Consider the following 55,639-nt stretch of genomic DNA (forward strand, 5'->3'; position numbering starts at 1 on the left):
TCGGCGAGTCCCTGCTCTACGTGCTGCGCGAGCGCCTCGGCCTCGCGGGCGCCAAGGACGGCTGCTCGCAGGGCGAGTGCGGCGCCTGCAACGTCCAGGTCGACGGCCGGCTCGTGGCCTCCTGCCTGGTGCCCGCGGCGACCGCGGCCGGTTCCGAGGTCCGCACGGTCGAGGGCCTGGCCACAGACGGGGAGCCCTCCGACGTCCAGCGGGCCCTCGCCGCCTGCGGAGCCGTCCAGTGCGGCTTCTGCATCCCAGGCATGGCCATGACCGTGCACGACCTGCTGGAGGGCAACCACGCCCCCACGGAACTCGAAACCCGCCAGGCTCTCTCCGGAAACCTCTGCCGTTGCTCCGGCTACCGGGGCGTCCTCGACGCCGTACGCGAGGTGGCCGCCGGACGCGAGGCGAGTGCCACAGCGGCCGCCGAAGCCGGCGACGAGGCCCGCGAGGGGACCCAGGACGGGGCCCGCATCCCGCACCAGGCGCCCCCGGGCGCCGGTAGTGTGCAGCCCCACCCGCACGACGGAGGCATGGTGTGAGCAACGACGCGGCGATCGCGGCCCCGGCGGTCGACGGCCCCGAGCAGGAGCCGCCCGCTCACGGCCTCGGTGCCTCCCTCCCGCAGGCCGACGCCCGCGCCAAGACCGAGGGCACCTTCCCGTACGCCGCGGACCTGTGGGCCGAGGGACTGCTCTGGGCGGCGATCCTGCGCTCGCCGCACCCCCACGCCCGGATCACCGCCATCGACACCTCCGCCGCCGCCGGGATGCCCGGTGTGCGGGCCGTCGTCACCCACGCCGACGTGCCCGGCGACGCCGCCTACGGACGCGGGGTCGCCGACCGGCCCGTCTTCGCCTCCGACGTCGTCCGCCACCACGGGGAGGCCATCGCCGCGGTAGCCGCGGACCACCCCGACACGGCCCGGCTCGCCGCCGCGGCGATCGCCGTCGAGTACGAGGTACTCGAACCGGTCACCGACCCCGAGAAGGCCTTCGCCGCCGAACCGCTGCATCCCGACGGCAACCTCATCCGCCACATCCCGCTGAGCTACGGCGACCCGGACGTCAACGGAGAGGTCGTCGTCGAGGGGCTCTACCGCATCGGCCGCCAGGACCCCGCCCCCATCGGGGCCGAGGCCGGCCTCGCCGTGCCGCGCCCCGACGGCGGCGTCGAGCTCTACACCGCCTCCACCGACCCGCACACCGACCGCGACCTCGCGGCCGCCTGCTTCGGTCTGGACAAGGAGCGGGTGAAGGTCGTCGTCACCGGCGTGCCCGGCGCGACCGGTGACCGGGAGGATCCGGGCTTCCAGATCCCGCTCGGGCTGCTCGCCCTGCGCACCGGCTGCCCGGTCAAACTCGCCGCCACCCGCGAGGAGTCCTTCCTCGGCCACGCCCACCGCCACCCCGCACTGCTGCGCTACCGCCACCACGCCGACGCCGACGGCAGGCTGCTGAAGGTCGAGGCGCAGATCCTGCTGGACGCGGGCGCGTACGCCGAGGCCTCCTCCGAGTCCCTCGCCGCCGCCGTCGCCTTCGCCTGCGGGCCGTACGTCGTGCCGCACGCCTTCATCGAGGGCTGGGCCGTCCGCACCAACAACCCGCCCTCCGGCCATGTGCGCGGAGAAGGCGCGCTGCAGGTCTGCGCCGCGTACGAGGCCCAGATGGACAAGCTGGCCGCGAAACTGGGCCAGGACCCGGCCGAGGTCCGGCTCCGCAACGTGCTCGCCACCGGCGACATCCTGCCCACCGGCCAGACCGTCACCTGTCCCGCGCCGGTCGCCGAACTGCTGCAGGCCGTCCGCGACTTCCCGCTCCCGCCGCTGCCCAAGGACACCCCCGAGGAGGCCTGGCTGCTGCCCGGCGGACCCGAGGGCGCGGGCGAACCCGGCGCGGTGCGGCGCGGCGTCGGCTACGCGCTCGGCATGGTCCACATGCTCGGCGCGGAAGGCACCGACGAGGTGTCCACGGCCACGGTGAAGGTCCAGGACGGCTCGGCCACGGTCATCTGCGCGGCCGTCGAGACCGGGCAGGGCTTCTCCACCCTCGCCCGTCAGATCGTGCAGGAGACGCTCGGCATCGAGGAGGTGCACGTCGCCTCCGTCGACACCGACCAGCCCCCGGCGGGGCCGGCCGCCCACGGGCGGCACACCTGGGTCTCCGGCGGCGCGGTCGAGCGCGCCGCCAAGATGGTCCGTACGCAGCTGTTGCAGCCGCTGGCCCACAAGTTCGGCATGTCCACCGAGCTGCTGCAGATCACCGACGGCAAGATCACCTCGTACGACGGCGTCCTGTCCACGACGGTCACCGAGGCCATGGACGGCAAGGAGCTCTGGGCCACCGCCCAGTGCCGCCCGCATCCCACCGAACCTCTCGACGACCACGGCCAGGGCGACGCGTTCGTCGGTCTCGCCTTCTGCGCGATCCGCGCGGTCGTCGACGTCGACGTCGAACTCGGGTCGGTGCGCGTCGTGGAGATGGCCGTCGCCCAGGACGTGGGCCGCATCCTCAACCCGGCCCAGCTCGCCACCCGGATCGAGGCGGGCGTCACCCAGGGCATCGGTGCCGCGCTCACCGAGAACCTCCGCACCGCCCGCGGCCTGGTCCGCCACCCCGACCTCACGGGGTACGCCCTGCCGACGACCCTCGACGCCCCCGACGTCCGCATCGTCAAACTCGTCGAGGAACGCGACGTGGTGGCCCCCTTCGGCGCGAAGGCGGCCAGTGCAGTCCCGGTCGTCACCTCACCGGCCGCCGTCGCCTCCGCCGTCCGCGCGGCCACGGGCCGCCCGGTCAACCGGCTCCCGATCCGGCCGCAGGCGGCGGTGGCCACGCCGTAGCGGACCGGATCTTCCCGTAGGGCACGCCGGAACCGACGCACGGGGTCGGGCACTGACGCCGACGTGCCCCCGGCCCCACTCCAACGGCCGGGCGGCCTGCCGCCGGAACTCGCGTGGCCGGAGCGGCTTGAGGCCGGGACGACGTGATCAGAGGGGCTGCAGCCGGGCGTGCAGAAGGCAGAACCGTGGCGGACTCCGACCCGCGTCACTCGCTCTGCGGACGAGCCCTGAACCGCTCGACCCCACGGTCCGATGTTCCTCGATGCTCCGGCCGAAGGCGCGGTCGGGGCGGGCGTTCGGGGTCCGTGCGGGGGCCGCGACACGACTGCCGTACGGCGTCCACGCGGCGGGCCCCGCAGAGGAGTACGGCCCCGCGTCGACGCGGGGCGGGGCCCGGGCGCCCGTGCTCCCGGCCGTCACACCCGCACCGTCCGCCCCACCGGCGGGCGGAAGCGGGCCCAGCGGCCCGACTCCCCGGGCTCCGTGAACGCACAGGGCGATACCTAGGACCAACGGCCGAGCCGAACCCCGCCTCACGACAGGGGCCATCCAAAGTCATGCCCCTTACGCTTTAGCGCATGACAGCCCTCGAACCAGGTGACGCTGCCGGGACCGGCGACGCGGCGCTCAAGGAGGCCGGTCCCGATCGCGGTGAGACCACGACCGGGACCGGGACCGCGGCCGACGCCGGGGGCGTGCTCGGGCGCAGCCTGCGCGCCCTCAGCCTCGGCATCGTCTCCGTCGTCCTGCTGATCGCGTTCGAGGCGACCGCCGTCGGTACGGCCATGCCCGTGGCCGCGCGGGAGCTCGAGGGCGTGCCGCTGTACGCGTTCGCCTTCTCCGCGTACTTCACGACCGGCCTGTTCGGCATGGTGCTGTCGGGGCAGTGGGCCGACCGCAGGGGCCCGCTCGGGCCGCTGACCGCCGGGATCACCGCCTTCGCCATGGGGCTCCTGCTGTCCGGTACGGCCTCCGCGATGTGGTACTTCATCGTCGGCCGGGCCGTCCAGGGGCTGGGCGGCGGTCTGGTGATCGTCGCGCTGTACGTCGTCGTCGGCCGGGCCTATCCGGAGCGCCTGCGCCCGACGATCATGGCCGCGTTCGCCGCGAGCTGGGTGATCCCCTCCGTCGTCGGACCGCTCGCGGCCGGGACGGTCACCGAACACCTCGGCTGGCGCTGGGTCTTCGTCGGTATCCCCGCTCTCGTCGTCGTCCCGCTCGCGCTCGCCCTGCCCGCGATACGGCGGCGGGCATCGGGACCGGCGGACCCGGAGGCGCCCATTCCGGCACTGGACCGGCGCAGGATCAGGCTGGCGTTCGGGATCTCGTTCGGCGCGGGCGTGCTCCAGTACGCGGCCCAGGACCTCCGGTGGTCGGCACTGGCCCCGGCCGCGGCGGGTGCCGCGCTGCTCGTGCCGGCCGCGCTCGGGCTGCTGCCGCGCGGCACGTTCCGCTCGGCGCGCGGGCTGCCGTCGGTCGTGCTGTTGCGCGGTGTGGCGGCAGGGTCGTTCATCGCGGCGGAGTCCTTCATACCGCTGATGCTGGTGACCCAGCGCGGGCTGTCGCCGACGCTGGCCGGCCTGTCGCTCGCGGTGGGCGGGGCGACATGGGCGCTGGGCTCGTTCGTCCAGTCCCGGCCGCGCCTGGAGCCGTACCGGGAACGGCTGACCGTCACCGGCATGGTGCTCGTCGCAGCGGCTATCGCGACGGCGCCGAGCGTGCTGATCCACTCCGTGCCGGTGTGGGTCGTCGGGATCGCCTGGGGATGGGGCTGCTTCGGTATGGGTTTGGTCATCTCCTCCACCAGCGTGCTCCTGCTGAAGCTGTCGCCTCCCGCGGAGGCAGGTACCAACTCCGCCGCGCTCCAGATCTCCGACGGACTGTCGAACGTCCTCCTGCTGGCCGCGGGCGGCGCCGCCTTCGCCGCACTGGGCGGGGGAGCGGCGGGCGGCCACGGTGCGGTCGCGGCGGCGGGGAGCGCCGCCCACCCGGCCGCCTTCGCCGCCGTGTTCCTGCCCATGGCGGCGGTCGCACTGCTCGGCGCCTGGGTCGCCACAAGGCTGCACGAGCGCAGCGCCGGCTGACGTCGGGTGCTGCTCCCGATGCGGGTGCGCTCGGTCGGTGCCAGGTTCGGACCGTTCCGGTGCGGCGCGCCGGACCCGGCGCCGCACCCGTCCCCGAAGGACCGCCGGCCACCGCCCCGTCCGGCGCGGAGCACCGGCCTCGATCCGGGGTCGCTGTGGTAGCGGGCGTACGGCGGACGCCGGCGCAGGGTCGGCCGGGCGTGACGGGGTACGGGGACGGACGAGCGCACCCCTTGAGGCCGCCGGACGCCCGGAATTCACCGCGCGGCCGGCAGCGGTCGCGCTTAGCATCGGGCCATGCACGAGCTCACGATCATCCTCACCGACGCGGAACGCGACGAACTGCACGATCTCGCCGACGCCCAGGGACGGAGCCCGGAGGAGCTCGCACACGACGCGGTGCACCACTATCTGCGGGTGCAGAGCGAGCGGCTCGCAGCACTGGCCGGGCGACTGGCCCAGCAGCACGCGGGCCTGCTGAGGAGGCTCGGCGAATGACCCACCAGACCACGGCCCAGACGCGCCACCTCACCGTGAGCGAGGTGACCGCGATCGCCCGGTTCGCCTTCGGCGGCCACCCGCCGGAGCTCCGCGCCGGCAGTCTCCTGGAGTCCGCCGTGCACCGGCCGCGCTCCCGGATGTACGGGGTGGCCGCGTACCCGGACCTCTGGGAGCAGGCCGGCGCTCTGCTGCACGCGATCGCCTCGAACCACCCCTTCGCCGACGGCAACAAGCGCACGGCGTGGCTGTCGACGGCGGTGTTCCTCGCCCTGAACGGCGCCGACCCCGTCAACGTCGACCAGGACCGGGCGTACGACCTGGTCGTCTCCGTCGCGGCCGGTGAGATGAGCGATCCGGCCCTGATCGGGGCCGTCCTGCGCACTCTGTGAAGGACGTTGGGAGGACGGGCCCGGCCGCACGGGCCCGCGGTCTGTGAGGCGGGTCTCACCCCGCCCCCGTGCGACCCGGTGAGGTCCTCCCGGGAGTGGCCGCACCGGTAGGGTGGCCCGGTTGTCCTACCTAACGCCGTAGCCCTGCCTCGAACCGGAGACCGTGTCTACTACCGCCTCCCACCACCTCTCACCCGCCTTTCCCGGCCGTGCTCCCTGGGGTACGGCCAACAAGCTGCGCGCCTGGCAGCAGGGCGCCATGGAGAAGTACGTCCAGGAACAGCCCCGTGACTTCCTCGCGGTGGCGACGCCCGGCGCCGGCAAGACGACGTTCGCGCTCACCCTCGCCTCCTGGCTGCTGCACCACCATGTCGTGCAGCAGATCACCGTGGTCGCGCCGACCGAGCATCTGAAGAAGCAGTGGGCGGCCGCGGCCGCGCGCATAGGCATCAAGCTCGACCCGGAATACAGTGCCGGTCCGCTGAGCAAGGAGTACGACGGGGTCGCCGTCACCTACGCCGGTGTCGGCGTGCGCCCGATGCTGCACCGCAACCGCAGCGAGCAGCGCAAGACCCTCGTCATCCTCGACGAGATCCACCACGCCGGCGACTCCAAGTCGTGGGGCGAGGCGTGCCTGGAGGCGTTCGAACCCGCCACCCGCCGGCTCGCCCTCACCGGTACGCCCTTCCGTTCCGACACCAATCCCATCCCCTTCGTCACGTACGAGGAGGGGAACGACGGCATCCGCCGCTCGGCGGCCGACTACACGTACGGCTACGGCAACGCCCTCGCCGACGGCGTCGTCCGTCCCGTGATCTTCCTGTCCTACAGCGGCAACATGCGCTGGCGCACCAAGGCCGGCGACGAGGTCGCCGCCCGGCTCGGCGAGCCGATGACCAAGGACGCCGTCTCCCAGGCCTGGCGCACCGCGCTCGATCCGCGCGGCGACTGGATGCCGAACGTGCTGCGCGCCGCCGACCAGCGGCTGAGCGAGGTCAGAAAGGCCGTTCCGGACGCGGGTGGGCTGGTCATCGCCTCCGACCAGGACTCGGCGCGCGCCTACGCGAAGCTCATCCGGGAGATCACTGGTACGAAGGCGACCGTCGTGCTGTCCGACGACGCGGGCGCCTCCAAGCGCATCGACGAGTTCAGCGGCAACCAGGACCGCTGGATGGTCGCCGTCCGGATGGTGTCCGAGGGAGTCGACGTTCCCCGGCTCGCGGTCGGCGTGTACGCCACCACCATCTCCACGCCCCTCTTCTTCGCCCAGGCCGTGGGCCGTTTCGTCCGGTCGCGGCGGCGCGGTGAGACGGCGTCGGTGTTCCTGCCGACGATCCCGATGCTGCTGAGCTTCGCGAACGAGATGGAGGTCGAGCGGGACCACGCGCTCGACCGGCCGAAGAAGGAGGGGGAGGAGGACCCCTACGCCGAGTCCGAGCAGGAGATGGACGAGGCGAACAAGCAGCAGGACGAGGACACCGGCGAACAGGACATGCTGCCCTTCGAGGCGCTGGAGTCCGACGCCGTCTTCGACCGGGTGATGTACAACGGCGCCGAATTCGGTATGCAGGCCCACCCGGGCAGCGAGGAGGAGCAGGACTACCTGGGCATTCCGGGGCTGCTGGAGCCGGACCAGGTGCAACTGCTGCTGCAGAAGCGGCAGGCGCGGCAGATCGCGCACAGCCGCAAGAAGCCTGACGCGGAGGCGGATCTGCTCGAACTGCCCGCGGAACGCCGGCCCGTGGTCTCGCACAAGGAACTGCTGGAGTTGCGGAAGCAGCTGAACACGATGGTGGGCGCGTACGTCCATCAGAGCGGCAAGCCGCACGGAGTGATCCACACCGAGCTGCGGAGGGTGTGCGGGGGGCCGCCGAGCGCGGAGGCGACGGCGGGGCAGATCCGGGAGCGGATCAAGAAGGTGCAGGAGTGGGCCACGCGTATGCGGTGAGCGTACGCGGAAGCCGACGCCGGTGCGGTGGGCGCACGGAGGGGTCGACGCCCGTGCGGTGAGCGTCGGGGGTTCCGTGCGATGAGTGTCGGGGGTCGACGCTCGTGCGGTGGGCGCACGGACGGCTGACGGGCTCGGGCGGATCGTCCGGGCCCCTTCGCGCTTCCGTATGCCGGCCGGCGCACGGTGGCCCCGGTCCGCGCACTCGACCACCCGTGCGCCGAGGCGCGCAACACTCCGCACACCGACGCACGAGGCACCTGGGCGGTGTCCTCGGGCGGTGCCGAGGACGTCGTCGGGGCGGAGCAGGCCCGCGCGGAAAGCACTCTTCGGCGCAGGCCGAAGAGGGAGGTATGCCGTGAAGTCGCTGGTCGTCCCGACTTGCCCGTCGATAGAGGACGTCACGGGCCTTCGGCGCCCGGATTCTGGACGAGGTCTTCCGCTGAGCGAACCGGCTCGCTACTGTCCCCGCAAATGAAACGCCCCGTGGCAGCGCCGCCGCGGAGCGCAGCCGGTGTGCCATGGCCTGCCGGCGGCCTCTCCGTGCGTCGCCGATGGGACCGGTGCCGCTAGCCGCGAGAGCGTCGCCGCACTCATCTCGAAGGAGAGGGCGTCGTGACCGCGGAGACCTCCCAGACGCTCGACAGAGGACTGCGCGTCCTGAAACTGCTCGCCGACACCGACCACGGTCTGACCGTGACCGAACTGTCCAACCGGCTCGGCGTCAACAGGACCGTCGTCTACCGTCTGCTCGCCACGCTCGAGCAGCACGCCCTGGTCCGCCGCGACTTGGGCGGCCGGGCCCGGGTGGGGCTGGGCGTGCTCCGCCTCGGCCGTCAGGTGCACCCACTGGTACGGGAGGCAGCGCTTCCGGCGCTGCGCTCGCTCGCCGAGGACATCGGCGCGACCGCCCATCTCACGCTGGTCGACGGGGCGGAGGCGCTCGCGGTGGCGGTCGTCGAACCGACGTGGACGGACTACCACGTGGCGTACCGGGCCGGGTTCCGTCACCCGCTGGACCGGGGAGCCGCCGGCAAGGCGATCCTCGCCGCCCGCCAGGGGGGTCTCACCGAGCCCGCGTACACCCTCACGCACGGCGAACTGGAGGCGGGCGCGAGCGGAGCCGCCGCCGCACTCGTCGGGGTGACCGGCATAGAGGGCAGCGTCGGCGTCGTCATGCTGGCGGACTCGGTTCCCGAACGCGTGGGACCGCGAGTGGTGGACGCGGCGCGCGAGGTCGCGGACGCGCTGCGCTGAGCGCCCGGCTGCCGCGGCCGTCGGGCCGCCGAGCGGCCCTTGCGTCCCCAGGCGCAGGCGCAGGCGCGGGCCCGGTCGGACCGGTCCTGGTCCGGCCCCGGTCCGGGGGCGTCGGGCGGACCGATACATTGACAGCGTGTTCTCTCGCCTCTCGCGTCTCTCCCGTCCCCGAGCCCTCGCCGTCTGCGCCGTGCCCGTCGCCGCGCTGCTGGCGGTGGCGGCGTTCGCGCCCCTGCCGTTCACCGTGGCCCAGCCCGGCCAGACCACGAACGTGCTGGGGTTCGACCGGGGCAAGCCGGTGATCACGATCACCGGAGCGCCGGTCCGGCCGACGCGGGGGCAGCTGCGGATGACGACCATCGTGGCGACCGGGCCCTCGGTCGACGTCGATCTCGGCGACGTGGCGGACGCGTGGATCCGGAAGGACCGGGCCGTGCTGCCGCACGACTCCGTCTACCCCTCCGGGCAGTCCGACGAGGAGATCGAGAAGCACAACACCGCCGAGATGCGGAAGTCCCAGAACAGTGCGGTGGACGCGGCCCTGGGCTACCTCAAGGAGGACCCGGCGCAGGTGAAGGTCACCCTGCACCTCGCCGATGTCGGCGGCCCGAGCGCGGGGCTCCTCTTCTCCCTCGGCATCGTGGACAAGCTCGCGGGCGACGGCGCGGGCGGTGATCTCACCGGCGGCCGGAACATCGCGGGCACGGGCACGATCGACGCCGACGGCAAGGTCGGTGCGGTCGGCGGGGTGGCCCTGAAGACCCAGGCCGCGGCGCGTGACGGCGCCACCGTGTTCCTCGTCCCGAAGGCGGAGTGCGCCATCGCGCAGGAGCAGTTGCCCGAGGGCATGACGCTGGTTCCCGTCACCGAGCTGACGGACGCGGTGTCGTCGCTCAAGGCCCTGCAGAAGGGCGGCGACGTCCCCAAGTGCTGACGGGCCGGTGGCGCGACGCCCCGCCCAGAGCCGCCGCCCCGATCGGGCCCGCCCCGAGCCGCCCCCGGCCACCCGACCCCGCCCCGCGTCCGGCGCCGGAGATCGGGCCGGGCCCCGGCGTCCCGGGAACTCCACGCCGGTGTCAGCGGGCGTCCTCCGCGGCCTGCTCCACCAGCGGGATGATCCTCAGCGGCACCGGGTTCTCCATCACGATCGCCGTGGACGCCCGCACGATGCCCTCGAACCCGACGACGCGGTCGATCACCCGCTGGAGGTCCGCGTTGGACCGGGCGACCAGCCGGCACAGCATGTCGCCGTGACCGGTGGTCGTGTGCAGCTCCAGCACCTCGGGAACCGTGGCGAGGTGCGCCCTTACGTCGGCCCCCTGCCCCTGCTTGATCTCCAGGGTCGCGAACGCGGTCACCGGATAGCCCAGGGCGGACGGGTCGACGTCCGGGCCGAAACCGCGGATGACCCCGTTCGACTGGAGCCGGTCCAGCCGCGCCTGGACGGTGCCGCGGGCGACCCCGAGCCGGCGGGAGGCCTCCAGGACCCCGATCCTGGGCTCCCGTGCGAGCAGCACGATGAGCCTGCCGTCCAGATGATCGATCGCCACACCAGCCTCCCGAGTGGTCATCCTGTACAGGTCGCCCGAACAAATCGGACCCCGACCAAGCATATTGCCCAGCAGATACACGAACTATTGCGCAGCTTGTGGATCGGCGGGAGTCTGCCGCCATGACTGAGACCCTGGATCACACCCCCGACACCGGCAGGCAGGCCGACCCCTTCCCGGTGAAGGGAATGGACGCGGTCGTCTTCGCCGTCGGCAACGCCAAGCAGGCCGCCCACTACTACTCCACGGCCTTCGGCATGAAGCTGGTCGCCTACGCGGGGCCGGAGACCGGCAGCCGGGAGACCGCCTCCTACGTCCTGACCAACGGCTCCGCCCGCTTCGTGTTCACCTCCGTCATCAAGGCGTCCACCGACCGGGGCCGTTTCCTCGCCGAGCACGTCGCCGAGCACGGCGACGGCGTCGTCGACCTGGCCATCGAGGTGCCGGACGCCCGTGCCGCCTACGCCTACGCCACCGAGCACGGCGCCCGCGGCATCCAGGAGCCCTACGAGCTCAAGGACGAGCACGGCACGGTCGTCCTCGCCGCCATCGCCACGTACGGCAAGACCCGCCACACCCTCGTGGACCGCTCCGGCTACAGCGGCCCGTACCTTCCGGGCTTCTCGGCGGCCGACCCGATCGTCGAGCCCCCGGCCAAGCGGACCTTCCAGGCCATCGACCACTGCGTGGGCAACGTCGAGCTGGGCAGGATGAACGAATGGGTGGCCTTCTACAACAAGGTCATGGGCTTCACCAACATGAAGGAGTTCGTCGGCGACGACATCGCGACCGAGTACTCGGCGCTGATGTCCAAGGTCGTCGCGGACGGCACGCTGAAGGTGAAGTTCCCGATCAACGAGCCCGCGATCGCGAAGAAGAAGTCGCAGATCGACGAGTACCTCGAGTTCTACGGCGGGGCCGGCGTCCAGCACATCGCGCTTGCCACGAACGACATCGTCTCCACCGTGCGCGCGATGCGGGCGGCCGGGGTGCGGTTCCTGGACACGCCCGACTCGTACTACGACACCCTCGGCGAGTGGGTCGGCGACACCCGGGTGCCGATCGACACCCTTCGTGAGCTGAAGATCCTCGCGGACCGCGACGAGGACGGCTACCTGCTCCAGATCTTCACCAAGCCAGTGCAGGACCGGCCGACGGTCTTCTTCGAACTCATCGAACGACACGGTTCGATGGGCTTCGGCAAGGGCAACTTCAAGGCGCTCTTCGAGGCGATCGAGCGCGAGCAGGAGAAGCGCGGAAACCTCTGAGCCCGCAAGGAGTCCGGATCCGTCCCCGCGGCCCCACGGAACCTGACCCGTGGGGCCGCGCGGCGTCCGGTACGGGGCTATGGTCGCCTCATGGCCAGGATCAACGACGTCGGCGGAATGCAGGGCTTCGGGCCCATCGACACCGCCGACGACACGGAGCCCTTCCATGCCGACTGGGAGGCCCGGGTCTTCGCGCTGAACTCCGCGCTGATCGCGGGCAAGGTCTACAACCTGGACGAGTTCCGCGACGCGATCGAGTCCATGGCGCCCGCCGACTACCTGGCGGCGTCCTACTACGAACGCTGGTTCTTCGCGATCCGCACGCTCCTGGAGCGCAAGGGCGTGATCGAGGCGGGCGAGCTCGATGACTGACCGGTTCTCCGCCGGTGCCCGCGTGCGCACCGTCCACCACGACCCGCCGCACCACACCCGGCTGCCGCGCTACGCCCGCGGCAAGCGAGGCACCGTCGTCGAGCCCGAGGGCCGGGCACCGCTCGCGGACCGCAACGCGCAGGGGCGCGGTGACGCGCCGCTGGAGCAGGTGTACGCGGTGCGCTTCCCGGCGCGCGAGCTGTGGGGCCAGGGCGACCACGAGGTCGTCCTCGACCTGTTCGAGAGCTATCTGGAGGACGATCCGGGGCACCGGGCCGAGCCCGTCGCGGCATCCGGGGCGTCTCCGGGGCGGGCGGCCGGCGGAGAGGACGGACGGCCATGACCGGAGGGCACACCGACGCCGACATCAGCCGGCGGGTACGCCGCCTGGAGACGCTGCTGGAGGACCGCGGGCTCGTGGCCGGCGCGGCGCTCGACGAGACCCTGGACGCGTTCCTGTCGGGGGCCTCCCCGGCGAACGGCGCGCGGGTCGTCGCGCGCGCCTGGACAGACCCGGACTTCCGCGCGCGGCTCCTCGCCGACGGTACCGCCGCCGTCGGCGAACTGGGCCTGTCCGCCGGCGGGGTCCAGCCGCAGCGCCTGCGCGTCGTCGAGAACACGCCCGACACGCACAACGTCGTCGTCTGCACGCTCTGCTCCTGCTACCCCGTACGCCTGCTGGGGCCGTCCCCCAGCTGGTACAAGAGCGAGGCCTACCGCTCCCGCGTCGTCCGCGAACCCCGCGCGGTCCTCGAGGAGTTCGGCGTCCGCCTCCCGGACACCACGCGCGTCACGGTCTGGGACTCCACGTCCGAGACGCGCTACATGGTCCTCCCGATGCGTCCGCCCGGCACGTCCCACCTCGACGAGCCCGCCCTCGCCCGTCTGATCCCGCGGAACGCCCTGATCGGCACGGCGGTGCTCTGAGCCCGCCCCGGGTCGCGGCCCCCGCGGGCCGGCCGCCCGTCCCGAGCCGCTCTCGCCTCCCCCGAACCGCCCCGGCCGCCCGTCCCGAGCCGCTCCGAACCGCTCTGATCGGGCCCGCCCGAGCTGACCCCGTCCGTCCGCCCGGGCGCCCCGGCCGGCCTCGGCGCTTCCGGGTGCCGGCTCCGGTGCCGAGCGGGCCCGGCCGTGCGCGACCGCCCGGCACCGGACGAGGTGTCAGGTCCCGGACGGTTCGCCGTCATGGGTCTCCCGCGGACTCCCGGCCTGCCGGCTCTCCTGCGGATGACGCGGTTCACGCGGAGCACGGGAGTCGCCGTCGCGGGGCCGGGCGGACCCGGAATCGCGGGGCTCGCCGGAGGCGTCCCCGCCCGGGCGGCGGGACGGGCGCTCCTCGCGGTCCTCCGCCGCCCCGTCGTCCTCCGGCGGCAGATCCTCGTCCGTCGTCCACGGCTCGCCCTCGACGTCGACGGGGCCGCCCGGAGGGGGATTGCCCAGGACCGAGACGGCGCGCTTCGCACGCGGCACCAGGAGCGGCGAGAAGTACGGGTTGAGGCGCAGCGCCTCCCTCAGGTGCCTTCGGGCCGGGCCGTCCTGGCCGAGCGCGCGCTCGATCTCGCCCTGGTGGTACAGGGACAGCGCGCTGCGCAGCCCGGGCGGCGTCGCACGCTTCAGGTACTTCAGCCCCTCCTGCGCCCGCCCCGCCCGGTACAGCGCCCAGCCCAGCGCGTCCGAGACATGCGCGCTGCGGTGCCCCCGCTTCCACTCCTGCGCGAGGCGCTGCACCGCCGCCTTCGCCAGTCCGTGGTCCGCCTCGTACCGCGCCAGCGCCAGCTCCTCGCTCACCCCGTACTTCCGGGCCTTCGCGGCCAGCCGGCGCACCTTCTCGTAGTGGGCCCGTGCCTCCCCGGCCATGCCCAGCGACTCGTACAGCTCACCCGCCTGCAGGGCGTACTCGGGCATCGGCGCCCGTTCGATGGCCGCCCCGTAGTCCCGCAGCGCGTCGTCCGTGCGGCCTAGGGCCGCCGAGGCCCGTCCCCGCCCCGCCAGGGACGGATGGTGGCCGGGCTCCAGCCGGAGCGCGGTGTCGAAGTACGCCGCCGCCTGCTTGGGCTCGCCCCGCTCCCAGGCGAGCTCGCCGAGCCGATGCAGTGCCGCGGCCCGCTCCGCCTTGCCGCCCGACCGGGACGACGCCTCGTCCGCCAGTGCTTCGGCGTCCTCGTGCCTGCCGTTGTCGCGGTGCACCTGGGAGGCCCGCATCAGTGTCTGCACGGTGCGGGGCCGCAGCTCCTCCAGTGTCTGCAGGGCCTTCGCGGCCGCCCCGTAGGAGCCGAGCCCGCTGTACGCGTCGATCAGCACCGGATACGCCGTCCACTGCTCCGGCGACCGCGCCCGGACGCTCTCGGCCCAGCGCCGAGCCGTGGCGAAGTCCCGGCGGGCGTTGGCCAGCGCCGCCATCCCCAGTTGGGCGTCCGCATTGCCCTTCTCGCCCGGCAGCGCCTCCAGCGAACGCCGCAGGGCCTTCTCCGCCCGGCGGAAGTCCGTCCGGTCGCCCAGCAGGGCGCCCTGCGCCAGGTAGGCCGAGCCGAGCACCGCCCACGACAGGTGGTCGCCGGGATTCCCGGCCAGCCGGTGCTCCTGTCCTGCGATCAGCGCCGACAGCTCGGCCCCCGACAGGGCCGCCCCGGGGCCCTCCGCCAGTACGGTCCGGGCCGCGGGACCCGGTGCGGGCAGCGGCGGCCCGTCGTCCCGGCCCGGGCCGACGAGCACGATTCCGGTGGCGACCGCACCGGCGACCAGCGAGGCGATCACTGCGTTCCTGGCAAGTGGCGCGTATCGCTTCTTCATGGCGATCACTGTGCGCCACCCTTTGGTCCCGTACGAAGTGCCCACCCGGCGGAGCGACGCGGATCGCGGACGGGTTCACACCGATGGCCCCCGGTGCGAATCTGGGATCATGGACGATCTCCTCTCCCGGCTCGGCGAGAACCTCCCGCCCGAAGCCCTGATCACCGATCCCGACGTCACGGCCTCGTACCGCAACGACATGGCGAGCTTCTGTGACGCGGGCACCCCGGCCGTCGTGGTGGTGCCGCGCACGGTCGAGCAGGTCCAGCACGTCATGCGCACGGCGACCGAACTGCGCGTTCCCGTCGTACCGCAGGGGGCCCGCACCGGCCTGTCCGGTGCCGCCAACGCCTCCGACGGCTGCATCGTCCTCTCCCTCGTCAAGATGGACCGCATCCTGGAGATCAGCCCGGTCGACCGGATCGCCGTCGTGGAGCCCGGTGTCGTCAACGCCGTGCTGTCACGGGCCGTCGGCGAGCACGGGCTGTACTACCCGCCGGATCCGTCCAGCTGGGAGACGTGCACCATCGGCGGCAACATCGGCACCGCGTCCGGCGGGCTGTGCTGTGTGAAGTACGGCGTCACCGCCGAGTACGTGCTCGGCCTCGAGGTCGTCCTGGCCGACGGCCGGCTCCTCAGTACCGGCCGCCGCACGGCCAAGGGCGTCGCCGGCTACGACCTCACCCGGCTCTTCGTCGGTTCGGAGGGGAGTCTCGGCATCGTTGTCAAAGCCGTGCTCGCGCTCCGGCCGAAGCCGCCCCAGCAACTCGTCCTCGCCGCGGAGTTCCCCTCGGCCGCCACCGCGTGCGACGCCGTCTGCGCGATCATGGAGCGGGGCCACACGCCGTCGCTGCTGGAGATCATGGACCGTACGACCATCCGGGCCGTCAACGCGATGGCGCAGATGGGCCTTCCGGACACCACCGAGGCGCTGCTCCTCGCCGCCTTCGACACCCCCGACCCCGGGCCCGACCTCGCCGCCGTCGGGGAGCTGTGCGCCGCGGCGGGCGCCACCCAGGTCGTCCCCGCCGAGGACGCGGCCGAATCGGAGCTGCTGCTCCAGGCGCGCCGGCTGTCGCTGACCGCGCTGGAGGCGGTCAGGACCGCGACGATGATCGACGACGTCTGCGTACCGCGTTCCCGGCTCGCCGCGATGATCGACGGCACCGCGGCCATCGCGGAGAAGTACGACCTCACCATCGGCCTCTGCGCCCACGCGGGCGACGGCAACACCCACCCCGTCGTCTGCTTCGACCACCACGACCCCGGCGAATCGGCCCGCGCCCGCGAGTCGTTCGACGAGATCATGGCCCTCGGCCTGGAGCTCGGTGGCACGATCACCGGCGAACACGGCGTGGGCGTCCTGAAGAAGGAATGGCTGGCCCGCGAACTCGGCCCGGTCGGAGTCGAGTTGCAGCAGGCGGTCAAGAAGGCCTTCGACCCGCTCGGGATCCTCAACCCCGGCAAGTTGTTCTAGGCGTTCTGCCCGGGGACGTTGTCGACGGATGCGGCACAGGTGTACCCGGCCTCACGTCGGTGACGCGTTCCCCCCGGTCCGGTGTCCGTCTGCCACGTCCGGCAACCGTCTTCCGCGGCCGCGGTGCCGGCCCCGTCTCCGGGACCGGCACCGCGGACACCGCCGGGCCGCCCTCCCCGCCGCCACTCCGGCTACGCCTCACCGTCCTTCGGCTCTTCCGAGGGACGGGACCCGTCGCCGCCGCGGGCGGGGGAGGGGCCGCGGCCGTGGAGACCGTCGGCCGGGGCCGGCGCGAGCAGTTCCACCAGTTCGGCCTCGAACCCGAGGTGCTCGGGTTCCGTTCCCGGCGGCACGGCCCGCAGCGTTCGCTCCAGCCACGCCGACACCTGAGCGGAGGGAGCCTCCAGCAGAGCCTCGCCCTCTGGCGAACTCAGCGCTATGTGGATGACGCTGCGCCCGCCCTCCCTCGTGGGCCAGACGCGGACGTCGCCCTCGCCGCACGCCCGGAAGACCCCCTCCACCATGAGTTCACGGGCGAACGTCCAGTGCACGGGATGCTCGGACCCGATGTGGAAGGTGATGTGCACGGCATACGCGTCATCTCCCCGGTACGTGAGCCTGGCCGGCACGGGGACACTGCGCTCCGGCGACAGGACCAGCTTGAGCTCCAGCTCTCGTTCCACCACGGTGTGCATGAGACTGCGACTTCCTTTCCTGGTACGAGGCCCCGGGGCGGGCCACGCAGGGAGAGAGCGCCATCCCCGCCGACTATTACGCGACTTCCGCCCCCAACTTCTCAGTGACCCGGCACGCGGTCGCGGCAGTGCGGCACAGTGATACCGGAAAGTGGGCCTTACGCCGGGACGGGCCCAGCACAGCGCGGCGGTCTGATAGATGTGGACCCTTGAATCGACCCCCTCGACGCCCTCGACGTCCTCAGGAGATACGGGACCACGGTGATGAGCGCCCCCACCCCGGCAACCGGCGACGGCAGCCCCACGCCTGGCTACTACCCCGATCCGTCCATCCCGGGATACGTCCGGTACTGGAACGGCACGGCGTGGGTGCCGGGCACGAGCCGGCCGGCGCCCAAGGACGGCGAGACGATGCCGGCGTCGCCGCCCTCGGCGCACGCGACCTCCGCGCCGCCCGCGGCTGCGGTACCGCCCGCCCCGTCCGTGCCGGCGGTCGAGGAGACGGGGCCCGTCTTCCTGGACGAGGACCCGGATCCGTCCGCCGGCGGCCGCCCGGACCCGTCCGCCGCCTGGGGGGCCGACGCCTCGCGCCAGTCGGGCTTCGGCGGCGACCGCGACCGCCGGGTCTCCTGGGGCTCCGCCCCCCAGGACCCGCGCGCCGGAGGTCTGCCGGGCTCCGGCCCGGACGCCTCGGCACCGGTCGCCGGCCAGGCATGGGACAGGCCGGACGCCACGGTCCAGGACCCCCGTGCGGCAGGCGCGGCGGGAGCGGGCACGGGCGACGGTGGGGGACCGCCCGGAGTCCGGTTCGACCGGCCGGCCGGCCGCACGGCGCTCGACGACGACCCGGAGCCGGCGGGCGCCGGGCCGGACCCGACCGGTGGCGCCCTGCCCGGTGTGCGCAGTGTCGGCGGGCCCGCCGAGGAGCCGGAGCGGCCGGTGTCCGACGGCACGGTCACGAACCGTGCCGCCCAGGGTGCGCAGCGTGGCACGCCGACCGCCGAGGGCACGATGTCGATCCGTACGATGACGCCCTCCCCGCAGCAGCCCGCGCAGCCAATGGCGCAGGCGCAGGCGCCCGCCCAGGCGCCGGTGCCGGCCCAGCAGCCGACGCCCACGCCCCCGCCCTCGGCTCGGCAGCCGCAGGAGCCGGAGCCGCAGCAGCCGCCCGTGTCCGCGGGGTCGGGCGGTGGGTCCCCCTCCTGGGCGCAGCAGGTCCATCGGCTGGCGCAGACTCCCGAGGAGGAGCCGCCGGTCGTTCCCTGGAAGCCCCCGGTCAGCGATCCGTTCCTGCTGGCCGCCCAGGCCCAGGCCTCGGCCCGCCCCGCGAAGCTCGGCCGGCGTCTCGCGGCCCGGCTGATCGACACCGCCGTCCTGGGCGCGCTCGTGGCCGCCGCCTCGTACCCGTTCGTCTCCGCGGCGCTCGCGCACATCGACGAGAAGATCCAGGCGGCGAAGCTGTCCGGGGAGACGGTCACGGTCTGGCTGATCGACGGTACGACCGCCTTCCACCTCGGGCTCTCGCTCATCACGATGCTCGTGCTCGGCACGCTCTACGAGGCGCTGCCGACCTCCAGGTGGGGGCGTACGCTCGGCAAGCGGCTGCTGGGGCTCCAGGTACGGGACATCGAGTCGCACGAGCCGCCGTCGTTCGTGGCGGCCCTGCTGCGCTGGCTGGTGCACGGCTTCCTGGGCGTGCTCGTCGTCGGCGTCCTCAACGTGCTGTGGTGCGTGTTCGACCGCCCGTGGCGGCAGTGCTGGCACGACAAGGCGGCGCACACCTTCGTGGCCGGCTGACGCCCCGTTCGTCCCGTTGGCCCTGCCGTCCCCCGAACGGCTCGTGAGCCGTTGCGGGGCCCGGTGGGGCGGGGTGCACTGCCCCCATGAGCAACGACCAGCCGCCCGGCCCGCCGCCCGAGGACGATCCGTTCCGCAAGAGGCCGCAGGAGCCGCAGGAGCCCACGCCCCCGGGCGGGCAACCGCCCCCCGGAGGCCCTCCGCCGAGCGAGGGTCCCCACGGTGCGCCGCCGCCCGGTGGCGGCGGTCCCTACGGCACCCCGCCGCCCGGTGGGGGCCCGCACGGAGCCCCGCCTCCCGGCGGTCCTCCACCGCCGGGTGCCGGCTCGCCCTACGGCGCCCCGCCGCCGCCGTACGATCCGCACGCCTACGGGGGCGACCCCTACGGAGGGGACGATCCGCTGCACGGGATGCCCCCGCTGGCCGACTCCGGCAAGCGCATCCTCGCGCGCATCATCGACTGGCTGATCGTCGCCATTCCGCTGCTGATCATCGGCATCCCGTTCGGGATCTACGACAGGGTCGCGTCCGGGGACGGCTTCGACGAGTGGGTGGCGAGCAGCAGCACCGGCGGGCAGTGGGTGTTCCAGCTCATCTCGATCATCGCCTACGTCGGCTACGACACCCTGATGGTGCGCAGCTCGGGCCAGACCCTGGGCAAGAAGCTCATGAACATGCGCGTGGCGATGCTCAACGACGGGAGCACGCCCGACACCGGCTCCTCCCTCACACGCGCCGTGGTGCTCTGGCTGCCGCAGCTGATCTGCTGCCCGTGTCTGTGGCCGCTGATCCTGCTGATCCTCATCCTGGTGGACAAGCCGTACAAGCAGGGCCTGCACGACAAGGCCGCCAAGACGGTGGTGGTGTCAACGGCGCCCTGAGTGCTGCCCGACGCGGTACCGGTCCGGGGTGCGGGCGGCGGGCACCCGGGCCGAGGGCTCCGCGGGGAGGGAGCGGTCCTCGACGGCGGCCGCACGGCCTCGACCGGCCGTGCGCGCCGCCTTGGTCCTGTCCGGCGCCGGCAGGCTCACGGCGACCAGCAGGCCCAGCGCGAGGGCGGCGACCCCGACGACGGCGACCCCGAGCGCTGTCGTCGCACGGGAGATCAGAAGCATGGCGACGGTCGAGACGACGACGGTGGCCGAACCGTAGGCGAGCTGTGCGGCAGTCGGACGCGGCATGACGGTTTCCGTCCCTCGAAGGCATCGGTGTCGGTGGTGTGTCGCAGGGGTCGCACTGTCCGGCGGCCCTACGAGGGTGGATGCCCGAGGGGAACCAGTAGTAAGCGTGACCTAACCCACGGTACCGGTGCACTGGGGGCGCATCGAGTCACGCGTCTCACGAACCGGCCGTGCGGGTGCGCCTGTTGACCGGAGGGCCGGGTCGCGAGGGGGCGCCGCGACGGACCAGGCCGTGAACGCGCGTAGCACGTCCGCTATCCGGAACTGTGCTACTGCATAGTGCAGTTGGCCTGTTCAAGTCAAGGTCTGGTTTTTCTCCGTCAACTCCGATCGAATGTCGTCACTTGTGACGCGCTGCCGCGCGCGGATCCACCCCACATTCCTTGGACCCGCGGTACGCCGGCGCGCGGGGGAGGACACCTTCAAGTGACAGGCAAACGACGGGCGATCAGAGCGTCCGCGGTGCTCGTGGCACTGGCCACGACAGGGGCAACGGCCGCGGCACTCACCACGGCCCAGGCCGAGAACAGGCCCACCGGGGCCCCAGGAGTGGAGCGCCACGATCCGGCGCCCGGCTCCGACCACAACAAGGCCCAGAAGGGCCAGGTGGACCACGATCTCGAGGGTCCGTTCAGCAAGCAGCAGGAGCAGCAGCGCCAAGCGGCGCTGGAGCAGGTCATATCCGGGGACGCGACCGTGCAGAAGCGCGGCGCGTCCAAGGTCGTGAAGCTCGACGCCAAGAAGTACGTCGAGCTCGGCCGGGAGAAGACCGACAAGATCTTCACGATCCTCGTGGAGTTCGGCGACAAGGTCGACGACACCACGATGTTCGACCCGGACGGCGACGGTCCGAAGCCGCCCGTGCAGAAGTACGGCGGCACCCCCGGTCCGCTGCACAACAAGATCGCGCAGCCGGACCGCAAGGTGGACAACTCGACCGCCTGGCAGAAGGACTACAACCGGCAGCACTTCCAGGACCTGTACTTCGGCGAGGGCAAGGACAAGAAGGGGAAGCCCAAGCACTCGCTGAAGACCTACTACGAGCGCACCTCCTCCGGCCGCTACTCGGTCGAGGGCACCGTCTCGGACTGGGTCAAGGTCGATTGGAACGAGGCCCGCTACGGCTCCAACTACTGCGGCCAGTCCAACTGCAACAACGTGTGGGACGCGGTCCGTGACGGCGTCACCGCCTGGACCGCCGACCAGAAGGCCAAGGGCCGCACCGACGCCCAGATCAAGGCGGACCTGGCGCAGTACGACCAGTGGGACCGCTACGACTTCGACGGCGACGGCGACTTCAACGAGGCCGACGGCTACATCGACCACTTCCAGATCGTCCACGCGGGCGAGGACGAGTCGGCCGGTGGCGGCGCCGAGGGCGCGAACGCCCTGTGGGCCCACCGCTGGTACGCCTTCGGCACCGACGCCGGCAAGACCGGCCCGGCGAACAACAAGGCCGGCGGCACCCAGATCGGCAACACCGGCATCTGGGTCGGCGACTACACCATGCAGCCGGAGAACGGCGGCCTCGGTGTCTTCGCCCACGAGTACGGTCACGACCTCGGTCTCCCCGACCTGTACGACACCTCCGGTGGCGGCGAGAACTCCACCGGCTTCTGGTCCCTGATGTCGTCCGGCTCCTGGCTCGGCACGGGCCAGGACGCCATAGGCGACCTGCCCGGCGACATGAACGCCTGGGACAAGCTGCAGCTCGGCTGGCTCAACTACACGAAGGCCAAGGCGGCGACGAAGTCCAAGCACAAGCTGGGTGTCGCGGAGTACAACACCAGGAACCCGCAGGCCCTCGTCGTCGAGCTGCCGAAGAAGCAGGTCACCACCAGCATCGTGAAGCCCGCCGAGGGCTCCATGCAGTGGTGGAGCGACATGGGTGACGACCTGAAGAACACCCTCTCCCGCTCCGTCGACCTCACCGGCAAGTCCACGGCGTCCCTGGAGCTCACCGGCTGGTGGGACATCGAGGCCGACTACGACTACCTCTACACCGAGGTGTCGACGGACGGCGGCGCCAACTGGACGGCCGTGGACGGCACCGCCGACGGCGCGCCGATCACCCGTGACGCCTCCGACGCACCGGCGCTGACCGGCCCGTCGGGCGCGCACAAGAAGCTCGTCTACTCACTCGACGCCTACGCCGGCAAGAAGGTCGACGTCCGCTTCCGCTACCAGACGGACGGCGGCGTGGCGGGCAAGGGCTTCGCGGCGGACGGCATCGTGGTCTCCGCCGACGGCGCCCCGGTCTTCAGCGACAACGCCGAGACCGAGGCGGCCGGCTGGACCGCCAAGGGCTTCTCCCGCATCGGTGAGTCCTTCACGGACGAGTACGAGCAGTACTACCTCGCCGAGAACCGCCAGTACGTCTCGTACGACCAGACCCTCAAGGTCGGCCCGTACAACTTCGGCTTCAAGGCGCCGAAGGACGGCTGGGTGGAGCACTACCCCTACCAGAACGGCCTGCTCGTCTGGCTGTGGGACACCTCGCAGAAGGACAACAACACCAGCCAGCACCCCGGCAAGGGGCTGATCCTCCCGGTCGACGCCAACCCCAAGGCCCTCAAGTGGGCCGACGGCACGCTGATGCGCAACCGCATCCAGTCGTTCGACTCGACCTTCAGCACCTTCCGCTCGGACGCCCTCACCCTGCACAAGGCGGACGTCCCCGCGCGGATCGCCGCCCACAAGGGCAACCCGGTCTTCGACGACCGCAAGGGTGTCTACTGGTTCGAGGAGAACCCCACCGCCGGTGTTCAGGTCCCGGACACCAACACCAGGATCTCGATCGTCAAGGAGCCGAGGAACGGCCAGACGATCACGGTCAAGGTCGGTCCCTCGGTCAAGTAGGACGTAGCACCGCACAGGAGCGGGGTGTCCGCGCGCTCGTCGCGCGGGCACCCCGCTCCGTCGTGTCGGGCGCGTACCGCCGGAGCGGCCCGCCGGCCGGAGTGATCACCCGCGGCGACGGTCTCCGGCCGTCCGGAGACCGGGTCGCGCCATGGCGTCCGTTTGTTGACGTTGTTGACGCTCGGGTGATTCCAAGGCTGGGCGAGATGTCCGTAGGGGGCGCCCAGCGGAGCACCCTATCGCTGATTTGTTATTGAAACTGCAGGTCAGTGCATGATCAGCCGTTGCCCTCTAGCGGGCGGCGGCCGATCGTGTTTAGGTGCGTCTGACGAAGTTCTTATTGACAGTGAGCTCACGGGGGAGTGATGCGGTGTGCCCGGCGGAGGTTTCTGCAAGCTGCCAGGAGGCAGTGTCGTGGTCGCGATAGGTCTGCCCGACCCGGCAGGCGGCGGCCGTACGGTGCGTGTGCTGGTGCACGCGGCGAACCGTGCGCGCGCCCTGACGCGGCTGCGGAACCTGGGGCTGCGGGCGGTGTATCTGCGCGGTAACACGGAGCCGCCGACGCCGGACGAGATCACGGCGGTGCTGCACCATCCGGACGGACTGCTCTGGCGCACCCATGAGCCGCTCGCCCAGGAGCTCTGGCACCCCATCCGGGCCCTGCTGCACCCCGCGCGCGGCGCGTAGGGGCCTCCGCCGTGCCCGGAGCGGGCGGGAACGGGGGCCGCCGACCTCCTGTGCGCTTCCCCGCTCCGCGCACCGCGGCGGCGGCCGTCCCATCCCGGCACGCACCTCGGCGGCGGCCCGGACGCCCGTCAGACCACCGGCTTGCCGGAGAGCTCCACGCCCGCCTGCCGCATCTGCTCCAGGGCCCGGTCTGTCGTCTCCTCGGAGACGCCGGCCGTGAGGTCGAGTAGCACATGTGTGCGGAAACCCTCGCGTGCGGCGTCCAGCGAGGTGGCTCGCACGCAGTGGTCGGTGGCGATGCCCACGACGTCGACCTCGGTCACGTCGCGGGAGCGCAGCCACTCGGCCAGCGTCACGCCGTTCTCGTCGGCGCCCTCGAAGCCGCTGTACGCCGCCTCGTACGCGCCCTTGTCGAAGACCGCCTCGACGGCGCCGCAGGCGACCGCGGGCGCGAAGTTCGGGTGGAAGCCCACGCCCTCCGTCCCGGCGACGCAGTGCGCCGGCCAGGAGTCCACGTAGTCCGGCCGCTCGGAGAAATGGTCGCCGGGGTCGATGTGATGGTCGCGGGTCGCCACCACATGGCGGTAGCCGGCCTGGGACTGGCCGATGTAGTCGGTGATGGCGGCGGCGACGTCCGCGCCCCCGGACACCGCGAGGCTGCCCCCCTCGCAGAAGTCGTTCTGAACGTCGACGACGATCAATGCGCGGTGCATGGCGGGAGTCCTTCGGTGGGTGCGGCGGGTGGGGGGTCGGGCGGGCGGGGACGTTTCGAGGGTAGAGACTCCAACCGCCTTGCGGGAGAGGGCCTTTGCCTGCTAACGGGGCTGCCTTCGTCTCTCGGTCGTCTGGTGTCCATCCGGGTCACATGAGGTACTCCGTGGGGATCACCGGCTCACCGCGGGACAACTGCGTCGCGGAGATCGGCAGCGCCGCGCGCGCCGCGATGTGCCGTTCGCGGGCCGCGTCCAGAGGCTCACGGGCGACGACCTCACCGCCCTTGACCAACTGCGTCAGCAGCTGCCGGTCCGCGAGGGACTCCGGTACCGGGCCGGTGCCGAGCACCTCGGCCTCGGCGACGCCCTGCTCGTCCCGCCGGCGGGCGGCCCACTTGCACCCGCCCACGGACTGCTTCCCGCCCGTCGACTTCTTCGCCACCGGCACCAGCGGCGCGTCCGGGGCCACCGACCCGGCGCGCGCGACCAGCTTGTAGACCATGGAGCAGGTGGGGTGGCCGCTGCCGGTCACCAGCTGCGTGCCCACGCCGTAGGCGTCCACGGGTGCGGCGGCCAGTGACGCGATCGCGTACTCGTCCAGGTCGGACGTCACGACGATCTTCGTGTCGCGGGCGCCGAGGTCGTCGAGCTGCCGGCGCACCCGATGGGCGACCATCAGCAGGTCCCCGGAGTCGATGCGTACGGCCCCGAGGCCGGTGCCGGCGATCTCCACGGCCGTGCGGACGGCCTCGGTGACGTCGTACGTGTCGACGAGCAGGGTCGTGCCGCGCCCGAGCGAGTCGACCTGGGCCCGGAAGGCGTCCCGCTCGGTGTCATGCAGAAGGGTGAACGCGTGGGCGCTGGTACCCACCGTGGGGATGCCGTACCGGAAGCCCGCGGCGAGGTCCGAGGTGGCGTGGAAGCCCCCGACGTACGCCGCTCGCGCGGCGGCGACGGCGGCGAGCTCGTGGGTGCGCCGGGCACCCATCTCGATGAGCCGGCGGCCCGCGGCGGCCGCCGACATCCGGGAGGCGGCGGCCGCGATCGCCGAGTCGTGGTTGAGGACCGAAAGGATCACGGTCTCCAGCAGCACGCACTCCGCGAAGGAGCCCTCCACGCGCAGGACCGGCGAGCCGGGGAAGTAGACCTCGCCCTCCGGGTAGCCGTGGATGTCGCCGCCGAAGCGGTAGTCGGCCAGCCACCGGAGCGTCGGTTCGTCCACGATGCCGTGGTCCCGGAGGTAGCCGAGCACGCCCTCGTCGAAGCGGAAGTTCTCCACGGCGTCCAGGACGCGTCCGGTGCCGGCGACGACGCCGTAGCGGCGGCCCTCGGGCAGCCGGCGGGTGAAGACCTCGAAGACCGACCGGCGCTCCGCGGTGCCCGCCTTCAGGGCCGCCTGCAGCATCGTGAACTCGTACTGGTCGGTGAAGAGGGCGGTCGACGGCACGGAGACCGGCAGACCCAGATCCGCAGTGTTCATACGTGCGATGCTAGCGCAGATTTCGTCAAAGTGACGAGATGTCGCCGGATCGGCCGGGGGCGTTTGTGCGACCGGGCCCCCCGGGTGGCAGCATGGGTGGAGTGACTGTGCCCCTAGAGATCGAGCAGACCCAGTCGGCCGAGGAGACGTTCGCCGTACCCGAACCCGACGTTCCCTGGGTGACGATCGTCCACAACGATCCGGTCAATCTGATGAGCTACGTCACCTACGTTTTCCAGGCGTACTTCGGCTACTCCAAGGACAAGGCCCACAAGCTGATGCTCGACGTCCATCACAAGGGACGCGCCGTCGTCTCCAGCGGCACCCGCGAGGAAATGGAGCGCGACGTGCAGGCGATGCACGGCTACGGACTGTGGGCGACGCTCTCCCAGGAACGTCAGTGATGGCGGGTCAGTTCGAGTCGCTGCCCGGCGGTGGCGCGGCCGTCGCGCTCGACGAGGTCGAGATCTCCATCCTGCGCTCCCTCGCCGTCCAGCTCCTGGAGCTGATCGGCCCCGGCGAGGAGCCCGCCGAGGACGCGGACCCGCTCGCCGCGCTGTTCGCGGAGGGGCCGAGCGAGCCGCCGTCCGACCCCGCGCTCGCGCGGCTCTTCCCGGACGCGTACGCCAAACCCGAGACCGAACAGGGCGAGGACGAGGAACTCCGCGAGTTCTCGGCCGAGTTCCGCCGCTTCACGGAGAACGACCTGCGCGCCCGCAAGCGCGACGACGCCCTCGCCGTCGTGCGCAACCTCGACGCGCTCACCGTGACGGGCGAGGGTGGGGCCATCCTCAAACTCACCGCCGAGGACTCGATGCACTGGCTCGGGGCGCTCAACGACCTGCGGCTGACCATCGGCACCCGGCTCGAGGTCACCGACGACGACGAGAGCGGCGACCTGTACCGGCTGCCCGACTCCGACCCGCGCAAGCCCATGGTGATGGCGTACCTCTGGCTCGGGGCGCTCCAGGAGACGCTGGTCGAGACGCTGATGCCGTAGCCCGTAGCCCGTAGCCCGTAGCCCGTAGCCGTAGCCGTAGCCGTAGCCGTAGCCGTAGCCGTAGCCGTAGCCGTAGCCGCGCCCGCCCCGGGCGCGGCGCCCGGGGCGGGCGCGNCGCCCGCCCCGGGCGCGGCGCCCGGGGCGGGCGCGCCGGACGGCGGGCACCGCGGGAGCTCCGTGCGCCGCAGGCGCCGGATCGTCACGGCCCGCGGCGGACGTGCGCGACGGGACGCGGAATGCGTCACCGGCCGTGGCGGCGAGCCTCCTTCCGACGCTCGACGTTCGCTCAGCGGACGCTCAAATCCGGATAACGATCACATCACCCGGGCTCAGGAGTTTGCCGTATCAAGGGTGAATTGTCCGCCCCGCTCTGTGGCGTCCGCCACATCGGCGCGGATCGATCGGTGGTGCGCCCGTGATAGATCTTCAAGATCTTCCGGGGACGCCACCCATGTCCCCGGGAGCGCTTGCACCGGCAGACCGCCGGCGGCACTCCATCCGTATCCAGGGGGGATCAGGACCTGGTCCGCGGCCGAATCCAGTCGGCGCGGGCCGGCATGGAGAAAGGCGCACCAACCATGGCCTCGTTACAGGTCGACAAGCACGCCGGCGAGGCCGGGGGTACTCCGCAGGAGGGCTACGAGCGGGGGCTCGGCAGCCGACAGGTCCAGATGATCGCCATCGGCGGCGCCATCGGCGTGGGCCTCTTCATGGGCGCCGGGGCGAACATCGCCAAGGCCGGCCCCGGCATCATCCTGATGTACGCCCTCGCGGGCGTGGTCATCTTCTTCATCATGCGGGCGCTGGGCGAACTGCTGCTGTACCGGCCCGTCTCGGGTTCCTTCGCGGAGTACGCCCGCGAGTTCCTCGGGCCGTTCTTCGGGTTCGCCACCGGCTGGACGTACTGGCTCATGTGGGTCGTCACCGGTATGGCGGAACTCACCGCCGCCGCCATCTACGTGCACTTCTGGTTCCCGGAGATCCCGCAGTGGGTCAGTGCCCTGGTCTTCCTGGTGGTGCTCTTCGGCGTCAACCTGATCTCGGTGAAGATCTTCGGCGAGGTCGAGTTCTGGTTCTCGATGGTCAAGGTCACCGCGATCATCGGCATGATCGTGATCGGCCTCGGTGTGCTCACCCTCGGCTTCTCCGACGCCGGTGACACCGCCGCGGTCTCCAACCTCTGGGCGTACGACGGGATCTTCCCGAACGGCATCGGCTCCAGCCTGATGACCCTGCAGGGTGTGATGTTCGCCTACCTCGCCGTCGAGCTGGTCGGCGTCACCGCCGGCGAGTCCGAGAACCCCGAGAAGACGCTCCCCAAGGCCATCAACACGCTGCCCTGGCGCATCATCATCTTCTACGTCGGCGCCCTCGTGGTGATCCTCTCCGTCGTGAAGTGGACCGAGTTCTCCGCCGGCGAGAGCCCGTTCGTCCACGCCTTCGACAAGATCGGCATCCCGCTCGCCGCCGGCATCGTCAACTTCGTGGTGCTGACCGCCGCGCTGTCCTCGTGCAACTCCGGCATGTACTCCACCGGTCGCATGCTGCGCGACCTGGCGTCCAACGGCGAGGCCCCGCAGGCCTTCGGCCGTCTGAACGCCCGCAAGACCCCGGCCGTGGGCATCGCCGTCTCGGTCGCGCTCATGGGCACCGGCGTCGTCCTCAACTACGTCGTCCCGGAGAAGGCGTTCGGCTACGTCGTCTCGGTGGCCACCACCGCCGGTGTCTGGACGTGGATGATGATCCTCGTCAGCCACATCCGCTACCGCCGCGCGGTCGAGGCCGGCCGCCTCCCCGCCTCGTCGTTCCCGGCCCCCGGCGGCGCCAGGTTCAGCCGGGTCGCCCTGGTCTTCCTCGTCGTCGTGACCGGCATGATCGCCTACGACGAGGACTCCAGGGTCTCCCTGCTCGTGGGAGCGGTCTGGGGCATCGGTCTGGCCGTCGGCTGGGCGGTCCTCAAGAAGCGCGACCCGCAGCCGACCGAGCGCACCGCCGCTTACGCGGACACCGCGAAGTAGCGGCACGCTCCCTCCGCACCGGTCGTCGGGCCGTGCCGGGCGCCCTCAGCCCGGTACGGCCCGGTGCCGTTCGCGGACGCCGACGAGCGGCGCGGGCGGCACGACCGGCCCCGTGGGAGCACGGCTGCCGACGGCCGGCCGCCGCGGGGCGGCGATCCGCGCCTGTCCCCTGCCGGCCTGCCCCGCCCCCTGTCCTCCGCCGAAGGGTCTCCACCCGCCCCGGGGTTCACGTGAGCCGGACGTCGTGCCCCCGCGCGTGCAGCGTCACCCCGGCCTCGCCGACCGACACCCGTGTCGGCGCGAGGCCCGCTGGCAGCTCCGGTACGACGAGCTCCCTGCCGGCGAAGGCCGCCGAGATCCGGGGGCCGGCCGGGTCGACCGGCCGGCCCGCGAACGACGCGGCGACGGGCACGACGGTGATCGTGCGCCCGGTCAGTCGCGGCTCGGCCACCACGGTCAACGGAAGGCCCAGGACCTCGCGGTCCACACGCAGCCGGCCGTCCCCGTCAGCCGAGAGCGTGGCGCCCGCCCCGAGACCCGCCCCCAGGGAATCGAACGGCGCGGTGAAGCGGGCGTCCGCGGACGCGGCCGTGTACCCGTCACCCGTCTCGGTGACCTCGCGCAGTTCCACCGACGCCCGGACCGCCCTGCCCTCCTTGGTCACCGCGTCCGCCCGTACGGCCACCTCCGGAAAGGATCCCCGCGCCGCGCTCAGCAGAAAGGGGAAACCTCCGATGCTGACCCGCGGAGCGCCGACCAGAGCCCCCTGCCGTGCGGCGATCCGCTCCGCGAGTCGCTTCTCGGCCACGGTCGCGCAGACGCGGTCGGCGGCCGGCAGCGCCACGAGCAGCACGGCCGTCACGAGCGCGGTCCACGGCAGAAGCCGCCGCCGGCCGTCCGCCCGGCGCCGCGTCATGACGCGCTCCGGGTGTCCACGAGGGGTGTGCCGCCGGCCGGGGCGGAGGGCGGCGCCACGGTGTCGGCGTGGCCGTCGTCCTCGATCGCCAGCCGCGGCAGCAGCCGGTCCAGGGCGCCGGGCAGCCACCAGTTCGCCCGGCCGAGCAGGACCATCGTGGACGGCACGAGCACGCCGCGCACCACGGTGGCGTCGAGCGCGACCGCCGTGGCCAGGCCGATGCCGAACATCTTCACGACGGGGTCGTCGGACAGCAGATAGCCGAGGAAGACGCTGACCATGATGAGCGCCGCGGAGGTGATGATCCGGCCGGTGCCGGACAGCCCGGAGATCACCGCGCTCCGGTTGTCCCCGTCGCGCAGATAGGCGGCGCGCACGGCACTCAGCAGGAAGACCTCGTAGTCCATCGCCAGTCCGAACAGTACGGCGAACATCAGCAGCGGGACGTAGCCCGGGATCGGCACCGGACCTTCGAGCCCGACCGGCGTCGCGCCCCACCCCCACTGGAAGACCGCGGTGAGCACGCCGTAGGCCGCGGCGACCGAGACCAGGTTCATCAGCGCGGCCTTCACCGCGACCACCGGGGAGCGGAAGGCCACGAGCAGGAGCAGCGCGGCGACGGCGAGCACGAAGCCGACGACCAGCGGCATCCGCGCGGTCAGCCGTTCGTTCAGATCGGCCTGGGCGGCCGTCGCCCCGCCCACATGGGTCACCAGCCCGGTGCCCCCGGTGGCACCGGGCAAGGTCTCGTCGCGGAGCCGGTGCACCAGAGCGACCGTGTCCGGGTCCGCCGGCGCGGTGGTGGGTGTGACCTGCCAGCGCACCCGAGCGCCGCTCGCGTCCAGTTGCGCGGGTCCGACGGACGCGACACCGCCGGTCGCGCGCAGGGCGGCTGACACGGCCGTGATCCGGGCGTCGTCGGGGCCGGAGGCGGGCGAGGGCAGTGAAGAGACGACCTGGAGCGGCCCGTTGGCGCCGGGACCGAAGGCATCGGCCAGCCGGTCGTACGCGGTACGGCTCGCCGTGCCGACGGCCTTGTCACCCGCGTCCAGCTGACCGAACGTCAACTGCCCGGCCGGGGCCGCGAGTACGCCGGTCAGGACCAGCGCGCCCAGCAGGCAGCGCCACGGCCGGGACGCGACGAAGGCGGCGATCCGGCCCCAGCCGGCCGGAGCGCCCCCGACGCCGGGGTGCGCCTCCGCCGGCCGCGAGCGGGCCGCCGCGGCTTCGGGGCGCTCCCCGTCGGGCCCGGCCGCGGGGGCTTCGGGGCGTTTCACGCCGGTCCCGCCGCCCGCTGAACGCTCCTCGCGTGCGTCCCGCCGCTCGGTTGCGTCCCCTGACGTCCGTACGTCTCCGTCCTCCCGTGCGTTCCGCTGCTCCCGCGCCCGGAACCCGTCCCGTGCCTTCCGTCCGTGCCGCGCCCGGGGGGTGAGACGAGGCCCGAGCAGAGACAGCACGGCGGGCAGCAGGGTGAGTGTCGCCGCCATGGCGACCAGCACGGCGATGCCCGGCGCGAGCGCCAGCGCGTGCAGCAGGGGAAGTCCGCCCAGCGCGAGCCCGGCGAGCGCGGCGACGACCGCACTGCCCGCGAACACGACCGCCTTGCCGGAGCCGGCCGTGGTGCGTGCCGCCGCGTCCTCGACGCCCACCCCGGCCGCGAGCAGTTCACGGAACCGGGTCAGACAGAAGAGCGTGTAGTCGATGCCGACACCGAGGCCGATCATCGCCGCGATGGTCGTCCCGGAGGACGGCATGTCCATCAGGTGGCCGGCCAGACCGATCAGACAGAGGGACGCGCCCAGCCCGACCGCTCCCGTCAGCAGCGGGACCCCGGCCGCGACCAGGCTCCCGAACCCCAGCGCGAGGACGACGAACGCGGCCGCGAGGCCGATGATCTCGCTGTGCCCGGTGGAGCCCCTGTCGGCGGCCGCCGCGAGGTCGCCGCCGGCCGTCACCTCGATCCCCGCGCGCGCCGCGGGCGCGGCGGCGTCCGTGACGGCGCGGGTGGTTTCCGGGGTGATGTCCCGGCCACCGACGTCGAGTTCGACCGTCAGTCGGCCCGTGCGGCCGTCGGCGGCGAGACCGCCGGCGGCCGGTTCGTACGGGGTGGTCACGGCCACGACGTGGTCCACGCCCTCGATGGCCCGCGCCGCCTCCTCGACGGCTCTGCGCTGCCCGGAGGAGGTGAGCGGCGCGACGTCGGCCGGTGCGTACAGGACCACGGGCTGCCGGCCCGAGGCCGCGTCGGCGAAGGCCCCGGCCGTGTCGCGCGCCGCCTGGCTGTCGCTGCCCGGGATGGTCACGGCCTCACTGGTGACCTTTCCGAAGGTGCCGACTGCGGCGGCCAGGGCGATGAGCAGCAGCAGCCAGGCGGCCACGGTCCGTTTCGGTCTGCGGGCGCACCAGCGCCCGGTGGCCAGGAGCATCAGGAAGCCGTCCCTCTCGTGCGGCGGGCCGGCGGGGCCCTCTCGTGCGGCGGCCCGGGATGGGCTCGGAGTTATTGCACTCGGTGTGCAAGCGGCACGGTTGCATCGCGAGTGCAACAATGTCAACGCAGGGATGGGAGGAACCGAGGTGAACCAGTCGGAGCGGCGGGCGCCGGATCGCGCCGGGGCAGGCGGAGACGCACACCCCGGGGGCGGCGGCGGACCGGTGCGGGACGGTCGCACCGAGCGCGGTCGCCGGACCCGGGAGAAGATCGCCGACGCGATGCTCTCGCTGCTCGACGACGGGGAGACGCAGTTCCCCGCGGACCGGGTGGCCGAGCGGGCCGGAGTGTCACGGCGCCTGGTGTTCCACCACTTCGCCGACATGGGTCAGCTCCAGGACGCCGCCATCGCCCGGCGGCTCGACCAGCTGGCCGCGCGGATCGGCCCCCTGCCGGCCGAGGGGCCGAGGGAGGTGAGGGCGGCCGCGCTCGTCGAGCAGCGCGCACGGATCCTGGAGTGGATCACGCCGGCACGGCTGACGATGATGCGGCTGGAGAACCCGTCCGAGCGGGTCGGGTTCGCCACCCGCCAGGTGCTCGACTTCGCCCGCAGCCGGCTGGCCGAGGTCTTCGCCGAGGAACTGGACCGGCTGCCCGAGGAACCCCGGGCCGACCTGCTCAACGGGCTTGACGCGGTGACCACATGGGGTGCCTGGTACCACTGGCGCAGCAGCGGGCTCGCCCCGGATGCCGCCCGCCGCACGATGGAGGCCACGGTGCACGCGCTGCTCGCCGTGACCGACCGGACGCCCGCGCCGGACCGGGCCGGCCCGCCGGGCGCCGCTACCGACCGCGCGCCCGCACCCGGCCCGGCGGCTCACGACGTACCGTCCTCGCCCCCGGCCGAGGTCCCGCCCCCGCCTTCTGCCCCCTGATCTCACTCACTGGTCCCCGGATCTCAGATCCGAGAACCGTCCGCCTATTCTCGTCCTCATGCTGACCATCACCCAGGCCCTCTACGACCGGATCGTCGCCCACGCCCGCGAGGACCACCCCGACGAGGCGTGCGGCGTGGTCGCGGGACCCGTCGGCGAAGGGCGGCCCGAGCGCTTCGTCCCCATGCTCAACGCCGCCCGTTCGCCCACGTTCTACGAGTTCGACTCGTCGGACCTGCTGAAGCTCTATCGGGAGATGGACGACCGGGACGAGGAGCCGGTGATCATCTACCACTCCCACACGGCGACCGAGGCGTACCCGTCCCGGACGGACATCTCGTACGCCAACGAGCCCGGCGCCCACTACGTGCTCGTCTCCACGGCGGACACCGACGACGCCGGCCCGTTCCAGTTCCGCTCCTTCCGGATCCTCGACGGCGAGGTCGCCGAGGAGGAGATCCGGGTCGTCGACGCGTACTGAGGGCGAGATTCCATCAGGCGAACAGATCAGGTCCATGATGCGAGATCACATGCCGGGGGCCGGATCGGGAATCGTTACGATGACCGCATGGTTCCCCACGACGTGAGTGAGAAGACGCCGGGCACGCCGCTGCTCGTGGCGCGACTGCACGTCGACCTGTGCCGCCTGGCCAGCGCCATCTGTACGCGCTGCGCGGACAGCCGTACGGCCTGAGCCCACGGCCCACGAACGCAGCAGCCCGCACCAGCCCCTGCGCGGGGGCCCAGCCGCGCGCCCTTACGCAACGCCCCTTACGCCACTCCCGACAGGAGCCCATGCCATGGCCATCGAGGTCCGCATCCCGACCATCCTCCGCACCTACACCGACGGCGCCAAGGCCGTCGAGGGCAGCGGGGACACGCTCGCCGAGCTGTTCGCCGACCTCGAGACCCGGCACCCCGGAATCCAGGCCCGGATCGTCGACGAGGCGAACGGCGAGCAGCTGCGCCGATTCGTGAACGTCTACCTGAACGACGAGGACGTCCGCTTCCTCGACGGCATCTCCACCAAGCTGTCCGACGGCGACAACGTGACGATCCTGCCGGCCGTCGCCGGCGGTATGGCCTGATCGGCCGGACCACCCCATGCGCTACGACTCCCCGCTCGCCGCGGTCGGCAACACCCCGCTCGTCCGGCTGCCCCGGCTGTCCCCGTCCGAGGACGTCCGCATCTGGGCCAAGCTGGAGGACCGCAACCCGACCGGCTCGGTCAAGGACCGTCCCGCGCTCCACATGATCGAGCAGGCCGAGAAGGACGGCCGTCTCACGCCCGGCTGCACGATTCTGGAGCCGACCAGTGGGAACACCGGCATCTCGCTGGCGATGGCGGCCAGGCTCAAGGGCTACCGGATCGTCTGCGTCATGCCGGAGAACACGAGCGAGGAGCGCCGGCAGCTCCTCGCGATGTGGGGCGCCGAGATCATCTCGTCGCCCGCGGCGGGCGGCTCCAACACGGCCGTGCGCGTGGCCAAGGAGCTCGCCGCCCAGAATCCGTCGTGGGTGATGCTCTACCAGTACGGAAACCCGGACAACGCGGGTGCCCACTACGCCACCACCGGCCCGGAGATCCTCGCCGACCTCCCCTCGATCACCCACTTCGTCGCGGGCCTCGGCACGACCGGCACCCTCATGGGCGTCGGCCGCTTCCTGCGCGAGCACAAGCCCGATGTGAAGATCGTCGCCGCGGAGCCCCGGTACGACGACCTCGTCTACGGCCTGCGCAACCTCGACGAGGGTTTCGTCCCCGAGCTGTACGACGCGTCCGTCCTCACGACCCGCTTCTCGGTCGGCTCGGTCGACGCCGTCACCCGCACCCGTGAGCTCCTCCAGCAGGAGGGCATCTTCGCGGGGGTCTCCACCGGGGCGGCGCTGCACGCGGCGATCGGTGTGGGCAGGAAGGCGCAGAAGGCGGGGGAGTCCGCGGACATCGTCTTCATCGTGGCCGACGGCGGCTGGAAGTACCTCTCCACCGGCGTCTACACGGCGCCGTCGACGGAGGCGGCGGTCGAAACCCTCCAGGGCCAGCTCTGGGCCTGACGCCGTGCCCCCGGGCATGCCTCCCCGTGCCGTCGGGCACCTGCCCGGGTGCGCGGAGGGCCCGGTCGCACGCCTGGACGCCGCGGGGTGCCGGCGCCCGCCCGTGGCCGGGCGCCGGCCCGGACACACGGAGGCGTTCAGGTGCCCGGACGGCGTCACAGGTGGCGCAGCTGGTCCCACAGCAGCGGGTCCACCACACCCACCCGCCGGCGGAAGTCCCGTACGCAAACCTCGCGCAGTTCGTCGGTCTCCAGGAAGCTCGGGCGCCCGTGCGTGTCGCCTACCGTGCCCGGCGGTAGCGGGATCACGCCCGGACGTTCGTCGTGATAGCGACTGGTGATCTTGGCGACGCGTGCCGCGCCGCCGTGCACGGCGAGGACCAGGCAGGGCCGGTCCTTGGAGCCGGGCCCGTCCTCGAACGGGACGTCCGCCCACCAGATCTCGCCCGGCTGCGGCCGCCGCTCCGGCCCCGGACGCACGGCACCCTCCGCCGGCCTGCCGGGCCGTCCGCCCGGGGCGCGGCCCCGCGGCCTCGTCGGCGCCCTGCCCGGCGGTCCTCCGCCGGGCTTCCCCGCGCGACCGCCCGGCCTCACCCGCGTCACGGCCGCCAGCAGCGCGACCGCCACCACCGCGCCCAGCGCGAGCCACCATGACGTGTCCATACCTCAGACGGTACCGGCGCGCATCCCGGGACGCGCGCGCCGCGCGCCCGCCGTCACGCGTCGTCCTATCCGGTGACAGGGCAGGTGAGTTCCCCCACAACGGGTACCTGCGAAGGAGCGCCCGACCCCTTCGCGCCTTACGCTCGACGCACCGCACGACCTCCCCTGCGCACGCCTCGGCACCCCGCCACCCGCCCACGTTCCCCGTCCACCGGACGACCGTCCACGGAGGTTCAAGCTCCATGAAGCTCACCGTCGTCGGCTGCTCGGGGTCGTTCCCGTCCGCGGAATCGGCCTGCTCGAGCTACCTCGTAGAGGCCGACGGCTTCCGGCTGCTCCTCGACATGGGCAACGGCGCCCTCGGTGAGCTGCAGCGCCACATCGGTCTCTACGACCTCGACGCCGTCTTCCTGAGCCATCTGCACGCGGACCACTGCATCGACATGTGCGCGTACTTCGTGGCCCGCTACTACCGCCACGACGGCGGCCGCTGCGACGCCATCCCGGTGTACGCGCCGGAGGGCGCGGAGCAGCGGCTCACCACGGCGTACGCCGACACCCCCTCCGACAAGTCGATGAGCGAGGTCTTCGACTTCCACACCCTCAAGCCGGGCGCCTTCGAGATCGGGCCGTTCTCCGTGCGCACCGAGAAGGTCGCGCACCCCGTCGACACCTTCGCCATCCGGATCGAGCACGGCGGCCGCTCCCTGACGTACTCCGGCGACACGGGTGTCTGCGACCCCCTGGCCGACCTCGCCGACGGCACGGACCTCTTCCTCTGCGAGGCGGCCTTCACCCACGGCAAGGAGGACATCCCGGACCTCCACCTCAACGGCCGCGAGGCGGGCGCCCACGCCGCCCGCGCGGGGGTCGGGCGCCTCGTGCTCACCCACATCCCGCCGTGGACGGACGCCGAGCGCAACCTCGCGGACGCGCGGGACGTCTTCCGGGGCCCCGTGGAACTGGCGGCCCCGGGCGCGGTCTACGAGCTGTGAGGCGGTCGGGCCGCGGGGCGCTTCCGTCCTGCCGCCCGAGGCGGAGATCCACTCCGCAGGCCAGGAGCGACGTCTCCCGTTAAACTCGCACAGAAGCGACACATCGTCCTGATCTGCGAGGAAACATGGCCGATGACGTCAAGGACACCCTCCCTCCACCGCCCAGCTCGCACAGCCGGGAAGGGCCCGGAGAGCTGAAGCACAACGCGATCGGCTTCCTCGACGCGCTCGTCATCGGCGTCAACTCGACCTCGCCCGCGTACTCGCTGGCCGCGGTCATCGGCGCGGTGGTGGCTCTCGTCGGCGTCTACGCGCCCGGCGTCGTGCTCGCCTCCTTCGTGCCGATGCTGCTGATCGCATCGGCCTTCTTCTACCTCAACCGGGTCGACCAGGACTGCGGCACGACCTTCTCCTGGGTCACCCGCGCCATGGGGCCCTGGGCCGGCTGGTTCGGCGGCTGGGCGATCATGATGACCGGCGTGCTCGTCGTCGGTTCGCTCGCCGACGTGGCCGTCGGCTTCGGGCTGCTCACCGTGGGACTTGACAGCTGGGCCGCCAACGACCTCGTACGCCAGCTGCTCGCCGTGCTGCTCATCCTCGTCATGACCGCCATCTGCGTCGTCGGCACCGAGGCCTCGGCACACGTCCAGAACGTGCTCATCCTCGCCCAGGTCGCGTCGCTCCTCGCGTTCGCCGTCGTGGCCGTCTACCGCGTGTACGCGGGCACCAGCTCGCTCGGCGCCGTCGAGCCGCAGATCACCTGGCTGAATCCCCTCGGGGCGGGCGGCGCGGCACTCACCGCCGGTCTGCTGCTCGGCGTCTTCATGTACTGGGGCTGGGAGTCGGCGGTCAACCTCACCGAGGAGGTCAAGAACTCCGCCAGCGCCCCCGGGCGGGCCGGCATCTGGTCGACGGTCGTCCTGCTGGGCACGTACCTCTCGGTCACCATCGCGGTCGTCGCCTTCGCCGGACCCGCCTACCTCGCCGAGAACGCCGCCGAGGAGGAGTTCGTCTTCGCCTCCCTCGCCCGGCAGGTCCTGGGCGGCTGGGACTGGCTCGTCCTGCTGGCCGTCTCCACGTCCGCGCTCGCCTCGACCCAGACGACGATCATCCCGGCATCCCGGACGGGGCTCTCCATGGCCAGGCGCGGCGCGCTGCCCGCCGCCCTCGCCCGGATCCACCCCCGCTTCCGCACGCCCCACGTCAGCACCTGGGCCGTCGCGGTCGTCGCCGTCGTCTGGTACCTCGTCGTCAGCCAGATCAGCGAGAACGCCCTGCTCGACTCGCTCACGGCCCTCTCGCTGCTCATCGCGTTCTACTACGCCCTCACCGGCATCGCCTGCGCCGTCTACTACCGCCGCCATCTCACCGAGAGCGTGCGCAACTTCCTGCTCATCGGCCTCGGACCGGTGGTCGGCGCCGTGCTGCTGCTGTGGTTGCTGGTGGAGTCCGTCATCGACATGTCCAACCCGGCCAACTCCTACAGCGGGGTCTCGTGGTTCGGGGTCGGCCCGCCGCTCGTCATCGGCATCTTCATCGTCGTGGTGGGACTGTTGATCATGGTTGGCCGCCGGCTGACGAGCGACCGCTTCTGGCACGAGCGCCCGAGCGTCTGCGACCCCGACCTCGCACGCGGCACCACCGGCACAGGCACTGGTACCGGCAGTGGCGGCGGCGGGAACGGATCCGGAGGGCCGTGAGATGGCCGTCGTCCTCGGATACGACGAGTCGCCCGGCTCCGTGCGCGCGCTGCGGGTGGCCGTCGAGGTGGCCGCCGCCTTCCGCGAGCCGCTCGTCCTGGTCTTCGGCGCCGCGCCCCCGGGCACGCTCGGCGAGGAGTACCGGAGCCATCTGGAGGCCATACGCCAGTCCGGCAGGACCGCCCTCGCCCACGCCGTCGCCGTCGCCGACGACGCGGGCGTACCCACGGCGGTCGAGATCCTCGACGAGGGGCCGGCCGAGGCGCTGCTCGACGCCGCCGACCGTCACGACGCCCGCGTCATCGTCGTCGGCAGCTACGGCGAGAGCCCACTGCGCGGCGCCCTCCTGGGCTCGACCCCGCACAAGCTGCTGCACATCTCGCGGGTCCCGGTGCTGTGCGTACCGGCCGCGGAGGCCTGAGCGGGCGGACGAGCGCACGGACCGGGGTTGGGGAAACGGCCGGTGGGCCGGCGCGGAGCGGGCCCGGGGCGCACCGGCGTGCCCCCACGCTCCGGAGGGGAGTGCGGGGGCCCGCGTGCGTGCCGGCCGCGACCGCCATGTGGACCGGCTGGCCACCTGGCGGTCCCGACTGCTACTTGGCCTCGGCCTTCTCGAGTTCGGCCAGTTCCTCGTCGGACTCGCGGCCCGGCGTCGGGAGGTTGAACCTGGTGATCGCGAAGCGGAAGACCACGTAGTAGACGACCGCGAAGCACAGACCGATCGGGATGATCAGCCATGGGCTCGTCGCCTTGTTCCAGCCCAGGCCCAGGTCGATCAGGCCGGCGGAGAAAGTGAAGCCCGCATGGACGCCGAAGACCCAGGTCACCGCCATCGAGATGGCGGTGAGGGCCGCGTGGATCACGTAGAGCAGCGGCGCGATGAACATGAACGAGAACTCGATCGGCTCGGTCACGCCGGTGACGAACGACGTCAGGGCGAGCGACAGCATCATGCCGGTGACGGCCTTGCGGCGCTCCGGGCGGGCTGAGTGCGCGATGGCCAGGGCGGCGGCCGGGAGACCGAACATCATGATCGGGAAGAAGCCCGTCATGAACAGACCGGCCTCGGGGTCACCGGCGAAGAAGCGGTGCAGGTCGCCGTGGACGACCTCGCCAGCGGCGTTCGTGAAGTCGCCGATCTGGAACCAGGCAACGGTGTTCACGAACTGATGCATGCCGATCGGAATCAGTGCGCGGTTGATCAGGCCGAACAGTCCGGCGCCGCCGGCGCCCAGCCCCGTCATCCACTGGCCGAAGTCGGAGATGACGTTGCCGACCGGCTCCCAGACGAGGCCGAAGAAGACACCGACGACCACTCCGACGAAGGCCATGATGATCGGCACGAGCCGGCGGCCGTTGAAGAAGCCGAGCCAGTCCACCAGCCTCGTGCGGTGGAAGCGCTGCCACAGGACCGCGGACAGCAGGCCCATGACGATGCCGCCGAGGACGCCGGGGTTGTTGTACGTCGCGGCGACGTCGACGCCCTTGTTGGCGGTGGTGTTGACCACTGCCTCGGTCACCGGGAACGCGGTGAGGACGTTCTTGTAGACGAGGAAGCCGACGAGGGCCGCGAGTGCGGTGGACCCGTCCGACTTCTTCGCGAAACCGATCGCGACGCCTATGCAGAACAGCAGGGGCAGATTGGCGAAGACGGCGTCGCCGGCGGTCGCGAACACCGAGGCGACCTTGTCCCAGCCGAGGCCGTCCTTGCCGAAGACATCGGGCTGGCCGAAACGCAGCAGGATGCCCGCCGCGGGCAGCACGGCGATGGGCAGCTGCAGGCTGCGGCCCACCTTCTGCAAGCCCTGGAACAGGCCGGAGCCCCATTTCTTGGCGGGCGGCGCCGTGTCGACGGTGGCCGTGGTCACAACTTCCTCCAGTGGGCAGGGCGCCGCCCGGCACCGGGGGAAGAGGGGGGACGGCGGCGACTCGGGTAACGCGATGGTATGGACCGCATGGTCTACACCAGTCAGAGGTGTAGACCAGTTGTAGCACGTGAGGGAAAGATAAGGAACCTGCGATTCCCGGGTGCCCGGTCATTCGCCCGGAGCCCTCGCAACTGCCCCTGTCGGCGCCCGTGGGTGCCGCTCGCGGTCACGCGCGGGCTTCCCGCTACTTGGTGACCTCGCGCTCCATCTCGTCACCGATCTCGTCCGGCTCGCGGCCCGGCGTCCTGATGTCGAACTTGGTGATCGCGAAACGGAAGATCGCGTAGTACACCGCCGCGAAGCCCAGGCCGACCGGGACGATCAGCCACGGTTTCGTCGCCAGGCCCCAGTTGATCACGTAGTCGATGAAGCCCGCCGAGAAGGAGAAGCCGTCCTTGGCGCCCAGCGCCCAGGTGACGGCCATCGAGACGCCCGTGAGCACCGCGTGGATCGCGTACAGCACCGGTGCGACGAACATGAACGAGTACTCCAGCGGCTCCGTGATGCCCGTGACGAACGACGTCAGCGCCGCCGACGTCATCAGCCCGCCCACCTCGGCCCGCCGGTGCGGCTTCGCGCAGTGCGTGATCGCCAGTGCCGCCGCCGGCAGGGCGAACATCATGATCGGAAAGAAGCCCGTGGTGAACAGGCCCGCGTTCGGGTCCCCGTTCAGGAACATGTTGATGTCGCCGTGCACCACCGTGCCGTCGGGCTTGGTGTACGAGCCGAACTGGAACCACAGCGGTACGTTCAGGAACTGGTGCAGCCCCACCACCAGCAGTGCGCGGTTCGCCACGCCGAAGATGCCGGCGCCCCACGAGCCCAGGTCCTGCAGCCAGTTGCTGAAGCTCTCCAGTGCTCCGCCGACCGGCGGCCAGACCCACAGGCACAGTGCCGCGAACGCGATCGCGACGAACGACATGATGATCGGCACGAGCCGGCGCCCGTTGAAGAAGCCGAGCCAGTCCACCAGCCTGGTGCGGTGGTAGCGCTGCCAGATGTACGCGGTCATCAGGCCCATCACGATCCCGCCGAAGACGCCCGGGTTCTGATATGTGAAGGCCGTGACCGAACCGTCCACGGCCCGGCAGCCGGTGGCCGCCGGGGTCGCGGGGTCGATGCACTCCTCGGGGAACTCCCGGATCACGCCGTAGTACACGAGGAAACCCGCCACCGCGGCCAGCGCCGTCGAGCCGTCCGCCTTCTTCGCCATGCCGATGGCGACACCCACACAGAAGAGCATCGGCAGTCCCAGGCCCGAGTCCAGCAGCGCGCCGCCGGCCCCGTCCATCACCTTGGCGAGGTTCGTCCAGCCGAGGCCCTGGTCGCCGAAGACGTCCGGCTGGCCGAGGCGGTTGAGGATGCCGGCCGCGGGCAGCACGGCGATGGGGAGCTGCAGGCTGCGCCCCATCTTCTGGAGCCCCTGGAACGACCTGTGCCGCCACGTCCGCCGCGGTACGGCCGCGCTCTCGGTGCTCATCGGCGTCCTCCCGGAAGTCGCCTGGTTTGGCAGGTGTTGCAGACTGGTGTAGACCAGTTCTCGTACGGCCCCGGTCTGGCCCCGGTTTTCCCCGTGGTCCGATCGAGGTCCGTGGCGGAAGCGGGTCGCCGGTGATCGTCATCATTCGATAGGTGACGGTCAATCGCCCATGAAGATGGGCCAACCGTGCATTACCGTGACGAAACGGACCGATGGTGGGCCGAGGCAGCGCTGAGCGCCCCGAACGGGCCTCTCGAACGCAGGGAGAAGGACATGGCCAGCAAGGCTGAGAAGATCGTCGCCGGGCTCGGCGGCATCGACAACATCGAAGAGGTCGAGGGCTGCATCACCCGCCTCCGCACCGAGGTCGTGGACCCGGGCAAGGTCGACGAGGCCGCGCTGAAGGCCGCCGGCGCCCACGGCGTCGTCAAGATGGGCACCGCCATCCAGGTCGTCATCGGCACCGACGCCGACCCCATCGCCGCGGACATCGAAGACATGATGTGACCCCCGCGCGAGCCGCCTCCCCGCTCACCCGCGCGAGACCGCACCGCTGACGGCGCGCCACGGTCCACTCCGTCTCCACGCCGACGACTCCGTCTCCACACCGGTCCGACCCGGTCCGCCCCCGGTCCGACCCCGGCGAAGTCTCACCCGTGAGGGGCTCGTTCCCCACCGGAACGAGCCCCTCACGCGCGTACGGATAGGCTCACCACATGTCTCGTATCGACGGCCGCACCCCCGAACAGCTCCGCCCCGTCACCATCGAACGCGGATGGAGCAAGCACGCTGAGGGCTCCGTCCTCATCGCCTTCGGCGACACCAAGGTCTTCTGCACGGCCTCCGTCACCGAAGGCGTCCCCCGCTGGCGCAAGGGCAGCGGCGAAGGCTGGGTCACAGCCGAGTACTCCATGCTGCCGCGCTCCACCAACACCCGCGGCGACCGCGAGTCCGTCCGCGGCAAGATCGGCGGCCGCACCCACGAGATCTCCCGCCTCATCGGCCGCTCCCTGCGCGCCGTCATCGACTACAAGGCCCTCGGCGAGAACACCGTCGTCCTCGACTGCGACGTCCTCCAGGCCGACGGCGGCACCCGCACCGCCGCCATCACCGGCGCCTACGTCGCCCTCGCCGACGCCGTCTCCTGGGCCCAGGCGAACAAGCTCGTCAAAGCCGGGCGCAAGCCCCTCACCGGAACCGTCGCCGCCGTCTCCGTCGGCATCGTCGACGGCACGCCCCTGCTGGACCTCTGCTACGAGGAGGACGTCCGCGCCGAGACCGACATGAACGTCGTCTGCACCGGCGACGGCCGCTTCGTCGAGGTCCAGGGCACCGCCGAGGCCGAGCCGTTCGACCGCAAGGAGCTCAACGCGCTCCTCGACCTCGCCACCGGCGGCTGCGCCGACCTCGCCGCACTCCAGACCGCTGCCCTCGCCACCGCGATCGGCGAGTGAACACGGCTCCGCGTGAGCGACCCGCGCCCCCGGGCCGGTGACCCGAGCCGAGGCCGGTCCCCAGGCGGGGTCGCCCTCCGAAAGTAAAGAAGCAACCAAGAACGCCACTGCCGGCGTCACAGCAGGTACGGGCGTACGGGCCGAACCGTACGCCCGTCCGAGAACCAGGGGAGGGACTGCACCATGCGCAGCCGCCGTATCGCACTCGCCGTCGTCACCGCCGTCGCGCTCACCGGAGTCGTCGGCTGCGGTGCCGTCGACAAGGCCCTCGACTGCGTGAAGACCGCCGACGCCATAGCCACCAGCGTCGACGGGCTCTCCCAGGCCGTCTCCACCGCCTCCGAGGACCCGACACAGCTGACCGAGGCCCTCAACGACATCGACAGGGAACTCGGCAACCTCAAGGACACCACCGACAACGCCGACCTCTCCAAGGCCGTCGACGACCTCTCCAAGGGAGTCGAGAACGTCCGCACGTCCGTGGAGAACGGCGACGCCACCCCGGACATCAAGCCGGTCACCGACGCCGCCACCGAACTCGGCAAGGTCTGCACCTCCTGAACCCCGGCCCGCCGGGCGCCGTGAACCCCACCCGCGGCGCCCGCGGCCCCACCGCCGCGGAGATACTGGGCGCATGACCCGCCTGATCCTCGCCACCCGCAACCCCGGAAAGATCACCGAGCTCCGCGCGATCCTCGCCGACGCCGGCCTCAGCCACGAACTCGTCGGCGCCGACGCCTACCCCGACCTCCCCGACGTCAAGGAAACCGGCGTCACCTTCGCCGAGAACGCCCTGCTCAAGGCGCACGCCCTGGCCCAGGCCACCGGCCTCCCCGCCGTCGCCGACGACTCCGGCCTCTGCGTCGACGTCCTCGGCGGCGCCCCGGGCATCTTCTCCGCCCGCTGGTCCGGCACCCACGGCGACGACACGGCCAACCTCGAACTGCTGCTCGCGCAGCTCTCCGACATCACCGAGGAGCACCGCGCCGCCCACTTCGCCTGCGCGGCCGCCCTCGCCCTCCCCGACGGCACGGAACGCGTGGTCGAGGGCCGCCTGCGCGGCACCCTGCGCCACGTCCCGTCCGGCACGAACGGCTTCGGCTACGACCCGATCCTCCAGCCGGACGGTGAGACGCGGACCTGCGCGCAGCTGAGCCCGGAGGAGAAGAACGCGATCAGCCACCGGGGGAAGGCGTTCCGGGCGCTGGTCCCGGTGGTGCGGGAGATGCTGGGCTGAGGTGTACACAGAGAAGGCTCGGCTCGCGGGAAGCGAGCCGAGCCCTCGGCCATGGTGCGCCCGGTCGGATTCGAACCGACAAACACGACCACCTAAAGATCGCCGCTCAGCCCTTGGCGTACGGGCGCCTGTTCCGCGCCCACTGTACTGGGCGCGGTCGGCGTACGGTGCGGAGAGGGTTCTCAGTCGCCGCGCCGGCGGCCGCCCCGGCACCATGTGGCCGTGGTCGCGTGGCAGTTGGGGCACAGCAGGCGCAGGTTCCCGGCGCGATCGTCCAGCCGGTCGACGTTGATGTGGTCGACCTCGAGAGTCATGGGCTGCCCGAGCCGTTTTGGCCCGGTGCCGCAGTCGGCGCACGCTTCGGGCAGGCCGATCTCCCGGAGCGCGCGCCGCAGGTGCGCCGCTCTGGTGCGCCGCCCCGCAGGCGGCGACCGGCCGTCCGCCGGGAATCCGCTCGGGGCTGTTCCACGAGGAGCCCACGGCGCGCCACCCGGCCCCGGCCTCCGACCGCCCGCGACGGCGTCACGAAATGCGAGGTGTCGATGCCGCAGGCTCGTATGCGCCGGCCGATGCGCGTGTGGTGCCCGCCGACCACGTCCAGGTCGAGCCGGCGCAGGACCTCGGTCACACCGGTCGACGCGGCGACCACGGGTTCGAGGACGTCCTTCGTCCACCGTGCTCCCTCGCGCTCGAAGTGCGAGGTGTCCACGCCCATCCGCTTCATCCGCTCGTGGACGTACCGCCGCGAAGCCGCCCCCGCCCCCGGTTTCCCCAGCGCCTCCGACAGTGTCCGCGACGTACTCGCCGCCTCCGACAGGCGTTCTCGTGTGTACGGGCTCACCGGCATGTGTTGCGTCCCCCTCCGCATCGGCCGCGTGTTCGCGTCCCCGCACGGAGTGACGAACCGGTCGTCGGATGGTCACGCGGGACCCGTCCCCCGAAGGCCGGCGCCGGCCCCCGCTCGGAGGGCCGTTCCCCCGCCCGAAGGGTCGGCGCCCGCCCTCGGAGGCGGGCACGGCTACTCCAGCTCGCCGGGCGCACCGCCGTCCTCGCGCTTGTCCAGGCGTTCCCGCCGGCGGGCCTCCTTCAGGCGCTGCTTGTCGGCCTTGCGGAGCTTGCGTTCGACGCCGACGCCCCCCATGAGGGCGAAGCCGGTGACGGTCACACGGGGTGAGCCGGGGGCGATGTCGTCCGGGTCGCCGCCGGAGCCGGCCTCGCCGAAGCCGCCCATGAAGCCGAAGCCCCTGACGTCGACGTGCATGTCCGGGGGCACGGTGACCTGGATGCCGCCCATGAGCGTGAAGCAGCGGATGACGACGTCCCGGTCCTCGAAGTCGGCGTCGCGCAGGTCGATCTCGCCGCCACCCTGCAGGACGACGGCGGTGAACCTGCGGGCGATGGTCCAGGTGCCCTTGCGGCCGAAGCCGCTCCAGAACGCGAACGCGCCCCTGGAGGTGGGAGGGTGGCCGGTGCGCCGGGCGTAGTCCACGGTGCCGGTCGAGGGGGCCGGCGGGGCGGAGAGCGGTGCCGGGGCTCCGCCCGGGGCCGGGAGGTCCCGTACGAGGGGTTCCAGATCCCCGTGCGTACGCGCCTTGTAGGCGGCGTCGAGCCGTTCCTCGAATTCGTCCATGTCGAGGCGGCCCTCGGCGACGGCGTCCCGCAGCCGTTCGGCGATCCGCTCCCGCTCGGTGTCGGAGGCCCGCATGTCCGGAAGGTCGCTCGTCATGCGTTCAGCCTAGTCAATCGGGGCGCTCACGGCGCCGTCCAACGCTCCGCGTACATCTTCGCGATCACCGACTCGATGTCGGGCTCCCGCACCGACAGGTCGACCAGTGGATAGTCGGCGGCGAGGGCCGCGACGATCGGTGCCGCCGATGCCGAGGCGGGGAAGGCGAGCCACTGGCGCGGACCCTCGACCCGTACCGGCCGCGCGCCCGCGACCTCGATGGGCGGGAGCCGGCGTTCGAGGTCCACGACGAGGGTGCGTTCGCCCGGCGCGACCGCGTGGAGTCCGGCGAGGGTGCCGTCGTAGACGAGCCGCCCGTGGTCGATGACCATGACGCGCTTGCACAGTTGCTCGATGTCGGTGAGGTCGTGGGTGGTGAGGAGGACGGTCGTCGCTCGTTCGGCGTTGAGGTCGCGCAGGAACTCGCGCACCTTGGCCTTGGAGACGACGTCGAGGCCGATGGTGGGTTCGTCGAGGTAGAGCACCTCGGGGTCGTGCAGCAGGGCCGCGGCGATGTCGCCGCGCATGCGCTGTCCGAGGGAGAGCTGCCGTACGGGTACGTCCAGCAGGGCGCCGAGGTCCAGCAGTTCGACGCAGCGCTCCAGGTTCTGCCGGTAGCGGGCGTCCGGAATCCGGTACATGCGGTGCACCAGGCGATACGAGTCGATGAGCGGCAGGTCCCACCAGAGTGTCGTGCGCTGCCCGAAGACCACGCCGATGCGCCGGGCGAGCCGGGTGCGTTCGCGTGACGGGTCGATCCCGGCGACGCGCAGTCGTCCGCCGCTGGGGGTCAGAACGCCCGTCAGCATCTTGATGGTGGTGGACTTCCCGGCGCCGTTGGGGCCGATGTAGCCGACCATCTCGCCGCGCGGCACGGTGAAGCTGATGCCGTCGACGGCGCGCACCCGCGTCTTCTCGCGGCGCAGCAGGCCCGATCGGCGGCGTACGTCGAAGGCCTTCTCCACGCCTTCCAGTTGGATCAGGTCGCCGGTCCGGACGGGGTCCGGGGTGCGGGTGGCTTCCTCGGTCACGGTTCAGCTCCCGGTGCTGCGGTAGGTACGGAGACCCGCCCGCCACGCGGCTCCGGCGAGCGCGCAGCACACGGCGGCGACGATCGGTGGGGTGAAGGCGAGCCAGCGGGGCAGGTCGAGCGGATAGGGCTGCCCGAGTAGGTAGAGCGCGGGCAGCCAGTTGACGAAGGCGAGCGGTACGACGAAGGTGACGCCCCGCACGAGGTCCTTCGCGAAGACGGTGGGCGGGTACTGGAGCAGGGTGTTGCCGCCGTAGGTGACGGAGTTCTGCACTTCGGCGGCGTCCTGGGCGACGAACTGGAAGGCCGCGCCGGTGATGAACACGGCGGCGAAGATCGCCGCCCCGCTGAGCAGCATCATCGGCACCACGGCGGCCTTGAGCGGGGTCCAGGCGATGTCGAGGGCGAGGAGTGCGTAGCCGAGGACCAGCAGGCCCTGGGTGATGCGGCCGAGGCGGCGGAGGGCGAAGCGGTCGGCGGCGACCTGGGCGAGTACGGGGGCGGGCCGTACGAGGAGGGTGTCGAGCGTGCCGTCGCGCACGCGTCGTCCGAGCCGGTCCATGGAGCCCATCGCGAGGTCGGCGAGGCCGAAGGCGGTTCCGGCCGATCCGTAGAGGAGGGCGATCTCCGGCAGGCCGTAGCCGGCGAGGGTGTCGACGTGCGCGAACATCAGCAGGATGACGACGAAGTCGAAGGAGGTGGCGGCGAGGTTGGCGAGGGCGGTCATGGCGAAGGACGCGCGGTAGGTCATGGTGGAGCGCATCCACATGGCGGCGATGAGTCCGTAGGTGCGCAGTCCGGACCGCAGGGTGCGCAGGTGTGCGGCGGGTCGCGGGCGTCCGGCCGTCCGCGGGAGCCGTGGTGGTTCAGCCACCCTGGACCACCACCCTTCTCGTGGCGGCCGACTGGAGGAGCCGGCCCGCGGCCAGGAGGGCGGCCGCCCAGCCCAGCTGGAAGGCGTAGGCGTGGACGAGCCCCCAGCCCGTGCGTTTGCCGAGGAGGACGTCGGCGGGGATCTGGAGCAGTGAGGACCAGGGAAGGAGCCGGGCGAGTTCACCGAGGGCGCCGGGGAAGAGGGTGAGCGGTAGCAGCATGCCGGAGAAGAACAGGCCGGCCAGCCAGGTGACCTGGAGGACGCCGGCGCCGTCCATCAGCCAGAACGCCGACAGGGCCGCGAGGTAGCGGAGGGCGAAGCTGACGACGACGCCGAGGAGCACGGCGGTGAGGAAGGCCAGCCAGGGCAGCGGGGACGCGGGCAGCGCGAGGTCGAAGGCGAGGGCGCCGAGCAGCAGGGGGACGACGCCGCGGCCGAGGAGGTGGAAGGCCGCGCGGCCCAGGTCTCCGGCGAGCCACCACAGTTGGAGGTCGGCGGGGCGGTAGAGGTCGATGGCGATGTCGCCGGTGCGGATGCGTTCGATGAGTTCGTCCTCGAAGCCGCCGCCCATCATGGCGCAGGTCATCAGGAGGGACTGGCCCAGCCACACGAAGGTGACGGCCTGGGAGAGGTCGTAGCCGCCGAGCTGCGGGCGTTCGTCCCAGAGGGCGATATAGGTGTACGCCATGATGAAGCCGAAGACGGTGTTGGTGAAGACACCCGCCGCCGTTGCCACCCGGTATGTCGCATAGCGCCGGAAGCCACCTGCCGCTACGACTGCGTAGAGCCGCACCAGACAGCCTCCTTCGGTGGGAATCGTCGCAAGGGCTCCGCGTCCGGCACGGACGCGCCAAAGCGCATGACCCTAGCCCAGCGGAAGCGGCCGCCGCGACCGTATTCCGGGCGGGGGTCCTGGGGGCGAGGGGGTGGGAAGTGCAGTATGGGCACACAGCGAATCGCCCGAAATGTCAGCTTCCGGCCGGAGGTGTTCCTCCGGGCAGGGGCCCGAGGAGTCTCCACGGACATGAGTCACGAGCCACAGCAGCGCCGGAACCCGAGGGATCCGACCGCCGTCGGCCGCCTGGTGCCCGGCCCGCCGCGCGAGAAGGGTGGGGAGGAACGGGACGGGGGGCCCGGTCGGGAGGGCCCGGACGTGCGCGCGGACCGGGAGGGCCGGCAGGACCGCGCGGAGCCGCCGGACGTCGGCGCCCGTCCGGGCCGCGACCGGACCCGCCCGCGGCGCACCGGTCTGCGGCGTGCCGTCCCCACCTGGCGGACGGTCCTCGGCGCCTCCCTGCTGTTCGCGCTCCTGCTCATCGGCGGTTTCGTCACCGGCTATCTGCTGGTCGGTATCCCGCCGGCCAACTCCGCGGCCACGGCCCAGTCGAACGTGTACCTCTACAAGGACGGCACGCAGGTCGCCCGCGACGGCGAGGTCAACCGGCAGAGCGTCCGGCTCTCCCAGATTCCCCTCTCCGTCCAGCGCGCGGTGCTCGCCGCCGAGGACCGCGACTTCTACTCCGAACGGGCCGTCGACCCCCAGGCGATGGTCCGTGCCGCGTGGAACACCGTCACCGGCAAGGGGAAGCAGTCCGGCTCCACCATCACCCAGCAGTACGTCAAGAACTACTACCTGGGCCAGGAGCAGACGGTCACCCGCAAGGTGAAGGAGTTCTTCATCGCGATCAAGCTCGACCGGGAGGAGAGCAAGGCCGACATCCTGGAGGGCTATCTCAACACCAGCTACTTCGGCCGCAATGCGTACGGCATCCAGGCCGCCGCCCACGCCTACTACGGCAAGGACATCGGCGCGGTCGACACCGCCGAGGGTGCCTACCTCGCCTCACTGCTCAACGCGCCCAGCGCGTACGACGTGGCCGCCCATCCCGAGAACCGGCCCCGGGCGCTGGCCCGCTGGAACTACACGCTCGACGGCATGGTGACGGAGAAATGGCTGCCCCTCTCCGACCGGGCCACCATGATCTTCCCGATGCCGCAGACGGCGGGTCCCGCCACGGGGCTCTCCGGACAGCGCGGCTACGTCGTCCAGGCCGTCGAGGACTGGATCACCGGCAACGGGATCGTCGACGAGAAGACCCTGGCGCGCGGCGGCTACCGCATCACCACCACGCTGGAGCGGAAGAAGCAGGACGCCTTCGTCGCCGCCGTCGACCGGCACGTGATGTCCCGGCGCGATCCCGGCCGTGCCGCCGACCGCAACGTCCGCGTGGGCGGGGCGTCGATCGACCCCGCCAGCGGCAAGGTCGTCGCCATGTACGGCGGCATCGACTACACCAAGCAGTACGTCAACAACGCCACCCGCCGCGACTACCAGGTCGGTTCGACGTTCAAGCCGTTCGTGCTCGCCGCGGCCGTCGAGAACGGCTCCGTGACCCAGGACGGCCGGCGGATCACCCCCGACACGCTCTACGACGGCACGGACCGGCGCCAGGTGCAGGGCCGCCACGGTCCGACCGGCTACGCGCCGGAGAACGAGGACAACGTCTCCTACGGCCCGCTGAGCCTGCGGATGGCCACGGACCACTCGGTCAACTCGGTGTACGCGCAGCTCGCCCAGGACGTCGGACCGCGCAGGGTGCGGGAGACCGCCATCGCCCTCGGCGTCCCGGAGAGCACCCCGGACCTGACCGCGACGCCGTCCATCGCGCTCGGTGTGGCCACCGCGAGCGTCCTGGACATGGCCGAGGCGTACGCGACGCTCGCCAACCACGGCCGCCACGGCACGTACACGCTGGTCGAGCGCATCACCAAGGGCGGTGTGGAACTGGACCTGCCGACCGCGCCGGCCAGACAGGCCATCAGCCGCGAGGCGGCGGACACCACCACGTCCGTGCTGATGGGCGTGGTGCGGCAGGGGTCGGGCACGGCGGCGCTGTCCTCCGGACGGCCCGCGGCGGGCAAGACGGGCACGGCGGAGGGCGACAGGGCCGCCTGGTTCGCCGGCTACACCCCCGATCTGGCGACAGTCGTCGCCGTCATGGGCCAGGATCCGGACACCGGTGCCCAGAAGTCGCTCTACGGGGCGCTGGGTCTGCCGCGGATCAACGGCGGCGGGGCGCCCGCGGCGATCTGGGGCGAGTTCACGGCGGCCGCGCTGGCCGGCCGCGAGGCGGAGGACTTCGACCTGACGGTCGCCGAGGGTGCGGAGGAGGAGTTCTACCCGTTCGACGAGCCGGACCTGCCCGGTGACGACACCTTCGGGCCGGTCGGGGACGAGGACCGCACCGACGACCGCCGGTCCGCCACCGGCACGCCGCCACCGGCGGACTGGCCGGAGACCGGCGGTGCCGCGGAAGGCGGTATCCCGCGCGACGGCGGCACTCCGCCGGCGGGAGGAACCCCGGGCGGCCGCCCGCCCACGGCGGGCCGGGGCACCGGCGGTTCGGCGACCGGCGGGCCGGACGGCGGCACTGAGCAGGGCGATGGGGTGCAAGGCGGGGCCACCCGGGGTTCCACCGGCGGCGGAGGCGACGGCAGCGGTCCGCAGGGGACGGGCGGCACGGACGGCTGGGGTGTGGTCCCCGACCGGCTGTGACCCGCTTCGCCGAGGGCCGGTCGGCTGGTGGTGGGACGCTCCGCCCTGGGCGGGATCAATGGCCCGAGGTCGCCTTCAGGCCGACCACGGCGACGAGGAGCAGGACGACGAAGAAGATCCGGGCGGCGGTCGCCGGCTCACCGAGGACGGCCATCCCCACGATCGCGGCACCGGCCGCCCCGATGCCGACCCAGACGCCGTACGCGGTTCCGACGGGCAGCGTCCTGGTGGCGTGGGACAGCAGCAGCATGCTGGCGACGATCCCGGCGGCGGTGAACACGCTCGGCCAGAGCCGGGTGAAACCCTCGGTGAACTTCATGCCGATCGACCAGCCGACCTCGAGCAGACCGGCGAGAAGGAGCAGGACCCAGGCCATTGACGGGCACCTCCGAGACGCGGACTTCGTTGCGGGGTGCGTCGTCTTTGCCTGCCCGGTACGGCGCGTCTCGTCGGGTCGGCCCCACCGTAGCAGAGGGCATGAGGAAGGCCTGATGACGGTGTCACCAGGCCTTTCCCTGCCGTGGGGGGAGCCGCCGCGGCAGGGGCCGCGAGGTTCGTCCGGGCGTGCGACGGACGGCGCGCACCGGCACCGTGGCCGGGCGGCTCCCCGGGCGGACCGCTACAGGTACAGCCCGGTCGAGTCCTCGGCGCCCTCGAAGCGGTCCGCGGCGACGGCGTGCAGATCGCGCTCGCGCATCAGTACGTACGCCACGCCGCGCACCTCGACCTCCGCGCGGTCCTCCGGGTCGTACAGCACGCGGTCGCCGGACTCGACCGTACGGACGTTCTGCCCGACGGCGACCACCTCCGCCCAGGCCAGACGCCGACCGACCGCCGCGGTCGCCGGGATCAGGATGCCGCCGCCGGACCGCCGCTCGCCCTCGGGGGCGTCCGACCGGACCAGCACCCGGTCGTGCAGCATCTTGATGGGCAGCTTGTCGTGCTTGTCGAGGGTGTTGTCGCTCACGACACCGAACCTACCTGCCGAACGCCGGTCGGGCCGCTTCCGGGGTGGATCGGGGTCACGCCTTCCGCTTCCTGGCGGCCAGGGCCAGCAGACCGACCACGCCCACGACGGCCAGCGCCACCGGCACCGCGCGCTCCAGCCTGGGCGCGCCGTCCGGGTGCACGAACCGGTTCCTCACATCGATCACCACACGATTCGCGGCCACGAACGCCCGCCCCGCGGTCTGGTCCACGGCCGAGGCGACCTTGGCCTTGGCGTCCCCGATGATCGTCTTGGGGTGCATCCGCACCCCGATCTCGTCGAGCGTCTCGGCGAGCTGCTCGCGCCGGCGGACGATGTCCGCCTCGATCTGCGCAGGGGTCCTGGCGTCCGACACCGCGCCGCCTCCGTCGTCGTTTCGGTAATCCTTCCTCGACAGTCTGTCAGCTCGACGCCGACCGCACCCAACGGCACCCCTATTACGCTCGGTGCCGTACGTCCACATCCCTGAGGAGAACCGAGAATGAGCGAGCGACTCCAGCCCGGCGACACCGCCCCGGACTTCACCCTGCCCGATGCGGACGGCAACGAGGTCTCGCTCGCCGACCACAAGGGCCGCAAGGTCATCGTGTACTTCTACCCGGCGGCCCTGACCCCGGGCTGCACCAAGCAGGCCTGCGACTTCACCGACAACCTGGACCTGCTGGCGGGCGCCGGCTACGACGTGATCGGAGTGTCCCCGGACAAGCCCGAGAAGCTCGCGAAGTTCCGCGAGAAGGAGGAGCTCAAGGTCACGCTCGTCGGCGACCCGTCGAAGGCGGTCCTGGAGGCGTACGGCGCGTTCGGCGAGAAGAAGCTCTACGGCAAGACGGTGACGGGAGTCATCCGGTCGACGGTCGTCGTGGACGAGGACGGCAAGGTCGAGCGGGCGCTGTACAACGTGAAGGCCACCGGCCACGTGGCGAAGATCATCAAGGACCTGGGCCTCTGAGCCACGCCGCCGGCCGGAGTCCCCTCACACGCCGGGCCCCGACCGGCGGCTCCCCGGACGGGGCTCGGCGGACCTTGACCCGGCCCCGTCCCGTGGCGTCTCCGTCTCGTGGCGTCCCCGCCTCGGGACGGACCGGTGCGGCGCGGTTCCTACCGCGGCGCCCCGCTCCCGTGTCAGAGGCGGGCCGCCGCCCGTTCGCCCATCAGCACGGAGAGATCCACACTGCGCGCCATCCGCGCGTACCCCGCGTCGTTGGGGTGCAGATGGTCCCCGGAGTCGTACGCCGGATGCAGCCGCTCCGGGGCGTACGGATCCCTCAGCGCGCGGTCGAAGTCGACGACGGCGTCGAAGACGGTGCCCGCGCGGACGGCCTCGTTGATCTCCTGCCGGGCGGCCTCCAGCGCCGGGCTGAAGCGGGGGTGCCCCTCGAACGGCATGAGCGTCGCCCCGGCCACCCGCAGTCCGCGTGCCCGCGCCCGGTCCGCGAGGTTCCGCAGCCCGGCCGTGACCCCTGCCGGGTCCGCCGTGCCGGCCGGCCGGAGGAGGTCGTTGACGCCCAGGGCGATCACGACGACCCGGGCGCCCGGCCGGTCGAGCACATCACGGTCGAGACGGGACAGCCCGCTCGGGCCGATGCCGTCCCGGAGGAGCCGGTTGCCGCTGATGCCCTGGTTGACGACGCCGTACCCCCATCGACCCGAACGCAGCCGGTCGGCCAGGTGGTCGGTCCAGCGGCGGTCGGTGTCGGGCGTGGAGCCCGCTCCGTCGGTGAGCGAGTCGCCGAGGGCGACCACCGTGCCGCGCGCGGCCGGATTGCGGACGTCGACGGCCGTCAGGTAGTGCCAGGAGGAGGTGCGCAGGGTGTAGTGCGCCGCGCCGGCGTCGCGGGTGCGGTCGCCCTCGGCCAGGTACGACGTCTGGTGCGCCCGCGCGTGCAGGGTGACCGTGCCCCCGCCGGGCGCCGGGACGAAGAGGGTGACGAGGAGATGCCCGTCCTCGGGGACGGCGAGGAGGGCCGGGTCGCCGACGACGTGCCCGCCCGGGGGCACCGTGACGGACCGGTGTCCGTCGAAGAGCACCGGCCGCAGGCTGCCCGGGACGGCGGCCGCGCCCCCGGCGGCGACGGCGACGGAGGCGCGGCCTATGTGCAGGGGCTCGGTCCCGTAGAGGTTCGACAGGGTGATCCTGGCCTCGCTGCCGCCCAGGCTGGTGTGGACGACGTTCCGTACGGAATGCCCGCCGGCGGGGGCGGCTCCGGCCTTTCCCGGTGCGGCGGACCAGGTCCCGGTCCAGCCACCCGTGCCCACGGCCTGCGCCGTCGTGTTGCCGGGCCGACCGCCGGTCTTGGTGCCGGGAGCGGCCTGCCGCCGGTCGTCCGGGCCGACGAGGGAGAAGGTGGTGATGATCGCGCCGGAGATCAGCAGGGTCAGGGCGACGAGTGCGGCGAACAGGCCGTACCCGGCCCGCTGGTTTTTCATGAGCACATCATCCGATATGGCCGTGGGAACTCGACGTGCGCCCCGGGAGTACCACAGGTAGGGAGAAGTCGTACGGCCGTTGGGTAGGAGCGTCGCGTACGGGGACGGGTGGAGTCGATGAAGCGAACTGAACGACCTGGGCGCGAGGATCCGGCCGCCGGCCGCCGGGACTCCGCTCCGGGCGCGCCGGACGGGTACGGTCCGGCCGCCCGCACCCCCGCGCCGCTGCCGGCGGGCGGGGGCCCGGACGCGGGCGCGGACGGTGCCGCGCCCGATCGAGGCCGCTCCGGGGACGGCGTCGCCGGACGTGAGGGGGCGCTGGGCCGAGCGGGTGACGAGG

At 72.2% G+C, this 55,639-nt stretch carries 54 protein-coding genes, 1 tRNA gene, 1 pseudogene and 1 riboswitch (1 of these 57 running past the window's edge); of the genes and pseudogenes, 35 read left to right on the plus strand and 21 right to left on the minus strand.

Annotated features, from left to right (window positions below; translation table 11 throughout):
* The 8 genes from QMZ92_RS17960 to QMZ92_RS17995 form a co-directional block, all read left to right on the plus strand.
* A protein-coding gene (locus QMZ92_RS17960) for a 2Fe-2S iron-sulfur cluster-binding protein (RefSeq protein ID WP_283298392.1) crosses the window boundary here: on the plus strand, positions 1-542 show its 3' end. It extends 1,378 nt beyond the left edge of the window; 542 of the gene's 1,920 nt are visible here — the last part of the coding sequence; its start codon lies off the left edge, out of view; the stop codon is at positions 540-542.
* The gene (locus QMZ92_RS17965) at positions 539-2,842 is read left to right on the plus strand and encodes a xanthine dehydrogenase family protein molybdopterin-binding subunit (RefSeq protein WP_283298393.1); all 2,304 of its coding nucleotides are present in this window, start codon (positions 539-541) and stop codon (positions 2,840-2,842) included. Before QMZ92_RS17960 ends, QMZ92_RS17965 begins: the two co-directional genes overlap by 4 nt.
* Before the next feature lie 578 nt (positions 2,843-3,420).
* A complete protein-coding gene (locus QMZ92_RS17970; protein ID WP_283298394.1) occupies positions 3,421-4,926 on the plus strand; it encodes an MFS transporter in 1,506 nt (501 codons plus the stop codon).
* A 297-nt stretch (positions 4,927-5,223) separates the two neighbouring features.
* A complete protein-coding gene (locus QMZ92_RS17975) occupies positions 5,224-5,424 on the plus strand; it encodes a hypothetical protein (RefSeq protein WP_283298395.1) in 201 nt (66 codons plus the stop codon).
* Positions 5,421-5,816 carry a type II toxin-antitoxin system death-on-curing family toxin gene (locus QMZ92_RS17980; RefSeq protein WP_283298396.1) on the plus strand — a complete coding sequence of 132 codons (396 nt, stop codon included), beginning with the start codon at positions 5,421-5,423 and terminating at the stop codon, positions 5,814-5,816. The genes QMZ92_RS17975 and QMZ92_RS17980 overlap by 4 nt, the downstream gene beginning before the upstream one ends.
* A gap of 163 nt (positions 5,817-5,979) precedes the next feature.
* Positions 5,980-7,764: a DEAD/DEAH box helicase gene (locus tag QMZ92_RS17985; RefSeq protein WP_283298397.1), complete on the plus strand. Its 1,785-nt coding sequence runs from the start codon at positions 5,980-5,982 to the stop codon at positions 7,762-7,764.
* A 615-nt stretch (positions 7,765-8,379) separates the two neighbouring features.
* Positions 8,380-9,021: an IclR family transcriptional regulator gene (locus QMZ92_RS17990; protein ID WP_138054972.1), complete on the plus strand. Its 642-nt coding sequence runs from the start codon at positions 8,380-8,382 to the stop codon at positions 9,019-9,021.
* Between the two features lie 136 nt (positions 9,022-9,157).
* Complete coding sequence (locus QMZ92_RS17995; protein ID WP_283298398.1) at positions 9,158-9,955, plus strand: S16 family serine protease; 798 nt, start codon at positions 9,158-9,160, stop codon at positions 9,953-9,955.
* A 142-nt stretch (positions 9,956-10,097) separates the two neighbouring features.
* Here QMZ92_RS17995 and QMZ92_RS18000 read toward each other — a convergent pair whose 3' ends face one another.
* Entirely contained in the window at positions 10,098-10,571 is a 474-nt protein-coding gene (locus tag QMZ92_RS18000; protein ID WP_283298399.1) for an Lrp/AsnC family transcriptional regulator, read from the minus strand.
* Between the two features lie 122 nt (positions 10,572-10,693).
* Here QMZ92_RS18000 and hppD point away from each other — a divergent pair, with 122 nt between their 5' ends.
* From hppD to nthA, 4 genes are all read left to right on the plus strand, one after another.
* On the plus strand, positions 10,694-11,839 hold the full coding sequence (gene hppD, locus QMZ92_RS18005; RefSeq protein ID WP_283298400.1) for a 4-hydroxyphenylpyruvate dioxygenase: 1,146 nt from the start codon (positions 10,694-10,696) through the stop codon (positions 11,837-11,839).
* Positions 11,840-11,929: 90 nt separating this feature from the next.
* Complete coding sequence (locus tag QMZ92_RS36065) at positions 11,930-12,211, plus strand: hypothetical protein (protein WP_349307738.1); 282 nt, start codon at positions 11,930-11,932, stop codon at positions 12,209-12,211.
* The gene (locus QMZ92_RS36070) at positions 12,204-12,554 is read left to right on the plus strand and encodes an SH3-like domain-containing protein (protein WP_349307739.1); all 351 of its coding nucleotides are present in this window, start codon (positions 12,204-12,206) and stop codon (positions 12,552-12,554) included. The genes QMZ92_RS36065 and QMZ92_RS36070 overlap by 8 nt, the downstream gene beginning before the upstream one ends.
* Positions 12,551-13,138 carry a nitrile hydratase subunit alpha gene (nthA, locus tag QMZ92_RS18015; RefSeq protein WP_283298401.1) on the plus strand — a complete coding sequence of 196 codons (588 nt, stop codon included), beginning with the start codon at positions 12,551-12,553 and terminating at the stop codon, positions 13,136-13,138. Before QMZ92_RS36070 ends, nthA begins: the two co-directional genes overlap by 4 nt.
* Before the next feature lie 234 nt (positions 13,139-13,372).
* Here the strand turns inward: nthA and QMZ92_RS18020 are convergent, their stop codons facing one another.
* On the minus strand, positions 13,373-15,001 hold the full coding sequence (locus QMZ92_RS18020; protein WP_283298402.1) for a tetratricopeptide repeat protein: 1,629 nt from the start codon (positions 14,999-15,001) through the stop codon (positions 13,373-13,375).
* Between the two features lie 109 nt (positions 15,002-15,110).
* Here QMZ92_RS18020 and QMZ92_RS18025 point away from each other — a divergent pair, with 109 nt between their 5' ends.
* Positions 15,111-16,478 (plus strand): FAD-binding oxidoreductase, encoded by a 1,368-nt coding sequence (locus QMZ92_RS18025; RefSeq protein WP_283298403.1) that lies wholly within the window; start codon positions 15,111-15,113, stop codon positions 16,476-16,478.
* Positions 16,479-16,669: 191 nt separating this feature from the next.
* On the opposite strand, the gene QMZ92_RS18030 is transcribed toward QMZ92_RS18025, so the two are convergent.
* On the minus strand, positions 16,670-17,173 hold the full coding sequence (locus QMZ92_RS18030) for an SsgA family sporulation/cell division regulator (RefSeq protein ID WP_283298404.1): 504 nt from the start codon (positions 17,171-17,173) through the stop codon (positions 16,670-16,672).
* 264 nt (positions 17,174-17,437) lie between these two features.
* On the opposite strand from QMZ92_RS18030, the gene QMZ92_RS18035 reads away from it, so the two are divergent.
* Together QMZ92_RS18035 and QMZ92_RS18040 are read left to right on the plus strand one after the other, a co-directional pair.
* Positions 17,438-18,970, plus strand: coding sequence for an RDD family protein (locus QMZ92_RS18035; protein ID WP_283298405.1), 1,533 nt, complete (start codon positions 17,438-17,440; stop codon positions 18,968-18,970).
* An 86-nt stretch (positions 18,971-19,056) separates the two neighbouring features.
* Positions 19,057-19,851 carry an RDD family protein gene (locus tag QMZ92_RS18040; RefSeq protein WP_283298406.1) on the plus strand — a complete coding sequence of 265 codons (795 nt, stop codon included), beginning with the start codon at positions 19,057-19,059 and terminating at the stop codon, positions 19,849-19,851.
* On the opposite strand, the gene QMZ92_RS18045 is transcribed toward QMZ92_RS18040, so the two are convergent.
* Positions 19,837-20,151 (minus strand): hypothetical protein, encoded by a 315-nt coding sequence (locus tag QMZ92_RS18045; RefSeq protein ID WP_283298407.1) that lies wholly within the window; start codon positions 20,149-20,151, stop codon positions 19,837-19,839. The genes QMZ92_RS18040 and QMZ92_RS18045 overlap by 15 nt on opposite strands.
* Positions 20,152-20,577: 426 nt before the next feature.
* On the opposite strand from QMZ92_RS18045, the gene QMZ92_RS18050 reads away from it, so the two are divergent.
* Both QMZ92_RS18050 and QMZ92_RS18055 read left to right on the plus strand, forming a co-directional pair.
* Complete coding sequence (locus tag QMZ92_RS18050) at positions 20,578-23,010, plus strand: immune inhibitor A domain-containing protein (RefSeq protein WP_283298408.1); 2,433 nt, start codon at positions 20,578-20,580, stop codon at positions 23,008-23,010.
* 372 nt (positions 23,011-23,382) lie between these two features.
* On the plus strand, positions 23,383-23,697 hold the full coding sequence (locus tag QMZ92_RS18055; protein WP_138054981.1) for a hypothetical protein: 315 nt from the start codon (positions 23,383-23,385) through the stop codon (positions 23,695-23,697).
* 128 nt (positions 23,698-23,825) lie between these two features.
* On the opposite strand, the gene QMZ92_RS18060 is transcribed toward QMZ92_RS18055, so the two are convergent.
* Both QMZ92_RS18060 and QMZ92_RS18065 read right to left on the minus strand, forming a co-directional pair.
* On the minus strand, positions 23,826-24,410 hold the full coding sequence (locus tag QMZ92_RS18060) for a nicotinamidase (RefSeq protein ID WP_283298409.1): 585 nt from the start codon (positions 24,408-24,410) through the stop codon (positions 23,826-23,828).
* Positions 24,411-24,558: 148 nt separating this feature from the next.
* Positions 24,559-25,890: a nicotinate phosphoribosyltransferase gene (locus QMZ92_RS18065; protein WP_283298410.1), complete on the minus strand. Its 1,332-nt coding sequence runs from the start codon at positions 25,888-25,890 to the stop codon at positions 24,559-24,561.
* Positions 25,891-25,982: 92 nt separating this feature from the next.
* Here QMZ92_RS18065 and clpS point away from each other — a divergent pair, with 92 nt between their 5' ends.
* The 3 genes from clpS (at position 25,983) to QMZ92_RS18080 (ending at position 28,908) form a co-directional block, all read left to right on the plus strand.
* Positions 25,983-26,294 carry an ATP-dependent Clp protease adapter ClpS gene (gene clpS / locus QMZ92_RS18070; protein WP_026165308.1) on the plus strand — a complete coding sequence of 104 codons (312 nt, stop codon included), beginning with the start codon at positions 25,983-25,985 and terminating at the stop codon, positions 26,292-26,294.
* Positions 26,294-26,890 (plus strand): DUF2017 domain-containing protein, encoded by a 597-nt coding sequence (locus QMZ92_RS18075; RefSeq protein WP_283298411.1) that lies wholly within the window; start codon positions 26,294-26,296, stop codon positions 26,888-26,890. The genes clpS and QMZ92_RS18075 overlap by 1 nt, the downstream gene beginning before the upstream one ends.
* Positions 26,891-27,468: 578 nt before the next feature.
* Positions 27,469-28,908 carry an amino acid permease gene (locus tag QMZ92_RS18080; RefSeq protein ID WP_283298412.1) on the plus strand — a complete coding sequence of 480 codons (1,440 nt, stop codon included), beginning with the start codon at positions 27,469-27,471 and terminating at the stop codon, positions 28,906-28,908.
* A 226-nt stretch (positions 28,909-29,134) separates the two neighbouring features.
* On the opposite strand, the gene QMZ92_RS18085 is transcribed toward QMZ92_RS18080, so the two are convergent.
* Both QMZ92_RS18085 and QMZ92_RS18090 read right to left on the minus strand, forming a co-directional pair.
* Positions 29,135-29,824 carry an LmeA family phospholipid-binding protein gene (locus QMZ92_RS18085; protein WP_283298413.1) on the minus strand — a complete coding sequence of 230 codons (690 nt, stop codon included), beginning with the start codon at positions 29,822-29,824 and terminating at the stop codon, positions 29,135-29,137.
* On the minus strand, positions 29,821-32,250 hold the full coding sequence (locus tag QMZ92_RS18090) for an MMPL family transporter (protein ID WP_283298414.1): 2,430 nt from the start codon (positions 32,248-32,250) through the stop codon (positions 29,821-29,823). Before QMZ92_RS18090 ends, QMZ92_RS18085 begins: the two co-directional genes overlap by 4 nt.
* 148 nt (positions 32,251-32,398) lie before the next feature.
* Between QMZ92_RS18090 and QMZ92_RS18095 the strand changes: the two genes are divergently transcribed.
* The 5 genes from QMZ92_RS18095 to QMZ92_RS18115 all read left to right on the plus strand — a co-directional run bounded on the left by QMZ92_RS18095 (position 32,399) and on the right by QMZ92_RS18115 (position 35,242).
* Positions 32,399-33,187 (plus strand): TetR/AcrR family transcriptional regulator, encoded by a 789-nt coding sequence (locus QMZ92_RS18095; protein ID WP_283298415.1) that lies wholly within the window; start codon positions 32,399-32,401, stop codon positions 33,185-33,187.
* Positions 33,188-33,245: 58 nt separating this feature from the next.
* Positions 33,246-33,668, plus strand: coding sequence for a M67 family metallopeptidase (locus QMZ92_RS18100; protein WP_283298416.1), 423 nt, complete (start codon positions 33,246-33,248; stop codon positions 33,666-33,668).
* A gap of 87 nt (positions 33,669-33,755) precedes the next feature.
* A complete protein-coding gene (locus QMZ92_RS18105; protein WP_283298417.1) occupies positions 33,756-33,881 on the plus strand; it encodes a putative leader peptide in 126 nt (41 codons plus the stop codon).
* Positions 33,882-33,987: 106 nt separating this feature from the next.
* Positions 33,988-34,275, plus strand: coding sequence for a MoaD/ThiS family protein (locus QMZ92_RS18110; RefSeq protein WP_018891608.1), 288 nt, complete (start codon positions 33,988-33,990; stop codon positions 34,273-34,275).
* A 16-nt stretch (positions 34,276-34,291) separates the two neighbouring features.
* On the plus strand, positions 34,292-35,242 hold the full coding sequence (locus QMZ92_RS18115; protein WP_283298418.1) for a PLP-dependent cysteine synthase family protein: 951 nt from the start codon (positions 34,292-34,294) through the stop codon (positions 35,240-35,242).
* A gap of 155 nt (positions 35,243-35,397) precedes the next feature.
* On the opposite strand, the gene QMZ92_RS18120 is transcribed toward QMZ92_RS18115, so the two are convergent.
* Positions 35,398-35,904 (minus strand): type II toxin-antitoxin system PemK/MazF family toxin, encoded by a 507-nt coding sequence (locus tag QMZ92_RS18120; protein WP_283298419.1) that lies wholly within the window; start codon positions 35,902-35,904, stop codon positions 35,398-35,400.
* A gap of 242 nt (positions 35,905-36,146) precedes the next feature.
* Between QMZ92_RS18120 and QMZ92_RS18125 the strand changes: the two genes are divergently transcribed.
* From QMZ92_RS18125 to QMZ92_RS18135, 3 genes are all read left to right on the plus strand, one after another.
* The gene (locus QMZ92_RS18125) at positions 36,147-36,899 is read left to right on the plus strand and encodes an MBL fold metallo-hydrolase (protein WP_283298420.1); all 753 of its coding nucleotides are present in this window, start codon (positions 36,147-36,149) and stop codon (positions 36,897-36,899) included.
* A gap of 125 nt (positions 36,900-37,024) precedes the next feature.
* A complete protein-coding gene (locus QMZ92_RS18130; RefSeq protein WP_283298421.1) occupies positions 37,025-38,599 on the plus strand; it encodes an APC family permease in 1,575 nt (524 codons plus the stop codon).
* A 1-nt stretch (position 38,600) separates the two neighbouring features.
* Positions 38,601-39,020, plus strand: a complete 420-nt coding sequence (locus QMZ92_RS18135) for a universal stress protein (protein ID WP_283298422.1) — start codon at positions 38,601-38,603, stop codon at positions 39,018-39,020.
* Positions 39,021-39,192: 172 nt separating this feature from the next.
* Here the strand turns inward: QMZ92_RS18135 and QMZ92_RS18140 are convergent, their stop codons facing one another.
* The gene (locus QMZ92_RS18140) at positions 39,193-40,467 is read right to left on the minus strand and encodes a PTS transporter subunit EIIC (protein WP_283298423.1); all 1,275 of its coding nucleotides are present in this window, start codon (positions 40,465-40,467) and stop codon (positions 39,193-39,195) included.
* Positions 40,468-40,711: 244 nt separating this feature from the next.
* Positions 40,712-42,007 (minus strand): PTS transporter subunit EIIC, encoded by a 1,296-nt coding sequence (locus QMZ92_RS18145; protein WP_283298424.1) that lies wholly within the window; start codon positions 42,005-42,007, stop codon positions 40,712-40,714.
* 273 nt (positions 42,008-42,280) lie between these two features.
* Between QMZ92_RS18145 and QMZ92_RS18150 the strand changes: the two genes are divergently transcribed.
* The 4 genes from QMZ92_RS18150 to rdgB all read left to right on the plus strand — a co-directional run bounded on the left by QMZ92_RS18150 (position 42,281) and on the right by rdgB (position 44,698).
* Positions 42,281-42,514, plus strand: coding sequence for a PTS sugar transporter subunit IIB (locus QMZ92_RS18150; protein WP_123187908.1), 234 nt, complete (start codon positions 42,281-42,283; stop codon positions 42,512-42,514).
* Between the two features lie 209 nt (positions 42,515-42,723).
* A complete protein-coding gene (gene rph, locus QMZ92_RS18155) occupies positions 42,724-43,461 on the plus strand; it encodes a ribonuclease PH (protein ID WP_283298425.1) in 738 nt (245 codons plus the stop codon).
* 183 nt (positions 43,462-43,644) lie between these two features.
* A complete protein-coding gene (locus tag QMZ92_RS18160; RefSeq protein WP_283298426.1) occupies positions 43,645-44,022 on the plus strand; it encodes a DUF8711 family protein in 378 nt (125 codons plus the stop codon).
* Between the two features lie 73 nt (positions 44,023-44,095).
* Complete coding sequence (gene rdgB, locus QMZ92_RS18165; protein ID WP_283298427.1) at positions 44,096-44,698, plus strand: RdgB/HAM1 family non-canonical purine NTP pyrophosphatase; 603 nt, start codon at positions 44,096-44,098, stop codon at positions 44,696-44,698.
* A 52-nt stretch (positions 44,699-44,750) separates the two neighbouring features.
* Here the strand turns inward: rdgB and QMZ92_RS18170 are convergent.
* The 6 genes from QMZ92_RS18170 to QMZ92_RS18195 form a co-directional block, all read right to left on the minus strand.
* Positions 44,751-44,826: transfer RNA gene (locus QMZ92_RS18170), tRNA-Leu, on the minus strand.
* A 54-nt stretch (positions 44,827-44,880) separates the two neighbouring features.
* Positions 44,881-45,012, minus strand: a complete 132-nt coding sequence (locus QMZ92_RS36410) for an HNH endonuclease (RefSeq protein WP_502962085.1) — start codon at positions 45,010-45,012, stop codon at positions 44,881-44,883.
* A gap of 704 nt (positions 45,013-45,716) precedes the next feature.
* Complete coding sequence (locus QMZ92_RS18180; RefSeq protein ID WP_283298428.1) at positions 45,717-46,424, minus strand: DUF1707 SHOCT-like domain-containing protein; 708 nt, start codon at positions 46,422-46,424, stop codon at positions 45,717-45,719.
* A gap of 26 nt (positions 46,425-46,450) precedes the next feature.
* Positions 46,451-47,455 carry an ABC transporter ATP-binding protein gene (locus QMZ92_RS18185; RefSeq protein ID WP_283298429.1) on the minus strand — a complete coding sequence of 335 codons (1,005 nt, stop codon included), beginning with the start codon at positions 47,453-47,455 and terminating at the stop codon, positions 46,451-46,453.
* A 3-nt stretch (positions 47,456-47,458) separates the two neighbouring features.
* Positions 47,459-48,328 carry an ABC transporter permease gene (locus tag QMZ92_RS18190; protein ID WP_502962086.1) on the minus strand — a complete coding sequence of 290 codons (870 nt, stop codon included), beginning with the start codon at positions 48,326-48,328 and terminating at the stop codon, positions 47,459-47,461.
* Entirely contained in the window at positions 48,321-49,121 is an 801-nt protein-coding gene (locus tag QMZ92_RS18195; protein WP_283298430.1) for an ABC transporter permease, read from the minus strand. The genes QMZ92_RS18190 and QMZ92_RS18195 overlap by 8 nt, the downstream gene beginning before the upstream one ends.
* A gap of 231 nt (positions 49,122-49,352) precedes the next feature.
* Between QMZ92_RS18195 and QMZ92_RS18200 the strand changes: the two genes are divergently transcribed.
* Positions 49,353-51,884 (plus strand): transglycosylase domain-containing protein, encoded by a 2,532-nt coding sequence (locus QMZ92_RS18200; RefSeq protein WP_283298431.1) that lies wholly within the window; start codon positions 49,353-49,355, stop codon positions 51,882-51,884.
* Between the two features lie 55 nt (positions 51,885-51,939).
* On the opposite strand, the gene QMZ92_RS18205 is transcribed toward QMZ92_RS18200, so the two are convergent.
* The 3 genes from QMZ92_RS18205 to QMZ92_RS18215 form a co-directional block, all read right to left on the minus strand.
* Positions 51,940-52,260 carry a DMT family transporter gene (locus tag QMZ92_RS18205; RefSeq protein WP_283298432.1) on the minus strand — a complete coding sequence of 107 codons (321 nt, stop codon included), beginning with the start codon at positions 52,258-52,260 and terminating at the stop codon, positions 51,940-51,942.
* Between the two features lie 35 nt (positions 52,261-52,295).
* Positions 52,296-52,366: riboswitch (guanidine-III (ykkC-III) riboswitch) on the minus strand.
* 137 nt (positions 52,367-52,503) lie between these two features.
* Positions 52,504-52,851, minus strand: a complete 348-nt coding sequence (locus QMZ92_RS18210) for a GroES family chaperonin (RefSeq protein WP_138055003.1) — start codon at positions 52,849-52,851, stop codon at positions 52,504-52,506.
* A 55-nt stretch (positions 52,852-52,906) separates the two neighbouring features.
* A complete protein-coding gene (locus tag QMZ92_RS18215; RefSeq protein ID WP_283298433.1) occupies positions 52,907-53,227 on the minus strand; it encodes a DUF3618 domain-containing protein in 321 nt (106 codons plus the stop codon).
* 126 nt (positions 53,228-53,353) lie between these two features.
* Between QMZ92_RS18215 and bcp the strand changes: the two genes are divergently transcribed.
* A complete protein-coding gene (gene bcp, locus QMZ92_RS18220) occupies positions 53,354-53,821 on the plus strand; it encodes a thioredoxin-dependent thiol peroxidase (RefSeq protein ID WP_138055005.1) in 468 nt (155 codons plus the stop codon).
* Positions 53,822-53,994: 173 nt separating this feature from the next.
* Here the strand turns inward: bcp and QMZ92_RS18225 are convergent, their stop codons facing one another.
* Positions 53,995-55,299: an SGNH/GDSL hydrolase family protein gene (locus QMZ92_RS18225; protein WP_283298434.1), complete on the minus strand. Its 1,305-nt coding sequence runs from the start codon at positions 55,297-55,299 to the stop codon at positions 53,995-53,997.
* A gap of 117 nt (positions 55,300-55,416) precedes the next feature.
* On the opposite strand from QMZ92_RS18225, the pseudogene QMZ92_RS18230 reads away from it, so the two are divergent.
* Positions 55,417-55,639, plus strand: a pseudogene (locus QMZ92_RS18230) (DUF445 domain-containing protein); the annotation flags it as partial.

The sequence above is a fragment of the Streptomyces sp. HNM0645 genome, assembly GCF_030056615.1.
GTDB lineage: Bacteria > Actinomycetota > Actinomycetes > Streptomycetales > Streptomycetaceae > Streptomyces > Streptomyces marianii.

Coding starts and splice junctions, on each gene's coding strand:
- QMZ92_RS17970 (WP_283298394.1), top strand. CDS start 3,421: ATGACAGCCCTCGAACCAGGTGACGCTGCCGGGACCGGCGACGCGGCG.
- QMZ92_RS17975 (WP_283298395.1), top strand. CDS start 5,224: ATGCACGAGCTCACGATCATCCTCACCGACGCGGAACGCGACGAACTG.
- QMZ92_RS17980 (WP_283298396.1), top strand. CDS start 5,421: ATGACCCACCAGACCACGGCCCAGACGCGCCACCTCACCGTGAGCGAG.
- hppD (WP_283298400.1), top strand. CDS start 10,694: ATGACTGAGACCCTGGATCACACCCCCGACACCGGCAGGCAGGCCGAC.
- QMZ92_RS36065 (WP_349307738.1), top strand. CDS start 11,930: ATGGCCAGGATCAACGACGTCGGCGGAATGCAGGGCTTCGGGCCCATC.
- QMZ92_RS36070 (WP_349307739.1), top strand. CDS start 12,204: ATGACTGACCGGTTCTCCGCCGGTGCCCGCGTGCGCACCGTCCACCAC.
- nthA (WP_283298401.1), top strand. CDS start 12,551: ATGACCGGAGGGCACACCGACGCCGACATCAGCCGGCGGGTACGCCGC.
- QMZ92_RS18020 (WP_283298402.1), bottom strand. CDS start 15,001: ATGAAGAAGCGATACGCGCCACTTGCCAGGAACGCAGTGATCGCCTCG.
- QMZ92_RS18025 (WP_283298403.1), top strand. CDS start 15,111: ATGGACGATCTCCTCTCCCGGCTCGGCGAGAACCTCCCGCCCGAAGCC.
- QMZ92_RS18030 (WP_283298404.1), bottom strand. CDS start 17,173: ATGCACACCGTGGTGGAACGAGAGCTGGAGCTCAAGCTGGTCCTGTCG.
- QMZ92_RS18035 (WP_283298405.1), top strand. CDS start 17,438: ATGAGCGCCCCCACCCCGGCAACCGGCGACGGCAGCCCCACGCCTGGC.
- QMZ92_RS18040 (WP_283298406.1), top strand. CDS start 19,057: ATGAGCAACGACCAGCCGCCCGGCCCGCCGCCCGAGGACGATCCGTTC.
- QMZ92_RS18045 (WP_283298407.1), bottom strand. CDS start 20,151: ATGCCGCGTCCGACTGCCGCACAGCTCGCCTACGGTTCGGCCACCGTC.
- QMZ92_RS18060 (WP_283298409.1), bottom strand. CDS start 24,410: ATGCACCGCGCATTGATCGTCGTCGACGTTCAGAACGACTTCTGCGAG.
- QMZ92_RS18065 (WP_283298410.1), bottom strand. CDS start 25,890: ATGAACACTGCGGATCTGGGTCTGCCGGTCTCCGTGCCGTCGACCGCC.
- clpS (WP_026165308.1), top strand. CDS start 25,983: ATGGGTGGAGTGACTGTGCCCCTAGAGATCGAGCAGACCCAGTCGGCC.
- QMZ92_RS18075 (WP_283298411.1), top strand. CDS start 26,294: ATGGCGGGTCAGTTCGAGTCGCTGCCCGGCGGTGGCGCGGCCGTCGCG.
- QMZ92_RS18080 (WP_283298412.1), top strand. CDS start 27,469: ATGGCCTCGTTACAGGTCGACAAGCACGCCGGCGAGGCCGGGGGTACT.
- QMZ92_RS18085 (WP_283298413.1), bottom strand. CDS start 29,824: ATGACGCGGCGCCGGGCGGACGGCCGGCGGCGGCTTCTGCCGTGGACC.
- QMZ92_RS18090 (WP_283298414.1), bottom strand. CDS start 32,250: ATGCTCCTGGCCACCGGGCGCTGGTGCGCCCGCAGACCGAAACGGACC.
- QMZ92_RS18100 (WP_283298416.1), top strand. CDS start 33,246: ATGCTGACCATCACCCAGGCCCTCTACGACCGGATCGTCGCCCACGCC.
- QMZ92_RS18105 (WP_283298417.1), top strand. CDS start 33,756: ATGGTTCCCCACGACGTGAGTGAGAAGACGCCGGGCACGCCGCTGCTC.
- QMZ92_RS18110 (WP_018891608.1), top strand. CDS start 33,988: ATGGCCATCGAGGTCCGCATCCCGACCATCCTCCGCACCTACACCGAC.
- QMZ92_RS18115 (WP_283298418.1), top strand. CDS start 34,292: ATGCGCTACGACTCCCCGCTCGCCGCGGTCGGCAACACCCCGCTCGTC.
- QMZ92_RS18120 (WP_283298419.1), bottom strand. CDS start 35,904: ATGGACACGTCATGGTGGCTCGCGCTGGGCGCGGTGGTGGCGGTCGCG.
- QMZ92_RS18125 (WP_283298420.1), top strand. CDS start 36,147: ATGAAGCTCACCGTCGTCGGCTGCTCGGGGTCGTTCCCGTCCGCGGAA.
- QMZ92_RS18130 (WP_283298421.1), top strand. CDS start 37,025: ATGGCCGATGACGTCAAGGACACCCTCCCTCCACCGCCCAGCTCGCAC.
- QMZ92_RS18135 (WP_283298422.1), top strand. CDS start 38,601: ATGGCCGTCGTCCTCGGATACGACGAGTCGCCCGGCTCCGTGCGCGCG.
- QMZ92_RS18145 (WP_283298424.1), bottom strand. CDS start 42,007: ATGAGCACCGAGAGCGCGGCCGTACCGCGGCGGACGTGGCGGCACAGG.
- QMZ92_RS18150 (WP_123187908.1), top strand. CDS start 42,281: ATGGCCAGCAAGGCTGAGAAGATCGTCGCCGGGCTCGGCGGCATCGAC.
- rph (WP_283298425.1), top strand. CDS start 42,724: ATGTCTCGTATCGACGGCCGCACCCCCGAACAGCTCCGCCCCGTCACC.
- QMZ92_RS18160 (WP_283298426.1), top strand. CDS start 43,645: ATGCGCAGCCGCCGTATCGCACTCGCCGTCGTCACCGCCGTCGCGCTC.
- rdgB (WP_283298427.1), top strand. CDS start 44,096: ATGACCCGCCTGATCCTCGCCACCCGCAACCCCGGAAAGATCACCGAG.
- QMZ92_RS36410 (WP_502962085.1), bottom strand. CDS start 45,012: ATGACTCTCGAGGTCGACCACATCAACGTCGACCGGCTGGACGATCGC.
- QMZ92_RS18180 (WP_283298428.1), bottom strand. CDS start 46,424: ATGACGAGCGACCTTCCGGACATGCGGGCCTCCGACACCGAGCGGGAG.
- QMZ92_RS18200 (WP_283298431.1), top strand. CDS start 49,353: ATGAGTCACGAGCCACAGCAGCGCCGGAACCCGAGGGATCCGACCGCC.
- QMZ92_RS18205 (WP_283298432.1), bottom strand. CDS start 52,260: ATGGCCTGGGTCCTGCTCCTTCTCGCCGGTCTGCTCGAGGTCGGCTGG.
- bcp (WP_138055005.1), top strand. CDS start 53,354: ATGAGCGAGCGACTCCAGCCCGGCGACACCGCCCCGGACTTCACCCTG.
- QMZ92_RS18225 (WP_283298434.1), bottom strand. CDS start 55,299: ATGAAAAACCAGCGGGCCGGGTACGGCCTGTTCGCCGCACTCGTCGCC.